This is a genomic window from Pseudomonas petrae (assembly GCF_021728295.1).
Taxonomy (GTDB): Bacteria; Pseudomonadota; Gammaproteobacteria; order Pseudomonadales; family Pseudomonadaceae; genus Aquipseudomonas; species Aquipseudomonas petrae.
In genome coordinates this window covers 227453-285123 of record NZ_JAKJXE010000007.1, presented here as the reverse complement: position 1 = coordinate 285123, position 57671 = coordinate 227453, and the positions used below count along the sequence as shown (strand labels likewise).

General features: G+C 61.5%; 49 protein-coding genes (2 of these 49 running past the window's edge). 17 read left to right on the top strand and 32 right to left on the bottom strand.

Annotated features, from left to right (window positions below; all coding sequences use genetic code 11):
* The 11 genes from urtB to cbiE form a co-directional block, all read right to left on the bottom strand.
* Positions 1–1099, bottom strand: the 5' portion of a protein-coding gene (gene urtB, locus L4G42_RS14660; RefSeq protein ID WP_237251920.1) for an urea ABC transporter permease subunit UrtB. It extends 491 nt beyond the left edge of the window; only the first 1099 of its 1590 coding nucleotides appear in the window; its start codon is at positions 1097–1099; its stop codon lies off the left edge, out of view.
* Positions 1100–1283: 184 nt separating this feature from the next.
* On the bottom strand, positions 1284–2549 hold the full coding sequence (urtA, locus tag L4G42_RS14655) for an urea ABC transporter substrate-binding protein (protein WP_237251921.1): 1266 nt from the start codon (positions 2547–2549) through the stop codon (positions 1284–1286).
* A gap of 337 nt (positions 2550–2886) precedes the next feature.
* Positions 2887–4260, bottom strand: coding sequence for a PepSY-associated TM helix domain-containing protein (locus tag L4G42_RS14650; RefSeq protein WP_237251922.1), 1374 nt, complete (start codon positions 4258–4260; stop codon positions 2887–2889).
* An 86-nt stretch (positions 4261–4346) separates the two neighbouring features.
* Positions 4347–4835, bottom strand: a complete 489-nt coding sequence (locus L4G42_RS14645) for a DUF2946 domain-containing protein (protein WP_237251923.1) — start codon at positions 4833–4835, stop codon at positions 4347–4349.
* A 25-nt stretch (positions 4836–4860) separates the two neighbouring features.
* Positions 4861–5337: a copper chaperone PCu(A)C gene (locus L4G42_RS14640; RefSeq protein WP_237251924.1), complete on the bottom strand. Its 477-nt coding sequence runs from the start codon at positions 5335–5337 to the stop codon at positions 4861–4863.
* A gap of 49 nt (positions 5338–5386) precedes the next feature.
* Positions 5387–5803, bottom strand: a complete 417-nt coding sequence (locus L4G42_RS14635) for a DUF2946 domain-containing protein (RefSeq protein WP_237251925.1) — start codon at positions 5801–5803, stop codon at positions 5387–5389.
* Positions 5804–5889: 86 nt separating this feature from the next.
* The gene (locus tag L4G42_RS14630) at positions 5890–6180 is read right to left on the bottom strand and encodes an addiction module antidote protein (protein ID WP_122533764.1); all 291 of its coding nucleotides are present in this window, start codon (positions 6178–6180) and stop codon (positions 5890–5892) included.
* Positions 6180–6485 carry a type II toxin-antitoxin system RelE/ParE family toxin gene (locus L4G42_RS14625; protein WP_237251926.1) on the bottom strand — a complete coding sequence of 102 codons (306 nt, stop codon included), beginning with the start codon at positions 6483–6485 and terminating at the stop codon, positions 6180–6182. The genes L4G42_RS14630 and L4G42_RS14625 overlap by 1 nt, the downstream gene beginning before the upstream one ends.
* 108 nt (positions 6486–6593) lie before the next feature.
* Positions 6594–7316: a cobalt-precorrin-6A reductase gene (locus L4G42_RS14620; protein ID WP_237251997.1), complete on the bottom strand. Its 723-nt coding sequence runs from the start codon at positions 7314–7316 to the stop codon at positions 6594–6596.
* Between the two features lie 11 nt (positions 7317–7327).
* A complete protein-coding gene (locus L4G42_RS14615) occupies positions 7328–8425 on the bottom strand; it encodes a cobalt-precorrin-5B (C(1))-methyltransferase (protein WP_237251927.1) in 1098 nt (365 codons plus the stop codon).
* The gene (gene cbiE / locus L4G42_RS14610) at positions 8425–9627 is read right to left on the bottom strand and encodes a precorrin-6y C5,15-methyltransferase (decarboxylating) subunit CbiE (protein ID WP_237251928.1); all 1203 of its coding nucleotides are present in this window, start codon (positions 9625–9627) and stop codon (positions 8425–8427) included. The genes L4G42_RS14615 and cbiE overlap by 1 nt, the downstream gene beginning before the upstream one ends.
* A gap of 256 nt (positions 9628–9883) precedes the next feature.
* Between cbiE and L4G42_RS14605 the strand changes: the two genes are divergently transcribed.
* The 8 genes from L4G42_RS14605 to L4G42_RS14570 all read left to right on the top strand — a co-directional run bounded on the left by L4G42_RS14605 (position 9884) and on the right by L4G42_RS14570 (position 18924).
* Positions 9884–10858 carry a hypothetical protein gene (locus L4G42_RS14605; protein WP_237259273.1) on the top strand — a complete coding sequence of 325 codons (975 nt, stop codon included), beginning with the start codon at positions 9884–9886 and terminating at the stop codon, positions 10856–10858.
* A 1116-nt stretch (positions 10859–11974) separates the two neighbouring features.
* Positions 11975–13327 (top strand): precorrin-3B synthase, encoded by a 1353-nt coding sequence (gene cobG, locus L4G42_RS14600; protein ID WP_336886184.1) that lies wholly within the window; start codon positions 11975–11977, stop codon positions 13325–13327.
* Positions 13320–13946: a precorrin-8X methylmutase gene (locus L4G42_RS14595; protein WP_108119017.1), complete on the top strand. Its 627-nt coding sequence runs from the start codon at positions 13320–13322 to the stop codon at positions 13944–13946. Before cobG ends, L4G42_RS14595 begins: the two co-directional genes overlap by 8 nt.
* Positions 13943–14677: a precorrin-2 C(20)-methyltransferase gene (locus L4G42_RS14590; RefSeq protein ID WP_237251931.1), complete on the top strand. Its 735-nt coding sequence runs from the start codon at positions 13943–13945 to the stop codon at positions 14675–14677. Before L4G42_RS14595 ends, L4G42_RS14590 begins: the two co-directional genes overlap by 4 nt.
* A complete protein-coding gene (cobJ, locus tag L4G42_RS14585; protein ID WP_237259274.1) occupies positions 14677–16404 on the top strand; it encodes a precorrin-3B C(17)-methyltransferase in 1728 nt (575 codons plus the stop codon). Before L4G42_RS14590 ends, cobJ begins: the two co-directional genes overlap by 1 nt.
* A 263-nt stretch (positions 16405–16667) precedes the next feature.
* Complete coding sequence (locus L4G42_RS14580) at positions 16668–17447, top strand: hypothetical protein (RefSeq protein ID WP_237251933.1); 780 nt, start codon at positions 16668–16670, stop codon at positions 17445–17447.
* A 129-nt stretch (positions 17448–17576) separates the two neighbouring features.
* Positions 17577–18263, top strand: coding sequence for a hypothetical protein (locus L4G42_RS14575; RefSeq protein WP_237259275.1), 687 nt, complete (start codon positions 17577–17579; stop codon positions 18261–18263).
* Entirely contained in the window at positions 18256–18924 is a 669-nt protein-coding gene (locus L4G42_RS14570; protein WP_237259276.1) for a hypothetical protein, read from the top strand. Before L4G42_RS14575 ends, L4G42_RS14570 begins: the two co-directional genes overlap by 8 nt.
* Positions 18925–18957: 33 nt before the next feature.
* On the opposite strand, the gene L4G42_RS14565 is transcribed toward L4G42_RS14570, so the two are convergent.
* From L4G42_RS14565 to L4G42_RS14505, 13 genes are all read right to left on the bottom strand, one after another.
* Positions 18958–19554, bottom strand: a complete 597-nt coding sequence (locus tag L4G42_RS14565) for a MarC family protein (RefSeq protein ID WP_237251936.1) — start codon at positions 19552–19554, stop codon at positions 18958–18960.
* Between the two features lie 67 nt (positions 19555–19621).
* A complete protein-coding gene (locus L4G42_RS14560) occupies positions 19622–22417 on the bottom strand; it encodes a hybrid sensor histidine kinase/response regulator (protein ID WP_237251937.1) in 2796 nt (931 codons plus the stop codon).
* A 93-nt stretch (positions 22418–22510) separates the two neighbouring features.
* Positions 22511–23806, bottom strand: coding sequence for a phosphoribosylamine--glycine ligase (purD, locus tag L4G42_RS14555; protein ID WP_237251938.1), 1296 nt, complete (start codon positions 23804–23806; stop codon positions 22511–22513).
* 192 nt (positions 23807–23998) lie between these two features.
* The gene (gene purH, locus L4G42_RS14550; protein ID WP_237251939.1) at positions 23999–25606 is read right to left on the bottom strand and encodes a bifunctional phosphoribosylaminoimidazolecarboxamide formyltransferase/IMP cyclohydrolase; all 1608 of its coding nucleotides are present in this window, start codon (positions 25604–25606) and stop codon (positions 23999–24001) included.
* 78 nt (positions 25607–25684) lie between these two features.
* On the bottom strand, positions 25685–26005 hold the full coding sequence (fis, locus tag L4G42_RS14545; RefSeq protein ID WP_007907419.1) for a DNA-binding transcriptional regulator Fis: 321 nt from the start codon (positions 26003–26005) through the stop codon (positions 25685–25687).
* Positions 26002–27015: a tRNA dihydrouridine synthase DusB gene (dusB, locus tag L4G42_RS14540; protein ID WP_237251940.1), complete on the bottom strand. Its 1014-nt coding sequence runs from the start codon at positions 27013–27015 to the stop codon at positions 26002–26004. The genes fis and dusB overlap by 4 nt, the downstream gene beginning before the upstream one ends.
* 276 nt (positions 27016–27291) lie before the next feature.
* Positions 27292–28671 (bottom strand): DUF3426 domain-containing protein, encoded by a 1380-nt coding sequence (locus tag L4G42_RS14535; RefSeq protein WP_237251941.1) that lies wholly within the window; start codon positions 28669–28671, stop codon positions 27292–27294.
* Positions 28672–28726: 55 nt separating this feature from the next.
* Positions 28727–29605 (bottom strand): 50S ribosomal protein L11 methyltransferase, encoded by an 879-nt coding sequence (gene prmA, locus L4G42_RS14530; RefSeq protein WP_237251942.1) that lies wholly within the window; start codon positions 29603–29605, stop codon positions 28727–28729.
* A gap of 327 nt (positions 29606–29932) precedes the next feature.
* Positions 29933–31282 carry an acetyl-CoA carboxylase biotin carboxylase subunit gene (accC, locus tag L4G42_RS14525; protein WP_237251943.1) on the bottom strand — a complete coding sequence of 450 codons (1350 nt, stop codon included), beginning with the start codon at positions 31280–31282 and terminating at the stop codon, positions 29933–29935.
* A 17-nt stretch (positions 31283–31299) separates the two neighbouring features.
* Complete coding sequence (gene accB, locus L4G42_RS14520) at positions 31300–31755, bottom strand: acetyl-CoA carboxylase biotin carboxyl carrier protein (RefSeq protein WP_237251944.1); 456 nt, start codon at positions 31753–31755, stop codon at positions 31300–31302.
* 80 nt (positions 31756–31835) lie between these two features.
* Positions 31836–32288, bottom strand: a complete 453-nt coding sequence (aroQ, locus tag L4G42_RS14515; protein ID WP_237251945.1) for a type II 3-dehydroquinate dehydratase — start codon at positions 32286–32288, stop codon at positions 31836–31838.
* Positions 32289–32440: 152 nt separating this feature from the next.
* Positions 32441–34225, bottom strand: a complete 1785-nt coding sequence (locus L4G42_RS14510) for a protein-disulfide reductase DsbD (protein WP_237259280.1) — start codon at positions 34223–34225, stop codon at positions 32441–32443.
* Positions 34226–34341: 116 nt separating this feature from the next.
* Complete coding sequence (locus tag L4G42_RS14505) at positions 34342–36006, bottom strand: GGDEF domain-containing response regulator (protein WP_237251947.1); 1665 nt, start codon at positions 36004–36006, stop codon at positions 34342–34344.
* Positions 36007–36515: 509 nt separating this feature from the next.
* Here L4G42_RS14505 and L4G42_RS14500 point away from each other — a divergent pair.
* The 5 genes from L4G42_RS14500 to L4G42_RS14480 all read left to right on the top strand — a co-directional run bounded on the left by L4G42_RS14500 (position 36516) and on the right by L4G42_RS14480 (position 41805).
* Positions 36516–37607: a DUF2333 family protein gene (locus L4G42_RS14500; RefSeq protein WP_065987724.1), complete on the top strand. Its 1092-nt coding sequence runs from the start codon at positions 36516–36518 to the stop codon at positions 37605–37607.
* A gap of 3 nt (positions 37608–37610) precedes the next feature.
* Entirely contained in the window at positions 37611–38156 is a 546-nt protein-coding gene (locus tag L4G42_RS14495; RefSeq protein WP_237251948.1) for an NUDIX hydrolase, read from the top strand.
* 163 nt (positions 38157–38319) lie between these two features.
* Positions 38320–38691: a translation initiation factor Sui1 gene (locus L4G42_RS14490; RefSeq protein ID WP_237251949.1), complete on the top strand. Its 372-nt coding sequence runs from the start codon at positions 38320–38322 to the stop codon at positions 38689–38691.
* A 183-nt stretch (positions 38692–38874) separates the two neighbouring features.
* On the top strand, positions 38875–40788 hold the full coding sequence (gene speA / locus L4G42_RS14485; protein WP_237251950.1) for an arginine decarboxylase: 1914 nt from the start codon (positions 38875–38877) through the stop codon (positions 40786–40788).
* Positions 40789–40911: 123 nt separating this feature from the next.
* A complete protein-coding gene (locus L4G42_RS14480; RefSeq protein WP_237251951.1) occupies positions 40912–41805 on the top strand; it encodes an alpha/beta hydrolase in 894 nt (297 codons plus the stop codon).
* Here L4G42_RS14480 and L4G42_RS14475 read toward each other — a convergent pair.
* On the bottom strand, positions 41795–43135 hold the full coding sequence (locus tag L4G42_RS14475) for an MATE family efflux transporter (RefSeq protein WP_237251952.1): 1341 nt from the start codon (positions 43133–43135) through the stop codon (positions 41795–41797). The genes L4G42_RS14480 and L4G42_RS14475 overlap by 11 nt on opposite strands.
* Before the next feature lie 139 nt (positions 43136–43274).
* Here L4G42_RS14475 and L4G42_RS14470 point away from each other — a divergent pair, with 139 nt between their 5' ends.
* Complete coding sequence (locus L4G42_RS14470; RefSeq protein WP_237251953.1) at positions 43275–48200, top strand: alpha-2-macroglobulin family protein; 4926 nt, start codon at positions 43275–43277, stop codon at positions 48198–48200.
* A 152-nt stretch (positions 48201–48352) separates the two neighbouring features.
* Here the strand turns inward: L4G42_RS14470 and L4G42_RS14465 are convergent, their stop codons facing one another.
* A complete protein-coding gene (locus L4G42_RS14465) occupies positions 48353–48646 on the bottom strand; it encodes a hypothetical protein (RefSeq protein WP_065987718.1) in 294 nt (97 codons plus the stop codon).
* A gap of 161 nt (positions 48647–48807) precedes the next feature.
* On the opposite strand from L4G42_RS14465, the gene pbpC reads away from it, so the two are divergent.
* Positions 48808–51144 (top strand): peptidoglycan glycosyltransferase PbpC, encoded by a 2337-nt coding sequence (gene pbpC, locus L4G42_RS14460; protein ID WP_237251999.1) that lies wholly within the window; start codon positions 48808–48810, stop codon positions 51142–51144.
* A gap of 68 nt (positions 51145–51212) precedes the next feature.
* Here the strand turns inward: pbpC and L4G42_RS14455 are convergent, their stop codons facing one another.
* The 6 genes from L4G42_RS14455 to L4G42_RS14430 form a co-directional block, all read right to left on the bottom strand.
* The gene (locus L4G42_RS14455) at positions 51213–51782 is read right to left on the bottom strand and encodes a DUF4136 domain-containing protein (RefSeq protein ID WP_237251954.1); all 570 of its coding nucleotides are present in this window, start codon (positions 51780–51782) and stop codon (positions 51213–51215) included.
* Positions 51783–51824: 42 nt separating this feature from the next.
* Positions 51825–52454 (bottom strand): DUF4136 domain-containing protein, encoded by a 630-nt coding sequence (locus tag L4G42_RS14450; RefSeq protein ID WP_237251955.1) that lies wholly within the window; start codon positions 52452–52454, stop codon positions 51825–51827.
* 48 nt (positions 52455–52502) lie between these two features.
* Positions 52503–53252: a methyltransferase domain-containing protein gene (locus tag L4G42_RS14445; protein WP_237251956.1), complete on the bottom strand. Its 750-nt coding sequence runs from the start codon at positions 53250–53252 to the stop codon at positions 52503–52505.
* Positions 53249–53554, bottom strand: a complete 306-nt coding sequence (locus L4G42_RS14440) for a MazG-like family protein (RefSeq protein ID WP_237251957.1) — start codon at positions 53552–53554, stop codon at positions 53249–53251. Before L4G42_RS14440 ends, L4G42_RS14445 begins: the two co-directional genes overlap by 4 nt.
* A gap of 246 nt (positions 53555–53800) precedes the next feature.
* Complete coding sequence (locus tag L4G42_RS14435) at positions 53801–54658, bottom strand: MaoC family dehydratase (protein WP_237251958.1); 858 nt, start codon at positions 54656–54658, stop codon at positions 53801–53803.
* Between the two features lie 87 nt (positions 54659–54745).
* Positions 54746–56113 (bottom strand): 3-oxoacyl-ACP reductase, encoded by a 1368-nt coding sequence (locus L4G42_RS14430; protein WP_237251959.1) that lies wholly within the window; start codon positions 56111–56113, stop codon positions 54746–54748.
* Between the two features lie 117 nt (positions 56114–56230).
* Here L4G42_RS14430 and L4G42_RS14425 point away from each other — a divergent pair, with 117 nt between their 5' ends.
* Positions 56231–57508 (top strand): acetyl-CoA C-acetyltransferase, encoded by a 1278-nt coding sequence (locus L4G42_RS14425; protein ID WP_237251960.1) that lies wholly within the window; start codon positions 56231–56233, stop codon positions 57506–57508.
* 116 nt (positions 57509–57624) lie between these two features.
* Positions 57625–57671, top strand: partial view of an AraC family transcriptional regulator gene (locus L4G42_RS14420; protein ID WP_237251961.1) — the beginning only. The gene runs 760 nt beyond the window's last position; 47 of the gene's 807 nt are visible here — the first part of the coding sequence; it begins with the start codon at positions 57625–57627; its stop codon lies off the right edge, out of view.

The following is a 57671-nucleotide window of genomic DNA, read 5'->3' as shown; positions in this document are numbered from 1 at the left end:
TGCCGCCCGACAGCCATTCCGGGTTGGCCACTTCGACGTTCTGCGCGCCGAACACCACGCGAATCAGCTGGATCAGCATCAGGCTGATGCCCCATGTCGCCAGCAGTGTTTCCAGCGGGCGACCGTACAAGTGTCGGATGACCGTGCGTTCCAGCGCCATGCCGATGCACGCGGTGACGAAAAACGCGATCGGCAGCGCCACCAGCGGATAAAACTCAAGGGCGCCGGGGGCGTAACGCTGAAACATCATCTGCACGACGTAGGTGGCGTAAGCGCCGAGCATCAGCATCTCGCCGTGGGCCATATTGATCACACCCAGCAGGCCGAAGGTGATCGCCAGTCCCAGCGCCGCCAGCAGCAGAATCGACCCGAGCGACAGGCCCGCGAAGGCTTGCCCGAGGATCTCGCCGATCATCAACTTGCGTTTGACCTGAGCCAGGCTGGTTTCAGCCGCCAGGCGCACGGTGGGGTCGGTTTCAACGTTGGGTTCGAGCAGGGTTTCCAGCCGGGTGCGGGCCAGCGGATCACCGGTCTCACCGAGCAGACGCACTGCGGCGAGCCGAACGGTGGGGCTGACGTCGACCAATTGCAGGTTGGCCAGCGCCAGGTTCAGGGCCGAATGGACGCTGTCGTCCTGTTCGCTGGCCACTTGTTGCACCAGCAAGGGCAACTGCGCCGGACGGGCGCTTTTTTGCAGGATTTGCGCGGCGGCCAGGCGAACCCTGGGGTCGCCTGCCAGCAGTTGATGGCTGGCCAGCGCGGTATTGATCAGGCCGCGAAGGCGGTTGTTCAGGCTGATGGCTTGCGGCGTGTCGGGGTTTGGCGCATCAGCCAGCGCGGGGGCGTCTGGATCGACGGCGCCGAAGCTGTCGCCGTTCTGGATAAACGCCCGGTTGCTGCTGTCGGCAGCGACGCGGCCATCCTGCAGGGCAACCAGCAATTCGACGCGCGCCGGGTCAGGCTTGGCGGCCCAGGCTTCCAGCAGTTGGGCGCGCTCGGAGGATTGGGCCGCGACAAAGTCGCCGGCATCGCTGGCGTGGGCGGCGAAGGGCAGCCACAGGCACAGCGCGAGAAGAAGGTGGTGGAAGTATCTGGGCATATCGAGTCCTGGGAGCACCCGCATGAGGTAACGTCAGACGGGGAACCTGTAGGAGCGCGCTTGCCCGCGATATCGGTGTGTCAGACGCCATCTATGTCACAGACAGACCGCAATCGCGGGCAAGCGCGCTCCTACAAGGGAATTGTGTCGGGCCGGGATCAGTGCCAGCCCGACAACGCGTCGCTTAGTTGCTCTTCACCGCATAGTCAGGCTTCTTGTCGTTGCCCGGAATGAACGGACTCCACGGCTGGGCACGAATCGGCTCTTTGGTCTGCCAGACCACGTCGAACTGACCGTCGGCCTTGATCTCGCCGATCATCACCGGCTTGTGCAAGTGGTGGTTGGTTTTGTCCATGGTCAGGGTGAAGCCGGAAGGCGCGGCGAAGGTCTGGCCGGCCATGGCTTCGCGGACTTTATCCACATCGGTGGATTTGGCTTTCTCGACCGCTTGCGCCCACATGTGGATACCCACGTACGTGGCCTCCATCGGGTCGTTGGTCACGGCCTTGTCGGCGTTCGGCAGGTTGTGCGCCTTGGCGTAGGCCTTCCAGTCGGCAACGAACTGGGTGTTGACCGGGTTCTTCACCGATTCGAAGTAGTTCCACGCCGCCAGGTTGCCCACCAGAGGTTTGGTGTCGACGCCGCGCAGTTCTTCTTCGCCGACCGAGAACGCCACCACCGGTACGTCGGTGGCTTTCAGTCCCTGATTGCCCAGCTCTTTATAGAACGGCACGTTGGAGTCACCGTTGACCGTGGAGATCACCGCCGTCTTGCCACCTGCGGAGAACTTCTTGATGTTCGACACGATGGTCTGGTAATCGCTGTGACCAAATGGGGTGTAGACCTCTTCGATGTCCTTGTCTGCAACTCCTTTGGAGTGCAGGAACGAGCGCAGGATCTTGTTGGTGGTGCGCGGGTAAACGTAGTCGGTACCCAGCAGGAAGAATCGCTTGGCCCCGCCGCCGTCTTCGCTCATCAGGTATTCAACCGCTGGAATCGCCTGCTGGTTAGGCGCGGCGCCGGTGTAGAACACGTTCGGCGACATCTCTTCGCCTTCGTACTGCACCGGGTAGAACAGCAAGCCGTTCAGCTCTTCGAAGACCGGCAACACCGACTTGCGCGACACTGAGGTCCAGCAGCCGAACACCACAGCGACCTTGTCCTGGGTCAGCAACTGACGGCCCTTCTCCGCAAACAACGGCCAGTTCGACGCCGGGTCGACCACCACCGGCTCAAGCATCTTGCCGTTGACGCCGCCCTTGGCGTTGATTTCATCAATGGTCATCAGCGCCATGTCCTTGAGCGAGGTCTCGGAGATGGCCATGGTGCCGGACAAAGAATGCAGAATGCCGACCTTGATGGTCTCGGCCGCCTGAGCGGTCCAGGTCAAACCCATCGCTGCGATCGATGCAGACAAAGTGAACGCTTTCAGCAAACTACGACGCTTCATTGGCTAGCTCCATTCTTTGATTTTTTTAGATGACGGCTGTTGGCGGTGCAGAGTTGAGTCTGCTTAGGCTTTAGCAAACGCTGGGCCAAGGCTGTTCACGTCGCAAAATGGAATGAAAACGTCGCCTGCTCAGGGCGCTGCGCACCAATGTGGATCGGTGCAGGTCGGGTGGTGCGTCAGGCGCGCTCAACTGGGGCGGGGTGCCGAGAAGGGAATCGAGTGGCGAAGAGGGGGAAGGCGGCAGGCGAAAAAACAGGTGCGGAGCCTGAAACCAGAAATGAGGAGGAATTCATCACTAAACCACCCAAAATAGGTTCCAGGCCCCGCGAGACGCAATCTAAGCTGTTGCTGCCGTTTTGGCAAAGCGCGAACGCACTATTCGATCGAGCAGCCACACCCCCAGCATCGAAACTCCCACAAGCGGGAACGCCACACCCAGCACGATCATTACCGCCGTTGCGGTTTTCCAGCGCGGGAGGTCGTGACGCAGGGGCGGAACACCGAAGCCGTTCTGCGGGCGACGCTTCCACCAGATCACGATCCCGCTCACCGAACTCAGCAGCACCATCAGGCAGATGAACAGAATCAGCAGCTGGTTTACCCAGCCGTACATCTTGCCTTCGTGCAACATCACGCCCAGTTCAGTCGCCTTGGACACCGTGCTGTAATCGCTATAGCGCACATCCGCCAGCACCTTGCCGGTGTACTGATCGACATGCAGCGTGGCGTCTTCGCGGGGGTCGTCGGCGAACACGGAAACGGTGAACACGCCGTCAGCACTTTTCGGTTGCGTGATGCTGTAGCCCGGCTCGATGTTGCGCGCCTTGGCGATGTCGACCACTTGCTGCAGAGGGATGCCCGGCGCTGCGGGAGCGCTGGACAGGTGCGCGTGATTCATGTGCTCGGCATGATCCCCGGACGACACCGGCATCGGCGTGTTTTCCATGGCCCACGGCACCGTCTGCACGCTGGCGCTGTTCAAGGCGCCGGCCTGTTTGTCCGACTTGGGCACGTCATTCCACATCGCCGCCGGAAAGGTGTTCCAGACATCGGCGTAGACCTTTCCCCACATGCCGGTCCAGGTCATGCCGCTCAGCAACATGAACAGCAGCGCCACCGAACCCCAGAATCCGGTCACCGCGTGCAGGTCGCGCCAGAGAATGCGACCTTGCGCGCTGATGCGCGGCCATAACACGCCAGCCGGTGATCTCCCTCGCGGCCACCACAGATACACGCCTGAAACCACCAGCACGATGCCCCAGCCAGCAGCCAGTTCCACCAGCCGATCACCGACGGTGCCAATCATCAGTTCGCCGTGCAGCTCGCGAGCGATGGCTTGCAGGTTTTGCTTCGCGTCCTGGGTGCCGAGCACCGTGCCGCTGTACGGATCGATGAACACGTTCACTTCGCGGCCGTCGTTTTTGACCACGAACTGCGCGCTGCCCTCGGCATTCAGCGGTGGCAGGTACTTGGTCACCTGGGCCTGTGGAAAGGAAGTCAGCACGCGCTTTTGCAGGTCATCGGCACTGAGTGAGTGGTGAGCGGGTTTGACCGTCAGCAGGTCGCTGTACATCAGCGCGTCGAGCTGCGGCTTGAACAGGTAGATGATCCCGGTGACCGCCAGCAGGATCATGAATGGCGCGACGAACAGGCCGGCATAGAAATGCCATCGCCACGCCAGGTTGTAGAAAGACACATTCGGTTTGGACATGGTGCAACGCTCCCGTCAGGGAAAACACGGCGCAGCGCGCTGACGGCTGGAAAAGCCGTCAGCGGGTACGAGTTAATTGGTGGTTTTCAGGCGACTGACGAGAGGGGCGGCGCGCGACTGCGGGCGTTGGGGAAGACGTTGCGCTGGGCGTGGCCGTGTTGCGTGGCCTCGTTATAGAAGTCGGCGGGTCGGGGCGGGACCGGCGCCAGGACGGCCACGGTTTTGGTCAGCGCCGGGCAACTGAACAGCAGCGTGCAATAGCCGCACTTGGCCCAGATGACGTGATCGACGTCGGCGCTCTGCTCGGCCTTGACGTGACCACTGTGCTCGTCGGCGCCCATGTCTTTGCCCATGCCCATCGACGCCGACATGTCCATTTCGCCGTGCATCGACATCGACATCGACATCGATACCGGCGCAGGCATTGCCATGCCGCTGTGATGCTCCATCGGCATGGATTGCGAGATCAGCGGGCCGATGAAAATCATCAGCATGGCGAACAGGCTCAGCCACGCGCCCTGCGGGTTACGCGGGGTAGAGGCGGATCGGGCGCGGATCGCGGGCGGGCGGTTCAAGAGGGCGGCGTCGGAGTTCAGCGGGTCAGTGGGCGTGGACCGGAGCGGCAGCATCGGGTGGCTGTTTCAGTACCACGACGTTGACGGTCAGGTCGCCCGCTTTTTGAAAATGTAGGGTCAGCGGGAAGGTCTGGCCGTCGATGAGTCGGGTGCGGTCTTTCAGGTCCAGCAACATCACGTGATAGGCCATGGGCGCGAAGGTCACGTTGCCGCCGGCAGGGACATCCACAGTGTCGACGTGCTGCATTTTCATCAGGCCGTCCTGGCTCACGTGCTCATGCAACTGGGCCGCACCTGCGATGGGGCTGTCGACCGCTTCGAGCCTATCGGCGTCAGGGCCATTGTTGGTGATCACAAAATAGGCAGCGACGGTGGGCGCGTTGGGCGGCAGCGCCATGGACCATGGCTGCGCGACGCTCAGTTGCCCCTTGGCGTAATCCTGGGCGTCAACGAAACCGGCTGGCAGCGCGAGGGCGATCAGCAGGAGGATTTTGTTCAGCATCAACACAGGTCTCCGGTTCATTCAGGTACGCGACGGCACAATCGGCAAATCAGACCCGGGGTGAGGCGTGCGGATTGCGTTCAGGCCAGTGCTGACGGGGCGGCGCGCGGAGCACCAATACCGCGACAGGGAAACGCACCGGTTCGACAAGGGCGAACAAGCCAAAACCGATGCTGGTCGGCACCGCAACCAATGGCATTGCGTTTGTGCAACAGGCGCAGTGCTGCACGAATGCGATGTCGGGGTGCTGGGGCGTTTGCCTGTCGATGACTTCAACGGGCGTCATCGCCAGTCGTGACGTTTCACCTGTGCAGCCGTTTCCCCACACCAGCCGCTCACCCTCGGGGCGGGGCATGGTCGGTGTCATCGGCATCGCCAGCACGCCAAACAGCAACGCGAAACAGGCCACCCAGGCAAACGCCCGGCGCCGCTTCTGCGTGGTGATTTGATCTTCTTGTTTTTTCATGTCGGCCATTTAGCCTGATCGGCCGCCAGATGTAAAAAGCCCGCCCGCGACCTTATGTCGCGCTGCGGGTTTGGTTCAGGAAGGGTTCAGGCGGTTGAAGCGTGGAGCTTCAGGCCCAGGGCTTTGATGACTTTCATGATGGTGGCGAATTCGGGATTGCCGCCTCTGCCTAATGCCTTGTATAGACTTTCGCGGCCCAAACCCGTGTCGCGTGCAATCTGTGTCATCCCATAAGCGCGCGCAATGTCTTTCAGGGCCAGTCGGACTAGCATGCCGTCACCGGTGTCCTCATCGAGACAGGCATCGAGATACCCTGCCATGTCTTCAACTGTCTCCAAGTATTCCGCTGCGTCGAATGGTTTGAATTCTTCTTTCATCATTGTTCCCTCGCCGTGAGGCGTTCCGCCATTTCCCTGGCACGTCTGATATCCGTTTTCTGAGTCGATTTGTCCCCACCAACTAGAAGCAGATAGATCGCGTTCCCATGGCGGGTCAGATAAATTCGATAACCCGGCCCGTAGTGAACACGCATTTCAAAAACGCTGCCACCTACTGATTCACAATCTCCAAAGTTGCCTCGCTGTGCTGATCGAATCCGCGCAATGATGCGCTGCTGCCCGGTCTTGTCCTTCAAAGACGTCAACCACTTGTTGAATGAGGTGGATCGTTCGAAAAAAATCATACGGGAAAGGTATCCCGGAGGATACATTTCCGATGTCAGGCGAGTCAGACGGTGGAAGTCGGACCGATCCGCAAACCCAGACGATTTTTAGGGCATTTTCGGCCTGCGTCAGCCAATGTCCCGCAACGCATCCAGCACCTCACCCACACTCCAGAACGACCGATCCACCTCCGGCAGCACCGGCCGTTTCAAGACCAGCACCGGCACCCCGCGCTCCCGCGCCACTTCCAGCTTCGGCTCGGTGGCCGTGCTGCCGCTGTTCTTGCTGATGAGGACATCAATGTTGCGGCGCTCGAACAGCTCACGCTCGTCCTCCAGGCGGAAGGGGCCGCGCGCCCCGATCACTTCACAGCGTTCATTGCCGGGGTAGACGTCCAGGGCCCGCAGCGTCCAGAACTGATGGGGTGGAATCTCCTGCAGATGCTGCAAAGGCTCGCGGCCCAAGGTAAATAGCGGTCGCACAAAGGGGGCGAGGGCGGCGATGAGTGTTGTCCAGTCCTCAACCTCGCGCCAGTCATCCTCCGGCCCCGCCTGCCATGCCGGCCGCCGCAACGCCCAGCATGGAGCGCCGGTCAGCTTCGACGCCGTGACAGCGTTCTGGCTGATCTGCGCCGCGTAAGGGTGCGTCGCATCCAAGATCAGGTCCATGCCTGTTTGCTGGACGAAATTTGCCAACCCTTCAGCGCCACCAAACCCGCCAACCCGGACTTCACAGCGCAAGTCAGTCGGCACACGCCCCACACCCGCCAGGCTGTAAACGTGCTGAGGCCCAAGCGTGCGCGCAATCGCCAGTGCTTCGGTGACGCCGCCGAGCAACAGCACGCGCTTCATGGTGGCGGGTTTCAAACAAAGCCTCCCGCGTGCCCGACGATCCCACCCTGTCGGTCGATGGCAAAGACCTCGACCTGGACCTGCGTCGGCACCACGCTGCGGGCGAAATTCAGTGCGTGCTGACACACCGCATCGCCCAGCTCGATGCCGACGGCCGAGGCCATGGCCAACGCTTGCTGACTGGTATTGGCCTCGCGAATGCTCCGTTGCAGCTCGGTATCGGCGCCCACATCGGCGGCCCATCGCGCGAGTTGATCCAGATCGATGCTGGAGTGGCGGCTGTGCAGGTCCATGTGACCCGCCGCCAGCTTGCTGATCTTGCCGAAGCCGCCGCAGACACTGAGCCGTTCCACTGGGGTTTTGCGCAGATGCTTGAGCACAGCGCCGACAAAGTCACCCATCTCGATCAGCGCGATGTCCGGGATCTGATACACCCGACGCATCGTGTCTTCACTGGCGTTGCCGGTGCAGGCGGCGATGTGCTGGTAACCGTTGGTGCGGGCGACGTCGATGCCTTGATGGATCGACGCGATGTACGCCGCGCACGAGAAGGGCCTGACGATGCCGCTGGTGCCCAGAATCGACAGCCCGCCGAGAATTCCCAGTCGCGGGTTCATGGTTTTCAGGGCCAGTTCGTTGCCGTTTTCGACGCAGACCGTCACTTCAAACCCGCCGCCGTAGCCGACCTCCTGGGCCAGATGCGTGAGGTGCTCGGCCATCATCCTGCGCGGCACCGGATTAATCGCCGGCTCGCCGACACCCAGCACCAGACCCGGGCGGGTGACGGTGCCAACGCCTTCGCCCGCAACAAAACGCACGCCGGGCTCAGAGATCAGCCTGACCTGGGCAGACACCAGCGCGCCATGGGTCACGTCCGGATCATCCCCGGCATCCTTGAGCGTGCCGGCCTCGGCGCCGTCCGCAATCAGGCGGCAGAATTCCAGGCGCATTTGCACGCACTTGCCTTTGGGCAGCGTGATTTCGATCGCATCGTTGGTTTCGCCGGCCAGCAACAGACGCGCGGCGGCAAGGGATGTCGCCGTGGCGCAGCTGCCGGTGGTCAAGCCGCTGCGCAACGGCGCGGGCTGTTCGGCGGTTTCGTCGCGCATCAGGGTTTGATCGCTTCGAGCAGGGTGATCGGCAGCGTCTGGCGCCAGGTGTCGAAATCGCCCAGCGGCTTGGTATGGGCCAGATGAATGCGGGTCAGCTCGCCGCCATGCTCCTCCCGCCAGTTCACCAGCATCGCCTCGCTTTGCAACGTGACGGCATTGGCGATCAGTCGGCCGCCCGAGCGCAGGTTTTGCCAGCATGCGTGCAACACACCTTCGCGCGTCACGCCGCCGCCGATGAAGATGGCGTCCGGTTGCTCAAGGCCCTCAAGCGCATCGGGCGCGCGTCCGCGAATCAGTTGAAGGCCGGGCACACCCAGCGCATCCCGATTGAATTCGATCAAGTGTTGCCGGCCCTCATCGGACTCGACGGCGATGGCGCGGCAGGTCGGGTGCGCGCGCATCCACTCAATGCCGATGGAGCCGCAGCCTGCGCCCACGTCCCACAGCAATTCACCAGGAACGGGCGCGAGACGGGCCAGGGTAATCGCGCGCACGTCGCGCTTGGTGAGCTGACCGTCATGCCGAAACGCCTCGTCCGGCAGACCGCCCAGCGGCGACAGACGCAGCGCATCTGGCTGTGCACGGCATTCGATGGCGACCAGGTTCAGCGCAGCGATTTCAGGATCGGACCATTCATTGGCCGTCGCATCCACTCGTCGCTCCGAGGCGCCGCCCAGATGTTCTAGCACCGTCATCTGGCTCGGGCCAAAACCGCGCTCACGCAGTAGCGCTGCAATCGCCGCCGGGCTCGAACCGTCGTTGCTCAGCACCAGCAGGCGCAGGCCGTTTTGCAGGTGGGCATTCAGTGCGGCCAAGGGGCGAGCGACGACCGAGAGCGTCACGACATCTTGCAACCCCCAGCCCAGACGCGCGGCGGCGAGAGAGTAAGAAGATGGGGCGGGGATCACGCGCATCTCGTCGATGGGGACTTGACGCGACAAACTCACGCCCACGCCGAACAGCATCGGATCGCCACTGGCGATCACGCAGACAGGCTCACCACGTTGCTCCAGCACACCATGCAACGAAAACGGGCTCGGCCACTGACGACGCTCGGCGCCAATGCACAGCGGCAAGAGGTCGAGCTGGCGCGAGCTGCCAAACACCTGCCGCGCCTGCAACAGCGCATGCCGGGCATTCTTGCCCAGGCCCTTGTAGCCGTCCTCACCGATTCCCACGACTGTCAGCCAGGGCGACATGAATTGTCCTCAACCAAATACGTGCGACAGGCCTGTCATAACGGCCTGTCGATACCAGGGCTGCATGATACCTCGCTGAGGTAGCCTCGTCGTGCTGGGGACAATCAGCCTTATTTTGTAGGCGGCTGGGAGCTTGCTTGTGGGGCCTTTCTGAAATTGCCGTAATCACGGCGATTTACACGCAACGTTTAATGACAACGTCCAAAGCGCAAACCTATCGTGCGCCGCTCATCAAGCCGAACAGGGTGCTGAGCGGATGTCCGGGGCCTATGCGTTCATCAATGACGAAAATCAGAATCTCTCCTCGTTTCGAGACAACTTGCCCAATGGCAATGATGCCCGGACCAAGTTTGATCGGCTCAATCCTGACATCAGCCCCTTTTCTATTGTCTTGCCGGGCCAGCTGATTGTCGTGGGCGACGACTCCACCAGCATGTGTACGCCCGAGGACAATCTACTTGCGTCCTACGCTCGTGACGTGCGCCAATCCCTGATCGCCACCGACCACGCCAGCGCAAGGGTTCTGACACAGAACTACGACGTTCTGCAAAGCATCATGTCCTACGGCTCTATCGGCATTGGCAGCGTTACCTCGGCCTGGAGCACGCACCTGAGTCAGGTCGAGAGCACCCTGAAAGATATCAACGATGCCTACCAGCGCTGGCGTGCCGGAACCCTGACCAAGGACCAGTTCATGGCTAGGCGTCAGAAGTTATTCAGCGTCCTTGATGGGCAGTTGCGGGGTATTGGGCGCTGGGGTACGGGGCTGAAAAACAACTCGACGATCAAGAAGATGCTGGGCATCTCCAGCAAGCGCTTCCTGCGCTCGGGGGAAGTCGCCAATTACGCCAGGAACGTGAAGCGCATCAACAATGTGGCCCGTACGTTGAGCAGCGGGACGGCGATAGGCGTCGCGCTGGACGTCAGCGCGGGTTTGATGGAGATCGGCGAAGCGTGTTCTGCCGGGCGTGAGCAGCAGTGCACGAAGGCCAAGTTTGTGGAAGTGGGGAAGATGATGGTGGGGATTCCAACGTCCGTTACGATTGGAGGGATTGGCGCGAAGGCAGCAGTATCGATGTGCTTCAGGATGGCCGGGCCCAGTCGCGGTGCCAGCCTGGTTGTTTGTGGTATCGCAGGTGGAGCTACTGGCGGATGGTTTGGGGGAGCAGGAGGTAGCAACGTGGGGGAACACATTGGTAACTGGCTGTATGAGTTGGCTGACGATGAATGACGGCCTTTTAGGGGGAGTCGTCATCGTCTCCGGCGTTATAAGCGTTGTTAGCTTTTGCGTAGACGTGTACGTGAAATACTTCATCCTTCCTGAAATAGAGGAACGGCTAAAACTGTCGTATCGTGATTGATGCGAAGCGCTGTTGGGATAACTCGGGGTTTGTCGGTCGACGCTATCGGCTTGTAGCTGTGAGCCTGGCGCTGACGTCAACCGAGCTTCTGCGACAACAAGATATGGTGGATATAAATGAGGTAAAGAGCATCTCTGCCCATCAGCGACGATGGATTTGCATTCCCGAAAGAGTTGCTTTGACAGCATTCTTTGCTGGCATCACCGCTTTGGCGCTTCTTGGAAAACTCTGGTAGCAAACGTGCCAACGCCAATCACCACCCCTTGGCTGTCAGGCTTGCCAGTGGTTTCTACGGCTCTATCGGCATTGGCAGCGTTACCTCGGCCAGGGGCACGCACCTGAGTCAGGTTGAGAGCACCTTGAAAGATATCAACGATGCCTACAGTGATTTACGAGGGCCTTGGACTTTGCAATGAATGACGTCTTCTTGCTATGGGTAGCCGTAGTATCGGCTGGCTTTTTGCTTATCGGACATCTCCTTGCGCTCTACGCCGCGTATGTAGTCCTTCCGGAGATTGAAGCGCAGTTGTCCCACTGCAAGCTCGTCACGGATGCCAAGGCTTTTTGGGGGGAATACAGCCATGCCGGGAAGATGTATCGGTATTCGATGACTAGCTTGGTGCTGACGTGTCCTCGCCTTCTGGACAAACATGGCTTGGCCGATCTTGATCAAGTCAACAACATTTCTGTAAGGCTCCGACGATGGATATATATGCCGTCGCGGCTCGGGGGCGTCGGCCTAGTCACAATGCTCATAGCAATGGCGCTCTTGGGAAAGCTCTGGTAGCAAACTCGCCAATGCCAATCACCACCCCGGCGGTCAGCGATTTCAAACCCGCCACTCGCGGCAAGCCGGGGGGCTGCAGATCTGCGGGATGAGCGATCCGACAGACCGTCTTTTCATGCCCGCCGCCAAAGCAGGCATAATACGCCGCCTGTAACCATTCGTTTCCCACTTGCCCAGTCCGATTACGCCAGGTGATCCATTGACCGAGCCGTTGTCCGCTCGCCCATCCGCTGCGCCCATTCGCCCCTCGGCTTGCCCGGGGTTGCTGCGTATCGTCCCGGCGCTGGACGGCGGCATCTGCCGGATCAAGCTGCCGGGCGGGGTGCTTTCAGCGGATCAGGCGCTGGCCGTGGCGGACGCCGCGGAGCGGTTTGCCGATGGGGTGATCGAGGCAACCAATCGCGGCAATCTGCAGATTCGCGGCATAGGCGCCGACCATGACGGGCTGATTGCGAGCCTGCTCAATGCCGGTCTGGGGCCGAGCAACCCGGCCAGCGACGACGTGCGCAACCTGATGCTCAGCCCGACCGCAGGCCTTGATCCACTGCAACTGCTGGACGTGCGTCCGCTGGCCGGGCAGATCCTGCATTCCCTTGAACACCACCCGCGTTTCCATGAACTGTCGCCCAAATTCGCGCTGTCTCTGGACGGCGGCGAGGGCCTGGCGATGATCGAGCATCCCCATGATCTCTGGCTGTCTGCACTGCAGATCGATGGCCGGACGCTGCTGGGTGTCGGGCTGGCGGGCTGTCCGGCCACCGATTCGCCGGTGGCTGTGGTGGCGCCGGAAGCAGCGCACGCCTTGGTCGTCGCGGTGCTGGAAACCTTTCTGGATCTCGCTCGCCTCGATCAGGCACGCATGCGCGATCTGCTGAAAGAAATGCACGTCGCCCGATTCCTCGAACACGTCGCCGCGCGTTTGCCGCAGCCACTTGTGGTTGATCAAAAAGTAACCGACTGGCGGCGCGCGCCGATTCGGTCGTTTGCGCACATCGGCACGTACTCCCAGGCACAAGCCGGCGTCGTGGCCGTGGGCGCAGGGGTGCCGTTGGGGCGTTTGCGGCCGTCCATGTTGCGTGAAGCCGCCCGATTGGCGACTGCGTCTGGCGACGGCCAGTTGTGCATGACACCGTGGCAAAGCCTGATGCTGCGAAATGTCCCGGCAGACAAGTCAGCGGCCGTGATGGATGGCTTGAGCCAGGCGGGCTTGCTCGTCGATGTCTCTCAGTCGCTGACAAAAATTGTCGCCTGCACCGGCTCCGCTGCCTGCGCTAAAGGGCTGGCTGACACCAAGGCCGACGGTCTCCGTTTGGCCGCATTGCTGCAGGAAAACGCCATCAGCCATCCGGTGCATCTGTCCGGCTGCGCGCGTTCATGCGCCGCTGCGCACGTGATGCCGGTGACCCTGCTGGCAGCTTCGCCCGGTCGTTACGACCTTTATTTTCGTCATGCAGACATGTCCGGATTCGGCGATCTGCATGCACGTGACCTCACTATTGAAGCAGTCGGCGCGTTGTTGACCGCCGACTCACGGAGCAACACCGATGATTGATTACATCCGCGACGGCCAGGAGATCTACCGTAACTCCTTCGCGATCATTCGTGCCGAAGCCCGGCTCGATTCCATCCCGGCCGACCTGGAAAAACTCGCCGTGCGGGTGATTCATGCCTGTGGCATGGTCGATGCGGTCGAAGGCCTGCGCTTTTCGCCCGGCGCGGGCACTGCAGGTCGCCGCGCGCTGGCAGCCGGTGCGCCGATCCTGTGTGACGCGCACATGGTTGCCGAAGGGGTCACGCGCACGCGCCTGCCGGCCAACAATCAGGTGATCTGCACCCTGAAAAACGAACGCGTGCCCGAGATGGCGCGGGAGCTGGGCAACACACGCTCGGCGGCAGCGCTGGAGCTGTGGCGCCCGCACCTGGAAGGGGCGGTTGTGGTGATCGGCAACGCACCGACCGCGCTGTTTTATCTGCTGGAAATGCTCGATGCCGGCGCGCCGAAACCTGCGCTGATCCTGGGTTTCCCGGTGGGCTTCGTCGGCGCCGCTGAATCCAAGGACATGCTCGCTGCCGACAGTCGCGGCGTGCCTTACGTGATCATGCAGGGCCGTCGCGGCGGCAGCGCCATGGCGGCGGCGGCGGTCAACTCACTCGCCACGGAGATCGAATGATGGCACCACGCGGTCGTCTGATTGGCCTGGGCGTGGGGCCGGGTGATCCGGAACTCATTACCGTCAAGGCGCTGCGCCTGCTGCGCGAGTCGCCGGTGGTCGCGTACTTCGTCGCCAAGGGCAAGAAGGGCAATGCGTTCGGCATCATCGAAGGCCATTTGCAGCAGGCTCAGACGCTGATGCCGCTGGTGTACCCGGTGACCACGGAGGCGCTGCCCTCTCACATGTCTTATGAGCAAGTGATCAGCGAGTTCTACGACAGATGCAGCGCCGATCTGGCTGCGCATCTGGACGCCGGGCGCGATGTGGCAGTGATCTGTGAGGGCGACCCGATGTTTTATGGGTCTTACATGTACTTGCACGATCGCTTGGCCGATCGCTATGAAGCCGAAGTCATCCCCGGTGTCTGCTCGATGCTCGGCGGCGCTTCGGTATTGGGTGCGCCGCTGGTGTACCGCAATCAAAGTCTCTCGGTGCTGTCCGGCGTGTTGTCTGCCGACGAACTCAAACGCAAGCTTCAGGATGCCGACGCTGCGGTGATCATGAAGCTGGGGCGCAACCTGCCGAAAGTGCGTCAGGTGCTGGTGGAAACCGGGCTGGCAGAGCGCGCCCTGTACGTTGAACGCGCGACCATGGCCAATCAGAAGATCGTGCCGCTGGCCGAGGTCGACCCCATGTCGTCGCCGTATTTCTCGCTGATCATTGTCCCCGGCGAACGGTGGCAGGGCTGATGAGCACAACCACTCTCAACGCCCCGGCCATTGTCATTCTGGGCAAAGGCGCGCTGGCGACGGCGCGACATATTCAGCAGCTGTACCCCCAAGCGCTGATTTACGGGCTGGCCGGGCGCGTCGAAGACGCCGACCGCAGCTATTCGGAATTTGGTGCGACGCTGCGCCAGCTTTATCAGCAAGACACGCCGATCATTGCGCTGTGCGCAGCGGGCATCGTCATCCGCACCCTGGCGCCGGTGTTGTTGGAGAAGGGCGTCGAGCCGCCGGTGCTGGCCGTCGCCGAAGATGGCAGCGCGGTGGTGCCGCTGCTCGGCGGATTGGGCGGCGTCAATGTCATGGCCCGGGAAATTGCCGCGGCATTGAACACCGCAGCGGCCATCACCACCAGCGGCGAGCTGCGCTTCGGTACCTGCCTGCTTAATCCTCCCGCCGGCTATGCGTTGGGCGATCTGGAGCTGGGCAAGCGCTTCGTCAGTGATTTGCTGTCGGGCGAAAGCGTGCGCGTCGAGGGCGATGCGCCCTGGTTGGCGCAGGCGCAACTGCCTGAGAATGATCAGGCGCAGCTGGCGATCCACGTCGGCTATGGCGAGCGAGAACCCAGCGACCACGAGCTGTTGATCTACCCTCGTAACGTACTGGTGGCGCTGAGCGGTGATCTGGCTGATCCCGCCGAGGTTGTGGCCGATACCGTGAAAGCCGCGCTACATGATTCGCGCATTGCTGTTCAGGCGCTGGGCTGCTTGCTGGCCAGCAAAGCCGAGATGGCCAATCCTGCGCTGCATGCGGCTGCCGAATCCCTGGGCGTTGCGCTGCGTTTCACTGACGCCGACACGCCCGCCGAAATGACCCAGCAGGTGTTGCCGCAATTGTTGCCGCCGCTTACGTCAGCGGCGGGCATTACCATTGCTGTCGCGGCGCAGCCGTTGGAGGTTGAACAGATTGGCTGCGCACGAGGGCGGCTGGCTGTCATCGGGCTCGGCCCGGGCGCCACCGAATTCATGATCCCCGCAGTCAAGGCCGAACTCGCGCGCGCCAACGATGTACTGGGCTACGAAACCTACGTGCGCATGGCTGGGCCTTTCCGCGCCGACCAAGTGCTGCACTGCACTGACAACCGCGAAGAAATGCTGCGCGCCCGGCATGCCTTCGAGCTGGCCGCTGAAGGGCGTTCGGTGGTGGTGGTGTCATCGGGTGATCCGGGCGTGTTCGCCATGGCCGCAGCGGTGCTGGAAGCGCTGCACGAGTCGGACAATCCCGACTGGCATCGGGTGGACTTGCACATCCTGCCGGGGGTCTCGGCCTCGCTGGCGACGGCGGCGCTGGCGGGTGCGCCGTTGGGTCATGACTTCTGCGTCATGTCCCTCTCGGACAACCTCAAGCCTTGGGAGATCATCGAGAAGCGTCTCGATCTCGCCTGTCAGGCCGATCTGGCACTGGCGTTCTACAACCCCATCTCGCGCTCCCGGCCCTGGCAGTTGGGACGGGCGCTGGAAATCGTGCGCCAGCATCGAAGCCCTGAAACACCGGTGACGTTGGGGCGTGATGTGGGTCGGCCGGGGCAGACGTTGCGGGTCGTCACACTGGGTGAGCTGATGCCTGAACATGTCGACATGCGCACGATGGTGTTGATTGGCTCGTCGCTCACCTGCGTATTCCCTCGCGCCAATGGCCAGCCGTGGGTCTACACGCCGCGCTGGTACGGTGCCAAGCCGGACATCGCCTGATCATCACACCTGCCGACTTATAGCTGCCGCTGGAACAGTTGCGGGCTCATAAGGCGGCAGGGCTCTTCTTTGATTCACATCTGAAGCAACGTTCCTCAATGAAGAGCCAACTCTGGCGCCTGTTTGCACGCCGGATTTATTGTTTAGTCAGTGTTCGACGTAAGTCGTAACGTGTTCCTCGTTGCAGTTAAGGAAGTTCGGAACTAAGTTTCGTGTGCGGTCAGCGAGACCGCAATTAATAACTCACTGCAAGGATTGCAATTATGACAACTGATATTAATACCGTTGCTCCCACCGAAGCCGAAACCATTGCTTATTTGAGCAGCCTGCCTACCCGCGTTCGCCTGGCTGCATTCTCATCCCTCAGTGCAGATCAAGATAAAAGCGACAGTGTCGCAGAGGTCAGCAAGGACGCACCGGCGATTGTAGCGTTCGCTGATGGTGTCAGCGCTGAAAACCGCTCTGCTGTTTTGTTGGGTGTAGAGTTTGCAGAAACCGTTGCAACTTCCAAGGTCAGCGTGGATTCCGATCCCGTGCAGTGGCTCAAGGAGTATGCGTTGGCGCTGCGTCATGCGGGCTGGTTGACCGTGGGCGGAAGCGAATATGGCGAATACAAAACAAGCAATACGTCGCTCACCATGGATTCGGTTGTAATGGAGCTTGTCAGCGCCATCGCAGGCCCTAATGCGGCCACCGTGCTGTCGCTGATGAACATCGTTCTCGACAAGCTTCAGAACTCCGATCCGGTGATGAAGCTGTTTGAAAGAAATGCAAAGTCGGGCAATAAATCCAGCTTCCGCATCGTTCCCTGCGTCGAATCGTCTACCGGTATTCCGGTTACTTATTTGATTTCTGTACATGCCACCTATCATACGGAAACGGGCGGTGCGCTGTTCTGGAAGTGGTCTGTCTCGAGGATGAGCGTGAAACGTCTGGCGAAAGGCGTGCAGTTCTCGAAGGAATCTTTTGAACGTAATAAAGAACGAATTAATGGCTATCTGGGTGGCGAGGCAGATGATTTTTTCAACAGTTTGAAAAAATAAATATTCAGGGGGGCTGCTGGGCGGCCCCTTTCTCTATTGACTCAATGGGCTAGAACAATGGAATGTTCAATAACAAACGCAGTCGTTTTAGGTCACCTGGTTTGCAGTTCGAAAGCTATTAAGGCAACAGTGCGACAAGACATCCTCGACTCGCTACTGTTTTCGCAGATATATGCCGATGGTAAATGCGCAAGGCTGGATTCGCCTGCTCGCTGGTCTGAGGAGCATGATAATGCTCTGCGCAACCTTAAATGGATGCTGTCAGATTTGCGTACCCACACAATCGCGCTAGGTGTTAACGAGCGCATCAATATTGGCCATGTGCTGGATCAGGAACTGTGCCGTCGCTTGCCGGAATTGGCTGCCGATGACGTCAGGCAAATGCTCAAGCGTATGGCATCCATTGAACCTGACGCCGCTCCGCAGATTTTGTTTAAAACACGCGCATTGCAAACGTGTACTGACGAGCATACGAATGAGCCGCCGGCCATCGATTCCGGGCGGCTACCAATGCCTCAAACGACTGTCGTGAACCTGATGCTGAGCTATGCGGCGGCAGGGGAAGTCCTCTCCAGTTGCGTTATAGCGTTCAAGACTACAGCTGAAATAAATAATGATCTGTTCGAACAATCGTTCACCCGCAGCGAGGTTATCGGCTCCATCGACATTCGCTTCGTAAAACGGCACCTGGACCTCGTCGCATTCAAACAGGTACGGGACAAAGTAGAGGCATTTCTGGAAACGAGGCGTGATGGCCTGATCCTGCCCATTTGCCATGCCGAGCCTGACGCGCCGAAGGTTGAGTCAAATGGCTGAGGCCCGCGTGGATACACTCTTGACCGGCCAGAACCTGGTGACCTTTTCGTCGGGTGTGTCAGATCAGGAAAAGAACGACATTCTCGATTGCCTGAATTACACAGAGATGCGTGCTGACCGGAAATTTGATCGCCAGCATGCGTGGAAGAGATGGATAGAGCGCTACCAGGCCGGGCTGTTCAACAGTGGTTTCAAGTTGGGCGGTGTGCTTGAGAGCAATGTCATCCGCATTCAGCACCGGCGAGAGTTGCCCGAGGTCGTAAGAAGCAGCATCCAGTCGACGGGGAGTCCTCACTTGGGGGTGCAGGGTCGCTCGGCACTGGAAGCCATGCTGCGGAGTAGCCAGGTCCAATCCTTCTTCGAAGACTGGTTCAGTACGGGCAGGGCTGAAGCTTTTCAGGTGGTGCCGTGCAGAAAAGCGTCGAACGGCCAAATCGAGGTCATGGTCTGTGGTCTGAACATGCTCGTCGAGACTGCCACCAAAGCCTGGTTGACTGCACCTCGGCTCACGATGGAAATCCATGTTAATGGCGGCTCTTATCTCTACGATAAAAAAGCGTTCGAGCCTTATCGCGAGAAGGTCCAGAGCACGCTGGAACGGTACTCACGTCTCTATTTCGATTCGTTGATGTCAGTCAAGCCTGCAATGCCATCGACCTGATGGTGACCCACTGCGGGCCCGATCGTACCAGCGTCAGGGGATCAAATAACCTTTGATGCCGGTGAAAATGATCTGGGCGGCGAGGGCACAAACGAACAGCCCCATCAGGCGGCTGACAATCTGTAGCCCCTGATCCCCTAAAATTCGCTCGATGCTGTTGGACAGGTAGAGGATTACGCCCACCGTCAGGCTGGCCAGCGCGATGCTCACGATGGCCGTGAGTTTGTCATCCCAATGGGGCTGGCTGATGCCCATCACCAGCAGTGCACCAATGGTGCCGGGGCCGACTGTGATGGGAATGGTCAGCGGCACGATGGCGATGTCCTGTTGCACATTGTCGGTCTGCACGCCGGACTTGCCCTGGGCCATGGCCAGGGCGGAGATGAACAGCACACTGCCGGCGCCGATTCTGAAGGCGTCGGCGGTGATGCCGAAGACCCCGAAAATCACCCGCCCGAACAGGTACAGCAAGACGCTGGAAACCAGGGTCGCCAAGGCTATCTTCCAGGCCAGGTGCCGACGTTCCTTGCGCGAATAACCGCGGCTCAGGGAAATGAAACAGGACAGGACGAAGAACGGGCTATAGAGCACCAGCATCTTCAGGTAAACGCTGAACAGCACGTGAAGCATGGTTTGAGCTCATGGCAGCAGACTGGGACAGCGCCAAGTCTATCAGCCCGTCACGCCCACCTGGCGGTCAGTTTTGCTCATAACGGTCTTCGCCGCGGGTGGCGCGGGTCGCGTCATCCCGGGCACGTTGCTCCACCCAGTATTCGACCAGCTCGCGTAACTGCGATAGCTCCACCGGCTTGGACATGTGGCCGTCCATGCCGGACTGGCGCGCGCGATCCTTGTGCTCCGCCAGAATGTGCGCGGTCAACGCCACCACAGGGGTGCGAATGCGCTGGTTGCCGGTTTCCCAGGCGCGGAACTGCTGTGTGGCCGAGAACCCGTCGAGGATCGGCATTTCGCAGTCCATCAGCACCAGGTCATAGCGCTGGGTCTTCATCGCCAGCAGCGCCTCTTCGCCATTGCTGGCGGTGTCCGGCTGCAGGTTGAGCTTGCCGAGCATGCCGCGAATGACCTTGGTGGAAATGCTGTTGTCTTCGGCGACCAGAATGCGGAAGTCGCTGGGCACGTCGAGGTCGCTGATCAGCCCGGGCACCGCAGAGAAGGGCGCATTGCCTTTGTTGCGCTGATTGAGCTCGTCCGCCAGCGTTGTCTTCAGCGTGTAACCGGCGACCGGTTTGGCGAGGATGCGTTTGACCCCGGCATTGCGCGCGATGACCTTGCTCGGCGCGTTGCTGATGCCCGTGAGCATGATCAACAGAATGTCATGGTTCAGGCTCGGGTCTTCCTTTATCTTGGCGGCCAGTTGCATGCCGGTCATGCCGGGCATGTTCTGGTCGAGCAAGACGATATCGAAGTAGTCGCGCAGGTGAGCTTTTGTACGCAGCAGCGCCAGCGCCTCTTTGCCCGAGGGCACGGCGCTGACATTCAGCCCCCACGCGCTGCACTGCTGGACCAGCACCTTGCGGCAGGTGTCGTTGTCGTCGACCACCAGAACCCGCGCGCCTTTGAGCGGGCTGTCCAGATCGGCGGGGGGCTGCTCCAGTCGTTCTGCATCAAGTGGCAGACTCAGCCACAGCGTGCTGCCCTGATTGGTGCCGCTCTGGATACCGAACTCGCCGTTCATCAACAGGATCAACTGCCGGGCGATGACCAGCCCCAGGTGGCCACCGACCTTGCTGGCAGCCAGGAAATTCTTGCTGTGCAGTTCGGCGTGCAGCAGCGCGTCGCGTTCCTTGGGCGTCAGCGGCGTGCCACTGTCCTGCACGGCGATGCGCAGTCGTGGCTTGCCACCGCGGGAGTCGAGGGCGACGACCAACAGGATCTCGCCCTCGTCGGTCTTCTTTAAGGCGTTCTCCAGCAGGCTGAGCAGCGTCTGCCGCAGGCGCGTCGGGTCACCGCTGATGACTCGCGGCACCTGGGGCTGAATGAAACTGATCAGCTCGACACTTTGCTGCTCGGCCTTGGCGCGGAAGATGCTCAGGCAGTCCTCGATCATCGCGTTGAGATCGAACTGCACGTCGTCCAGCTCGATCTGCCCGGACTCCAGCTTGGTGATGTCGAGGATTTCGTTGATCAGAGTGAGCAGTTCGTTGCCGGCGCTGTGAATGGTCTGCACGTAATCGCGCTGTTTGACCGACAACGGCGTGCCCAGCAGCAGCTCGGTCATCCCCAGAACGCCGTTCATGGGCGTGCGGATCTCGTGACTGATCTTCGCCAGAAACTCGGCCTTGGCGTTGATCTCTGCCGTGCTCGCCGCCAGTTCACGGCTGATGCTGAAGTTGTCTTCGGTGATGCTGCGATGACGCTCGCTGAGGGCGATGCTCATCAGCAGGCCGCACAGGCAAAACACCGCCAGCACCCCGATGATCAGCGTCTGCGCGGGAATGCTCGTTAGCCAGAGCATGGCCGGCAGCACCACGAGATTGCCGAGATTGAACGCGATCATGGCGATCACGAACGGCCGGGCAGGGGAGTAACCCTTCTGCAAGTGGTAGATCGACACCAGCGTGATACTGACCGTGGTCAGTGCCACCAGCAGGAACGTCATGATGTTCAGCGGCAGCGTTTCAACGAACAGCACCAGCAGCGCGCCAAAGCCGACCACCAGCAGCACGCCCATCAGCAGCCGATTGAGCATCTCGACCCCGCGCTGAATGAAGAAACAGTACGTGTACATCAGCCCCGTCGCGGCGGCGAGGAGCAGAGCGAGGTGAGCGCTCGGCGTCTGCGCCAGATGCCAGCGCGGCAGCCACGGCGCCTGAAGGTTGAGCAGCAACAGGGCGCTCAGCCCCAGAAACCCCTCGCAGGCTGCCAGCCACAAGCTGCTGACCGAGCGGGACTGGGCGAAGCGCGTTATGTTTTGCACGATCAGCATGGCCAGCGAGCCGAAGAACAGGCCGAGCAGCAGCGGTCGGCGCTCGTCGGCGGCGCTGGTGACTGCGGACTCCAGCGTGATGTTCGGGCGCAGTTCCTGCTCGGACTTGAGGCGCAAATACAAGTCGAGCGGCTTGTCGCTGTGGGGCACCGGCAGCAGGAAGTCCAGTGACGGCAGGGGTTGCGCTTCGCGCGGCACCCGGTTACCGGAGCGCGAATGATCGATCAGGCTGTCGCCGTCGAGCACGTACATGTCGACCGTTGCCAGGTCGGGCGCGAAGATCCGCACGAGTTGTTCATGGGTGGTCGGGGGCAGGCGGTAGTGCAGCCACAGTGCAGCGTCGCGGCTGGTCGCGCGCACCTTGTCGAGCTCCACCGGGCTGAATTGGGATTCGTAGTGGGGGGAGCGAATGTCGCTGAGGTTCAGGCTCGCCTGATCGTCGACAAGGGTTGACCAGCCTGCACTGACCTCGGCGGCGGCCGAGGATATACAGAGCAGGGTCAGCATTGTGACGGTCAAACGAGTGGCAATCCTGAGCCAGCGCACGGCGAAATCCCTTCGTGAATGAAGCCTGTTTAACTCTGGGGCACCGGATGACCGATCAGCGACTCAACGAAGAATCGCTGATCGGGCCGAGGCTCACGCCAGATCTTCGCCGCGTTCCCGGGCAATGGCGCGATAGCCAATGTCCTTGCGGTAGAAACAACCGTTCCAGTCAATCTTTGCAGCCAGTTCGTACGCTTGTTTTTGCGCAGCGCCTACGGTGTCGCCCAGGGCCGTCGCGCACAGCACGCGACCACCGGATGTCACGATGCGGCCATCCTGCAACGCGGTGCCAGCGTGGAACACTTTGCCCGGCAACGCGGCCGCAGCGTCCAGCCCGTGAATCTCGTCGCCCTTGGCGTAGTCGGCCGGATAACCGCCGGCGGCCAGCACGATCCCCAAACTCGGACGCGGGTCCCACTGAGCATCCACTGTATCCAGCGTTTGCGCCAGAGCGGCCTCGACCAGCGACACCAGGCTCGACTGAAGACGCAGCATGATCGGCTGGGTTTCCGGATCGCCAAAGCGGCAGTTGAACTCGATGACTTTCGGGTTGCCGGCCTTGTCGATCATCAGACCAGCATAGAGGAAACCGGTGTAAATGTTGCCCTCGGCGGCCATGCCCCTGACGGTCGGCCATATGACCTGATCCATCACGCGCTGGTGAACCTCGGCGGTGACCACCGGGGCGGGGGAATATGCGCCCATGCCGCCTGTGTTCGGGCCGCTGTCGCCGTCGCCGACGCGTTTGTGGTCCTGGCTGGTGGCCATGGGCAGCACGTTCTCGCCGTCGACCATGACGATGAAGCTGGCTTCTTCGCCATCGAGGAATTCCTCGATCACCACGCGCGAACCTGCGTCGCCGAAGGCATTGCCGGCCAGCATGTCACGTACGGCGTCTTCTGCTTCCGCGAGGGTCATCGCGACGATCACGCCTTTGCCCGCTGCCAGGCCGTCGGCCTTGATGACGATCGGTGCGCCTTTCTCTTGCAGGTACGCCAGCGCCGGTTCGATTTCGGTGAAGTTCTGGTAGTCGGCAGAGGGAATATTGTGGCGCGCCAGGAAATCCTTGGTGAATGCCTTGGAGCCTTCCAGCTGCGCGGCGGCCTTGATCGGGCCGAAGCACTTCAGGCCACGGGCGCGGAACAGATCGACGACACCGGCCACCAGCGGTACTTCCGGACCGACGATGGTCAGCGCGACGTTCTTCTCGGCGAAGTCCGCCAATTGCTCCAGCGCCAGCACGTCGATCGCGACGTTTTCACACTTGGCTTCAATGGCAGTGCCGGCATTGCCGGGGGCGACGAAGACTTTCTCGACACGAGCGTCCTGCGCGACCTTCCAGGCCAGAGCGTGTTCACGGCCACCGCTGCCAATGATCAAAATATTCATTTCCAAAACCTCTATATCGACAACGCGTAAAAATCCGGATGCAAACAGTGTGGGGCGTCGAACGCAGACTGTGGGACCGGCTTCAGCCGGGAAGAGGGCAATACATCCGACACATCTGTCGGGTCAGTCATGCAGCCTTCCCGGCTAAAGCCGGTCCCACAAAAGCCAATCGCGCGAACCGGTCCTGATGTATCAGTGACGGAAATGGCGCATGCCGGTGAATACCATCGCGATACCCGCTTCGTCCGCTGCCGCAATCACTTCGGCATCACGCATTGAGCCGCCTGGCTGGATCACCGCCGTGATGCCGACCTTGGCGGCGTTGTCGATGCCGTCGCGGAACGGGAAAAACGCATCGGAAGCCATGACAGCGCCCTGCACCTGCAAACCGGCGTGTTCGGCCTTGATCGCAGCAATGCGCGCGGAGTTCACGCGGCTCATCTGGCCTGCGCCGACGCCGATGGTCTGGCGATTCTTGGCGTAGACGATGGCGTTGGACTTCACGTACTTGGCGACTTTCCAGGCGAAGATCAGGTCGTGGATCTCCTGCTCGGTCGGCGCGCGCTGGGTGACCACCTTCAGGTCGTCTGCGCCGATCATGCCGATGTCGCGGCTCTGCACCAGCAAGCCACCATTGACCCGCTTGTAATCCCAGGCCGGCGCGCGTTCTGCGTCCCACTGGCCGCTGGTCAACAGACGCACGTTGGCTTTACTGGCAATGATGGCCTGAGCTTCGGCGCTGACGCTCGGGGCGATGATCACTTCGACGAACTGACGCTCGACGATGGCCTTGGCCGTCTCGGCATCCAGCTCACGGTTGAAGGCGATGATGCCGCCGAACGCCGATTCGCTGTCCGTGGCATAGGCCAGCTCGTAGGCCTGACGAATGCCGCCTTCGGCATCCGGGCTCACCGCAACGCCACACGGGTTGGCGTGTTTGACGATCACGCAGGCAGGCTTTACGAAGCTCTTCACGCACTCAAGCGCCGCGTCGGTATCGGCGACGTTGTTGTAGGAAAGCTCTTTGCCTTGCAGTTGAGTCGCGGTGGCGATGCCGACTTCGGCAGGCCTGGCTTCCACATAGAACGCCGCGCTCTGGTGCGGGTTCTCTCCGTAGCGCATTTCCTGCGCCTTGATGAACTGGCTGTTGAAGGTGCGCGGGAATTCGCTGCGGCCTTCGGTGCTCAGGGTTTCAGCGGACTGGTCAACGCTGCCCAGGTAGTTGGCGATCATGCCGTCGTAGGCGGCGGTGTGCTCGAACGCCTTGAGCATCAGGTCGAAGCGCTGCGCGTAGGTCAGGCCGCCGGCCTTGAGGCTTTCCAGCACGTTCGTGTAATCGCTGGCGTTGACGACGATGGCGACGTCTTTGTGGTTTTTAGCGGCGGAGCGAACCATGGTCGGGCCGCCGATATCGATGTTTTCGATGGCCGTCGGCAGGTCGCAGCCCGGCTTGGAAACCGTCGCTTCGAACGGATAGAGATTCACGGCGACCAAGTCGATCGGCTTGATACCGTGTTCGCTCATGATGGCGTCGTCGATGCCGCGACGGCCCAGGATGCCGCCGTGGATTTTGGGGTGCAGTGTCTTGACCCGGCCATCCATCATTTCAGCGAAGCCGGTGTAGTCAGCGACTTCTACCGCTGCAACGCCGTTGTCCTTGAGCAGCTTGAACGTACCGCCAGTGGAGAGGATCTCGACACCGAGGGCTTGGAGTTCACGCGCGAATTCAAGGATACCGGTCTTGTCGGATACGCTGATCAAGGCGCGGCGGATCGGCAGGCGGGTCGTCTGGTCGGTCATCTCAACTTCCATCAAAAGCAAAAGAATTTTGCAAAAAAAACGACCGCATTGAAGTGAGGTCGCTTGTTTTTCGGATGCTTACAGCAGGTCGTACTGCTTGAGTTTCTTGCGCAGGGTGCCGCGATTCAGCCCCAGCAGTTCGGAGGCCTTGGTCTGATTGCCCTTGACGTAATTCATCACGCACTCGAGCAACGGCGCCTCGACTTCCGAGAGCACCAGGTTGTAGACATCAGTGACGGCCGCACCTTCCAGATGAGCGAAGTAGTTGTGCAACGCCTTCTCGACGCTTCCGCGCAGGGTCTGACCCTCTTCGCTCGGCGTATTGAGGTGTTGTTTCAAATTGACGTTGTCGCTCACGGGTGTTGTTCCACTCACTAAAGTCTCAGTCATCATCGTCATGCGGCCACCTCTTCTTCGTTCCCTGCTGGGCGGGATTTATCGCGCTGGGAGAAGAACTCCCGAACGTTGGCGCACTGTGCTTCTGTATCGTCCAAACGGTTGAAAAGGGCGCGAAACTCCCTGGCGCCCGGCAACGTTGCGAGGTACCAGCCGACGTGTTTGCGGGCGATTCGCACGCCCATCACGTCACCATAGAACGTGTGAAGCGCAGCCAGATGCTCTAGCAGAATGCGTTCCACTTCACCGACGGGCAGGCCCGGAAGTTTTTCCCCGGTCTGCAGGTAGTGTTCTATCTCGCGAAAAATCCATGGGCGCCCCTGGGCCGCCCGGCCAATCAATAGCCCGTCGGCGCCGGTAGCGTCCAGGACGTAGCGGGCCTTTTCCGGTGAATCGATGTCGCCGTTGGCAAACACCGGGATGGACACCGCCTGCTTGATGGCGGCGATGGTGTCGTACTCGGCTTCACCGGTGTAGAGATCGGCACGGGTTCGCCCGTGCACCGCCAACGCCTGAATGCCGGCTTGCTCGGCGATTTTGGCGATGGTCAGACCGTTCTTGTTCGCCCGGTCCCAACCGGTGCGAATCTTCAGCGTGACCGGTACCTCGACTGCCGCGACTACCGCGTGCAGGATTTCGGTCACTAACTGTTCATCTTTCAACAGCGCGGAGCCGGCGGCCTTGTTGCAGACCTTTTTCGCCGGGCAGCCCATGTTGATGTCGATGATCTGCGCGCCGAGTTCGACGTTGGCGCGTGCTGCGTCCGCAAGCATCTGCGGGTCCCCGCCAGCGATCTGTACCGAGCGTGGCTCGGGATCGCCTTCGTGAATCATGCGCAACCGCGACTTGCGGCTGTTCCAGAGGCTCATGTCGCTGGTGACCATTTCCGAGACCACCAGACCTGCGCCGAGCTGGCGACAGAGTTGTCGGAAGGGCTGGTCGGTGACACCCGCCATCGGGGCGAGAATCAAGCCGTTTTGCAATGTGTAAGGGCCGATGCGTACCGCCGACATAGGGTGACCTGTTGTGGGGCCGAATCACGAGGTCTGGTCCGAAAAGTGCTTCAGCGCCAATTCAGACGGGACCCAGAGTATGAAAAAGGGTGGGCATGATACCCGCTCTCGATGACTGGATAAAGGCTGAATTGGATAAAATCTGAACAGCTCCGTTCTTATCGCAAACGGTTAGGTTTAGGCCAGGATTGTCATAAAAGTGTCGTCGGATTTCGGGCATCCCGTCCCGTGCAAGGTGCTGCATTTCGGTGCGGAAAAACCGCTGCGCGCGACGTTTTACTCCGGCGAACGAAAGCTCAGGCTGTAGTTCGCCGCCTTTGGGCCCGGGTCGAGAATGTCCAGTGCGATATGGATCGGCGTCTGTGGCGGCATTTCGTCCTTGCCCGCCAGCTCGCCGCTCAGGTACTCGCCCGGTTTGAATCGACGGCTGGCGATCAGTTGACCCGTCGCATCGGCAAAGCGTAGTTCGAGCAGCGGGAACGGCTGGGAAAAGGACGCACGGTTATAGATGATCGCGTCGACCACCAGTGCGCCTTGAAATTCGGGGTGGCTGCGCACGACAAGGTTGCTGCTCTTGAGCAGTTTGATATCGACCTTGGACGGGACTTTGCAGCCGAGTGTCGGGCACAGCTCCATAAAAACGGGGCGGTACTGATCCTGTCGCGCCAGCTCCTCGAAGTGGTAGGCAATGTACTGGCCGGCCAGTGCGCCCAGCGCAATCAGGATCAACAGCATCCACAGCAGACGCCGCCCCCAGCGCGGTTTGGGCTTCTGCCAGGATAACTGCAGCGGGTCATCCGTCAGGTCGACCAGCGCCCTGTCCCGCAGGCCCGGTTCGTTGCGGCCGCCACGCTTGCCGTCGGCAGACGCGCGCGGAGGCTCATCGTCGTCCTCATCCTGACGTGCGCTGAGGCGATCCTGATCGTTGTGGGTATCCAGGGCAGAGAAACGTTCCGACGACGGCTGATCGTCAGCTTCGGCTTGAGGCTTGAGCGAGTGGGGGCGAGCGGGTTCGTCGTCCAGATCGTCCGGGGTCAGCGAGAATGAAGGCTCGGTACGATGGCGGTCGCGCTGGTTGATCGGTTCTTCCAGCGGGCCTTCGTCTATCGAGTGGTCGGTGTGCTCTTCGCGTTCCTCGACGACTTCGGCACGCAGTTCGGGCAACCGGTCGACATCGTCGTGACTCATGCCGTGGGCCCACGACTCCTGCGCGACGTCAGGCTCGTCGCGTCGGGCGCTGAAGGACTCGACTTCGTCGTGATCGCGCGCTTTGCTGACCCGCCCGAAGGACTCGGGCAGCTGAATCTCGCGCTGTTCGAGACGGGCCAATTCCACGTCGAGGTCGTCCAGGTCCAGGCTGTCCAGGTCGACATCACGCTCTTCACGCTTGACCGGCAGTGGCGCTGGCTGGGTGACGACGAGGGACTGCGGCGCGAGGATTTCCGGCTTTTTCTCAACGTTTTCGGCGTTTGGCGCGGAGGGCGACGGCGTTTCCGGCGTTGTCCCGCCGCGTTGTTCCAACAGCTGTTTCGCGGCGTTGAACACCTGCAGGCATGAGCCACAGCGCACCATGCCTCGGGCCACGCTCAACTGAGCGTGACTGACGCGGAAACTGGTCTGGCAATGCGGGCACTGTGTGACGAAGCTGTCGGTCATGCGGGTATCCGGGGTTAAAGAGCGCCTGGTGGTTGGATCTTAGGGCAACTGGCTGTCAGCGGCGACGACCGGTGATCCGTACCCAGCCCTCGCGGTTGGCGATCGGGTCCAGCTCGAAGGTATCAGCGTAAGCGGCAGCGACTTCATCGCCTTGCTCGGCAAGGATGCCGGACAGCGCCAGACGGCCACCTTGTTTGACCAGGCTCGCCAACTGCGTCGCCAGAGAAACCAGCGGGCCCGCGAGGATGTTGGCCACGAGCACGTCGGCCGGCACCTGGGGCAGGTCTTCAGGCAAGTACAACGGGAATTTCTCGGCCGGGACGTTGTTGCGGCCGGCGTTGTCGCGCGAGGCTTCAAGGGCCTGGACGTCGATATCGGTGCCGACGGCTTGTTCAGCGCCCAGCAGCAGTGCGGCGATGGCGAGAATGCCGGAGCCGCAGCCGAAATCCAGCACGTTGCAGCCGGCGAGGTCCTGGCCGTCGAGCCACTCGAGGCACAACGCAGTGGTCGGATGGGTACCCGTGCCGAATGCGAGGCCAGGGTCGAGCAACAGATTGACCGCTTCCGGCTCCGGCGCGGCGTGCCAGCTCGGCACGATCCACAGCCGCTGGCCGAAGCGCATCGGGTTGAAGTTGTCCATCCAGCTGCGTTCCCAGTCCTGATCTTCGATCACTTCGTGGGTGTGTTCCGGCAGCTCGGCGTCGGTGAGCAATCTCAGGTGAGCGAGTACGTGATCGGCATCGGTGTCGGCTTCGAACAGCGCCAGCAGGTGCGTGTGCGACCACAGCGGCGTGGTGTTCAGCTCTGGCTCGAAGATCGGCTGGTCTTCAGCGTCCATGAACGTCACCGATACGGCGCCGACTTCAAGCAGGGCGTCTTCGTAGGTTTCGGCTTGTTCTGGGCTAATGGCGAGACGGACTTGCAGCCAAGGCATGGCGGGTGACCTTCGAGTTGGAAAATTGAACGGCGGCCGACGGCCACGAAAGACCGGCAAGTTTACGGGGTTCGCGGGGAAACAACAAAGTGGGTGTGGCGATCTGTGGCGTGCGTGTGATTCTGGCGGGGGAAGGTGAATAGGTAGGACCGGCTTTAGCCGGGAAGGCGTCAGTGTTCACACCGCAAAGGTGATGGCGATCGCAGCGGCCTCTTCCCGGCTGAAGCCGGTCCTACAAATGAGACGGCTCAAACCCAGGTGGCAGGGTCCAGAAACAACAAAGCCGCTCGAAAGCGGCTTTGTTGGTCTGTAGCACTTACTGGCAGATCAATGCTTGTCAGCCGCCAGCTTGTGTTCCAGGTAGTGGATGTTGACGCCGCCTTCGCAGAAGCCTTCATCGCGGGTCAGATCACGGTGCAGCGGGATGTTGGTCTTGATCCCGTCGACCACGATTTCGTCCAGGGCGTTACGCATGCGCGCCATGGCTTCGTCGCGGGTTGCGCCCCAGGTGATCAGCTTGCCGATCAACGAGTCGTAGTTGGACGGAACCTTGTAGCCGCTGTAGAGGTGCGAATCCACACGCACGCCATTACCGCCTGGCGCATGGAAATGCTTGACCAGGCCCGGGCTCGGGACAAAGGTCTTCGGATCTTCAGCGTTGATCCGGCATTCCAGCGCATGCCCGGTGATGACCACGTCATCCTGGGTATACGACAGTTTGTTGCCGGCGGCGATGCTGAGCATCTCCTTGACGATGTCGATACCGGTGACCATCTCCGAAACCGGGTGCTCCACCTGAACACGGGTGTTCATTTCGATGAAGTAGAAGCGGCCGTTCTCGTACAGGAACTCGAACGTGCCGGCGCCACGGTAGCCGATGTCGATGCACGCTTTGACACAGGCCGCGAACACATCTTTGCGGGCCTGTTCGTCGATGAACGGCGCCGGCGCTTCTTCCAGGACCTTCTGGTGACGGCGCTGCAAGGAGCAATCGCGATCGCCCAGATGAATCGCCTGGCCCTGACCGTCGGAAATCACCTGCACTTCCACGTGACGCGGATTGGTCAGGTATTTTTCCAGGTAGACCATCGGGTTGCTGAACCACGCAGCCGCTTCAGCACGGGTCTGCTTGGCCGCTTCGATCAGGTCTTCTTCTTTGTGCACCACGCGCATGCCGCGACCGCCGCCGCCGCCAGCGGCCTTGATGATCACCGGATAGCCGACTTCACGGCCAATGCGCAACGCAGTTTCTTCGTCTTCTGGCAACGGGCCGTCGGAACCGGGAACGGTCGGCACGTTGGCAAGCTTCATGGCGTCCTTGGCGGAAACCTTGTCGCCCATCAGGCGAATGGTTTCGGCTTTCGGGCCGATGAAGGCGAAGCCGGATTTCTCTACCTGCTCGGCAAAGTCTGCGTTTTCCGCGAGGAAACCGTAGCCCGGGTGAATCGCCGTGGCGCCAGTCAGCTCTGCAGCCGAAATAATGGCCGGAATGTTCAGGTACGACAGGTTGGCTGGCGCCGGGCCAATACAGACGGTTTCGTCTGCCAGGCCAAGGTGCATCAGCTCACGGTCTGCCGTGGAATGGACCGCGACGGTCTTGATGCCCAGTTCTTTACAGGCACGCAAGATGCGCAAGGCGATTTCGCCGCGGTTGGCGATCAGGACTTTTTCCAACATCGCAGGCTCTCCCCGGTTCAAACGATGGTGAACAGCGGCTGGTCATACTCAACCGGCTGACCGTTTTCTACCAGGATGGATTCGATCGTGCCGCTGACTTCAGCTTCGATGTGGTTCATCATTTTCATCGCTTCAACGATGCAGATGGTGTCGCCTTTCTTGACGGTCTTGCCGACTTCAACGAACGCTGGCGAGCCAGGCGCCGGAGTACGGTAGAACGTACCGACCATTGGCGATTTGATGACGCTGCCGTTGTACTTCGGAGCAGAAGGCGCTTCAGCGGCGGCGGCCACTGGCGCTGCAACCGGGGCAGGTGCCGGAGCGGCAACCGGGGCAGGCGCGTAGTACTGCTGTGCTGGAGTCTTGCTGTGACGGCTGATCCGTACGGATTCTTCGCCTTCACGGATTTCCAGTTCGTCGATGCCGGACTCTTCCAGCAATTCGATCAGTTTCTTGACTTTACGGATATCCATTAATCATCAACTCCCAAGGGACGGTCAGGGGGATTTGGTAGCCGGTTCCGGCGGTCTGGCTCAGTACGGGACTGTGCCGTTCACGCCTTCGAACTATTGGCCAATTGTTCCAGGGCGGCCTCCAGGGCCAGTCGGTAACCGCTGGCGCCAAGGCCGCAGATCACGCCTACAGCAACATCTGAAAAGTAGGAGTGATGGCGGAAAGGTTCGCGCTTGTGCACGTTTGAAAGGTGCACTTCGATGAATGGGATGCTCACTCCCAGCAACGCGTCACGTATCGCAACGCTTGTGTGCGTAAAAGCAGCCGGATTGATCAGGATGAAGTCCACGCCTTCATCGCGTGCAGCGTGGATGCGGTCGATCAATTCGTATTCAGCGTTGCTCTGCAGGTACATCAGATGGTGACCGGCTTCGCGCGCACGCTGTTCCAGGTCCTGGTTGATATCGGCCAACGTGATCGAGCCATAGATCCCCGGTTCACGGGTCCCCAGCAGGTTCAGGTTAGGTCCGTGAAGAACCAGAAAAGTCGCCATCGAGTGTTCCTTGTTGTTCGCGTTTTCGACGCTCACGCACAGAGTGAGCCGCTGATGGGCAGCGACTATGCCGGAAAGTACGATGGACTGTCCAGTTACCCACAATATTCAGCACGATGCCCGATGTTCGCGCGAAGTTTGTGACCATGGCGCTAAATTTGGTCATTTGCTCTAGAAAGCCGCTCTGCGAACGCCTGGACGTCGATTTCGCCGACGACGCGCACATTTTCCAGCTCGTTGCCGTTTTTTCCAAAAAACAGCAGCGCGGGAGGGCCAAACAGTTTGTAGCGATCCAGCAACGCGCGTTGCTCGGCGTTGCTGTCAGTCATGTCGAAACGGATCAGCCTGAAAGCGCCCAACTGGCTGACGATTTTCGGATCCGGCAGAACCTCATGCTCGATGACCTTGCAGCTGATGCACCAGTCGGCGTACCAGTCGACCAGCACCGCTTGGCCCGCGCTTTTCGACTCCTCAAGGATTCGGTCCAGTTCGCTGGCCTGGGTCACGGTCTGCCAGCGGCTTTCCGAGGTCGGTTGAGCACGGCCCGAAATGATCTGGGATTGACCCAGAGGACGCAGCGGGTCGGTCTGACCGCTTAACGCGCCGTACCAGCAGGCAAGGGCATAAACCAGCAAGAACAGGCCAAGCAATTGAGCGAGGCGGCCCCGCGTGGTCTTTTGCCCAAACTCAAGCACCCCCAGGAAAAGCGCAACGCCGGCCCATAGCAGCCCGATCAACAGCAACGTGGCCTGCCCCGGAATCACCCGGCTGAGCAAACCGATGGCGAGGGCCAGCAACAGCACGCCGATGGCGTTCTTTACAGCGACCAGCCACGGCCCGCTTTTAGGCAGCCACGCCGCGCCGCCCGTTGCCACCAGCACCAGCGGGGTGCCCATGCCCAGGCCCAGAACGAACAGTTTCAAGGCCCCGCCCAGCGCATCGCCGCTCGCGCTTATATAAAGCAGTGCGCCGGCCAATGGTGCAGAGACACAAGGCGAGACCAGCAGGCTTGATACCACGCCCAGAACTGCCGCTCCCCACAGAGACCCGCCCTGCGTATTGCCGGCGATGCGGTCCAGTCGGTCATTGAGCGCGCGGGGCAGGCGAAGCTCGAACGCGCCGAACATGGCGACGGCAAACAGCGCAAAGAACCCGGCGAACGGCACGAGCACCCACGCCGATTGCAGACGCGCCTGCAGATTCAGGCTGGCGCCAAACATGCCCATCACTGCGCCAAGGATGGCAAAGCAGATTGCCATCGGCAGCACGTAGGCCAAGGACAAAGAGAAGCCGCGCAGCCCGCCGATCTGCCCGCGCAGGACCACGCCAGAGAGGATCGGCAGCATCGGCAACACGCACGGCGTAAAGGTCAGCCCGACGCCAGCGAGGAAAAACAGCGCCAGTTGTTTCCAGCTGAACTCGACGTTGGCGACCTCGCCAGCGAGTGGGGTATCGGACGCTGCAGGGCTCGCGCCGCCAATGCTCAGACGCTCGGTTTCCGGCGGATAGCAGAGCCCTTTGTCCGCGCAGCCCTGATAGGTGACGACAAGTGTAAAAGGGCGGGTGTCGCCGGCTTTGCGCGGCAGGTTGACATCGAGAATGCCGTGATACACCTCGACGTCGCCGAAGTACTCATCGGGTTTCTTTTCGCCGTCCGGGAGTTGCGCAGCGCCGAGGCCGATGTCGGCGGGCTCGGTGCGGAACTGAAAGCGATGGCGATACAGATAGTAGCCTTCGGTGGCGACAAACTGCAGCTTGATGGACTCAGGGGTGGTGTCGCTCAGGTTCAGCTGGAACGCCTGACGAACCGGCAGGAAGTCTTTGCTGTTGTCGACTGCTGCGCCGCCCAGTGTGGGGCTCGATCTGTTCTCCAGAAAGCTCGCGCCGACGGCGGGCAGGGCACAGATCAGCAGTAACAGACAAAGCAGGCGGCGCATGGCGGTCTCGCATCACAGAAGTCCGCGCATGATAGCGGAGTGGCTGCGGGCGTGCAGGGAGGGCTGTAGTTCTTCGGTCAGAGCTTCGGTCTGAAAATGATGTAGGACGCAGCCAGTCAAACGATGTCCGGCTGAGTGTGTTTGCTCAGAGACGACACGGCTACCTGTACCTCTAGCCCATGCACCTGATTGCGGCCTGCTTTTTTTGCGCGGTACAGCGCTTCGTCTGCTTGCGAGGCCATCATCAGCACGTCGTCGTTCTCGGAAATTTCCACCACCCCTGCGCTGAAAGTGCAGAACAGGTCCACTGGCTGCGCGGGGTAGTGGATTTCGGCGAAGCGCTGGCGGATTTCGTCGAGCACGCGGTGGGCGGCTGACAGATCAGTGTCCGGCATGACCACGGCGAATTCCTCACCGCCATAGCGACCGATGTAGTCGGTCTTGCGCAGGCGTTGTTTGAGGAACAGCGCCAGGCTCTTGATCACCCGGTCGCCCATGGGATGGCCGTGGCTGTCGTTGACCTTCTTGAAGTGGTCGATGTCCAGCATGGCGAAGCTCAGCGGCTTGTTCTCACGCCGCGAGCGGAAGCTGCAATCTTCGAGCAATTGCAGGATGTGCGTGTGGTTGTACAAGCCGGTCAGGCTATCGCGGACCATGCGCGCCTTGAGGTTGCGAGCCCGTGCCGCGCGATTGCGCACGGTGGTGATCAGATGGCGAGGCTTGATGGGTTTGGTGAGGAAATCGTCGCCGCCTTCGCTCATCGCATCCAGCTGCTTATCCAGATCGTCTTCAGCCGAGAGGTAGATGATCGGTACGCTGACGTAGCGGTCATTGTGGCGGATCACCTTGGCCAACTCGGTGCCGGTGCAGCCGGGCATATACATGTCGAGGATGATCAGGTCAGGCTGAAAGTCGGCCAGTTCAGGCATGGTCTTGATTGGGTCGAGCAGGGTCCTGGTGACGATTCCGGCACCGTTTAGCAAGCGCTCGGTGTGCGTCGCCTGGGCGCGCGAATCGTCGATGATCAGGACCTTGTAAGGTTCGTACTGCGCGACCCGGGTCAGGATTTCAATTTTCTCCAGCAGACTTGAGGCTTCAAGCGTGCCGGTCAGAAATTCTTCGCCTCCGGCGCGCACGGCGGCGAGGCGCGTGAGCGTGTCTGTCTCGTGATGGCTAAAAAACAGCAGCGGCAGTTTTTGCTCGAGTCCTTCCTGCATCTGAGTGGCGAGCTTCAGGCCCTGGCCCGCTCCACCGAAGTCGACGTCCATGACAACGGCGGCGGGCAAGCGCTCGGCCATGGTCATGTGGAACGTGTCGACGCTGCCCAGCGACCGCGCGCTCAGGCCGAAGAATTCCAGTTGCTTGGCCAGACGCTCGCCGCGTTCATGATCCTCCAGCACGATGTAAATCGGCTTGCGCAGGGGCGGCAGGGCGGTTTGCTCAAGACGGTCGCCATGCCTGAGGCCGGTTCGGGACAGGCGTTGCATCAGGCGATTGAGGTCGGTGATCAGGGCGCTGCTCAAGCGGCCGCGGTTGGCTTCGACGTCAAGCAACGCCAGGCTGATCGCGTTGGCCAGTTGCGCGTGCTCGGCCTGCTCGAAACGTTCAGCGAATCGCAGTAGCCGCTTGTTGGCCTCGGTGAGTTCAGCCATGTCCGTTGCCGACCATTCACTTTGCTGCAGGCGTTGCCACACCTCAAGAATCTGACGAGCCTGATGGATAACGCGCTGGGCAAAGTGGTGTTTGAGCCGGTCGCGGCTCGGATCTTCTACTTCGGTCATGTTCTGACTTCTTTATAGGGGAAACCCCGATATAAATGCTGGCGCTATGCTAGCACTACTTTTCCCTAGTCAGGATGCCGCAAGTCATTTTCTCGTTATTTTTGACGGTTTTATCCGTCAAATTTCCATCTTTTGACTCATTTTGAGTGTTCGAACCAGTTGGTTCGATTCAGACGGGAAGCCTGGCCGGGTCGTGGGGAGTAAGAGAATGGATGAGGTGCCTTGAGGCGAAACCCTGGCGGCGCGCGAACTTGCCCCTTCCCGGGTAGAGCCGGTCCTACTGAATCACAAGGCCTATCCTTTCCCGGCTAAAGCGGTCCTACTGCCACCGCGCATCCCTGGCAGGACCAGTTTTAGCCGGGAAGGGGCCGGAAGGGGCAACGCAGCTAGCAGAATCCGCACGACTCAGTTGCTAAAGAATTGCACCTGCCACCACATTCCTGCCAAACGCACCTTGCTGTAAGGTTGCGGTCAGAAGCACTGAATTCCGTGATTGAAAGGACAAGGCCATGCTGGATTGGAAGAAGCGCTCGGGCAGCGCGGGAACTGAACGCGTTGACGAAAAGCCGATGGGCAAGGCGCCTCGCGGTTATTGGGGCGGCCTGTTGTTCAGTCGCGCCGTCGGCGCCGTGGTGGGCATTTATCTGGTGGTCACCGTCGTGCTCGGCATCTGGTGGAGCAGCGAACCGCCACTGTTTCCGGTCCAGCAGCAAGCCCAGGCTGCCGCGCAAAGCGAAGGCAAGCAGATGGTGCTGGGCTACACCACCGTCGAAACCCTCAAGACCGTCGCCTCCACTCTGCTGGATAAACCGGGCGGTTACATTTCCAACGACCGCTCGCCGCCCGGTCTGTGGATGGACAACATGCCGAGTTGGGAATACGGCGTGCTGGTCCAGGTGCGCGACCTGAGCCGTGCGCTGCGTAAAGACTTCGCCCGCTCGCAGTCGCAGTCCGCCGAAGATGGCGACCTGGCACGCGCCGAGCCGCTGTTCAATTTCGACAACAAGAGCTGGGTGCTGCCTTCGAGCGAGTCTCAATACCGCGACGGCATCGCTGCTTTGAGCCGCTATCAGGCGCGCCTGTCTGACCCCAATCAAAAGGGCGCGCTGTTCTACACTCGCGCTGACAACCTGAATAACTGGCTGGGCGACGTGGGCACGCGACTGGGTTCTCTGTCCCAGCGGCTTTCCGCCAGCGTGGGTCGGGTCAAGCTGAACAGCACCCTGAAAACCGAGGCGCAATCCACGGTCACGGTCAAGCCGGGCGAAGTCCCTCAGGTTGACGAAGAAATCGTTGAAACCCCATGGATGCAGATTGATAACGTCTTCTATGAAGCCCGCGGTCAGGCCTGGGCGCTCTCGCACCTGCTGCGCGCGATCGAAGTCGATTTCGCCGATGTTCTGGCGAAGAAGAACGCAACCGTCAGCGTGCGTCAGATCATTCGTGAACTGGAAGCCTCGCAAGAGCCGATCTGGAGCCCGATGATCCTCAACGGCAGCCCGTTCGGCATTTTCGCCAACCACTCGCTGGTCATGGCCAACTACCTGTCGCGTGCCAACGCGGCGGTGATTGACCTGCGTCAGCTGCTGTCGCAAGGCTGATCGATGAGTGTTTCCGATCAAGAGGCCGCCCACCGTGCGGCCTCCGACGCCGAGCTGATTGCCTGGGTCGATCGTCACGATCAATTGCTCGGCGCGCTGCCTCGGGCAGAGCTGCGTGAGCGCGGTCTCATCGGACGTGGCACCTATATCCTCTTGTTCAACTCAGCGGGCGAGTTGTGTGTGCATCGACGCACGCTGAGCAAAGCAATTTATCCCGGCCATTGGGATGTGGCGGCGGGCGGTATGGTGCAGGCCGATGAAAGCTATGAGCTCTCGGCGGCGCGTGAACTGGCGGAAGAGCTGGGCGTCTCCGGCGTACAGCTTGCGGCTCACGAGCGGTTCTTCTTCGATCAGCCGGACAACCGGCTGTGGTGCGCGGTGTTCTCGGCGGTCTGGGACGGGCCACTGGAACTGCAGCCGGAAGAAGTGCTGGAAGCGCGCTTTCTCGGCATCGACCAAGTGCTGCGCGAAACCACTGAAAAGTCTTATTGCCCGGACTCGTTGGCCGCCTTGAAGCGCTATTTGGAAGGCGTCGCAAATGTCCCGTAAATTGGCGCATATTTGCACTTAGCATCGGCGCCTTTTGCCGTTACACTGCGCGACTTTTCAAGCCGGACCGCCCTTGCGATCCGGTAGCGCCGCCCCTGCCTGAGTGGGGCTTCGCGGTCGGTTCCTGCCGGCCAGACTTCGCTCCTCAACAAGAGGATTGCCGGTGGCCAAAAAAGCCGCATCCTTCGCCGCCCTGGGTGGCCTGGTATTTTCAACCGATGCCGGTCGGCATTGTCCCGACTGCCGTCAGCCTGTCGACGCCTGCACCTGCAAAAGCACGCTCATCCCGGAAGGTGATGGCATCGCCCGCGTGCGCCGTGAAAGCAAAGGCCGCGGCGGGAAGACCGTCACGACCGTCACCGGCGTTCCGCTGGCCGAGGACGCGCTCAAGGACCTGACAAAGACGCTCAAGCAACGTTGCGGAACCGGCGGCGCGCTGAAAGATGGCGTGATCGAGATCCAGGGCGATCACGTCGAAACGCTACTGGCCGAGCTGGTCAAGCAGGGTTTCAAGGCGAAGAAGTCGGGCGGTTGAGCCGTCCGTTTCAAGCCCTTTGATTTTTGTCGTCGGTCTGGCCGCAGTCACCCATGCAAACTCTGCTGCGCAATGCGGGTCTATTGCCCCGTAGCGAGCAGGCGCCAAACCGTCATTTCCACGCTCTACACTGCGCCCAGCCGGTCAGGCCGGGGCTTTATGACTTCTCTATAGGGGACTTTGATGTCCGTACGACGCACACGCAAAGACGATGGCAGCCAATGGACCGTGGCAGACAGCCGCAGTGTCTACGGGATCCGTCATTGGGGGGCCGGTTATTTCGCAATCAATGAAGCCGGCCGCGTTGAAGTTCGCCCCAACGGGCCGACCAGCTCGCCCATCGATCTTTACGAGCAGGTGGACCAGCTGCGCAAGAGCGGCTTGTCCCTGCCATTGCTGGTGCGCTTCCCTGACATTCTGCAGGACCGCGTGCGTCAGTTGACCGGTGCGTTCGACGAGAACATCGCCCGCCTGGAATACCAGAGCAAATACACCGCGCTGTACCCGATCAAGGTCAACCAGCAGGAAGCGGTGGTGGAAAACATCATCGCTACGCAAAACGTGTCCATCGGTCTCGAAGCGGGTTCCAAGCCTGAACTGATGGCCGTGCTGGCGCTGGCGCCGAAGGGCGGCACCATCGTCTGCAACGGCTACAAGGATCGCGAGTTCATTCGTCTGGCCTTGATGGGTCAGAAGCTGGGCCACAACGTATTTATCGTCATCGAGAAAGAGTCCGAAGTCGAACTGGTCATCGAAGAAGCCGCCGAGCTGAAGGTCGCGCCGCAAGTGGGTCTGCGTGTGCGCCTGTCGTCCCTGGCTTCCAGCAAGTGGGCCGACACGGGTGGCGAGAAGTCCAAGTTTGGGCTGTCCGCCGCGCAATTGCTGTCGGTCGTCGAACGCTTCACCAAGGCAGGGCTCGATCAGGGCATTCGTCTGCTGCACTTCCATATGGGTTCGCAGATCGCCAACCTGGCTGACTACCAGCATGGTTTCAAGGAAGCAATTCGTTACTACGGCGAGCTGCGCAACCTCGGCCTGCCGGTGGACCACATCGACGTGGGCGGTGGCCTGGGTGTCGACTACGACGGTACGCATTCGCGCAACGCCAGTTCGATCAACTACGACATGGACGATTACGCCGGTGTCGTGGTCGGGATGCTCAAGGAGTTCTGCGATGCGCAGGGCCTGCCGCATCCGCACATTTTTTCGGAAAGCGGCCGTTCGCTGACCGCGCACCACGCCATGCTGGTGATCCAGGTCACGGACGTCGAGCGTCACAACGACGAAGTGCCGGAAATCACCGACAAGGAAAGCCTGCCGGAAACCCTGCAGTGGCTGATCGACCTGCTCGGCCCGACCGACATCGAAATGGTCACCGAGACCTACTGGCGCGCCACGCACTACATGAGCGACATCGCTTCCCAGTATTCCGACGGCAAGATCACCCTGGCGCAGAAAGCCTTGGGCGAGCAGTGCTACTTCGCGGTGTGCCGTCGTTTGCACAACTCGCTGAAAGCCCGCCAGCGCTCCCATCGTCAGGTGCTCGACGAACTCAACGACAAGCTGGCCGACAAGTACATCTGCAACTTCTCGGTGTTCCAGAGCCTGCCGGATACCTGGGCGATCGATCAGGTGCTGCCGATCATTCCGCTGCACCGTCTGGACGAAGAGCCGCTGCGTCGTGCCGTGCTGCAAGACCTGACCTGCGACTCCGACGGCAAGATCAATCAGTACGTCGACGAGCAGAGCATCGAGACCAGCCTGCCGGTTCACTCGTTGAACGAGGGTGAGGATTACTTGCTGGGCGTGTTCCTGGTCGGTGCGTATCAGGAAATTCTGGGCGACATGCACAACCTGTTCGGTGACACCGATTCGGTGAACATCTATCAGAATCAGGATGGCAGCGCGTATTCGGCCGGGATCGAAACCCACGACACCATCGAAGACATGCTGCGTTACGTGCATTTGTCGCCGGAAGAACTGATGACCCATTACCGGGACAAAGTTGCCAGCGCCAAGATCACCACGCGTGAACGCACGCAGTTTCTGGATGCGTTGCGTCTGGGCCTGACGCGGTCTTCCTACCTGTCGTCGTGATGATGCAGGCGATCTGAAAAAACGGGCCCCGGTGGCCCGTTTTCTTCGTTTGCAATGCTAATCGGCGCGTACCGGCGTCATCCTGCACGCACGGCCTCCTCCAGTATTTTATGAGAATGAACGATGATCAAGCTGGCGCTCAAAGCAGTGTTTACCGCTTGGCTGATGACAGTGTTGATGGCCTGCTCGCCGTTGAAGGTGCTCAACGCGTTCACCCCAGGCAACACGTTCAGCAGAGCGTCCGACCTGGCGTACGGCCCGGACCCGCGCAATAAACTCGATGTCTACACGCCCAAAGATGCAGCGCCGGACGCGCCGGTCGTCGTGTTCTTCTATGGCGGCAGCTGGACCAGCGGATCGCGGGGTGACTACGCCTTCGTCGGTGAGGCGCTCGCGTCCCGGGGCATCGTTGCGGTACTTGCCGATTACCGGCTGTACCCACAAGTGCATTACCAGGAGCTGCTGCAGGACAGCGCCCAGGCAGTGGGCTGGACCCGCGAGCACATTCGTCAGTTCGGCGGGGATCCGGCGAAGTTGTATGTGATGGGCCACAGTGCCGGGGCCTACAACGCGGCAATGCTGGCCCTCGATCCGCAATGGCTGGCGGCTGCGGGCACGACGCCTTCCATCATCAAGGGCTGGATCGGTCTGGCCGGACCCTATGATTTCCTGCCCATCGAAGACCCGGAGGTGAAGCCGGTGTTTTACTTCCCGAATTCGCCACCCGACTCCCAGCCGATCAACCATGTCAGTGCAGCGTCACCGCCGGCGCTGCTGCTCGCTTCCGCCGATGACACGGAGGTAAACCCGCAACGCAACACGGGGGGCATGGCCAGTCGTTTGCGCGCTCAGGGCGTGTCAGTGCGCGAGCTGTATTTCGCTCGCACCAACCACCGCACGCTGGTGGGTGCATTTGCCAGGCCGTTACGCAGCCTCGCGCCGGTGCTGGAGGAAGTTGTAGCGTTCATCCACGCCCAGGATCAGGCGCAGGTGTCGAGCGTTTCGGTCAGCCATTGAACCAACCGCCGCTGCGATTCAAGCGCCTGGCCAGATACCCCAGCGTCAGCGCTCTCAATGCCATGAACAGCAAGAACACCAGCCACAGACCGTGGTTGCCGAACCCGCTTGCCAGCCAGGCGAACGGTGCGGTGATCACTGCCGTGACGACCATCGCGTTGCGCATCTCGCGGGCACGGGTTGCGCCGATGAACAGGCCGTCGAGCAAATAACTCCAGACCGCTACAAAGGGCAGCACGGCGAGATAAGGCAGATAGATGAAAGCGATGTCGCGCACTGCCGCGATGTCGGTTTGCATCTCGATGAACAGGTGCCCGCCCAGCAGAAACAGCCCCACAAACGCGACGCTGCACATCAGCGACCAGCCTCCGGAGACATTCAACGAGCGCCGTAGCGCCTCGCGGTCCCGTGCGCCGATGGCGTGTCCGCACAGCGCTTCCACGGCATGGGCCAGTCCGTCCAAGGCGTGCGCCACGAGCAACAGCCCGTTGAGCAGCAGCGCATTGGCGGCCACGGTCGCATCGCCCAGTCGCGCGCCTTGCACGGTGATCAAAAAAAACACCGATTGCAGAATCAGGCTGCGAATGAAGATGTCGCGGTTAACCGTGAGCAGCGGCCGCCAGCTCTGCCAGCGCTTGAGCGCGGACACTGCCACCTGTCCCGGATACGCGCGCAGCCCTCTGTGGGTGAGGGCAAGGCCAAGCAGCGCGCCGGTCCATTCGGCGATGACCGACGCCCGTGCGCTGCCGACCACGCCCCAGTCCAGGCCCATGACGAACCACAGGTTCAGCGCGATGTTGACCAAGTTGGTTGTCAGCAGAATGGCCAGCGGCGCTCGGGCGTTCTGCAGCCCCAGGAACCAGCCCACCAGCGCGTAACTCGCCAGCGCTGCCGGCAGTCCAAACAGCCGGGTGTGGAAAAAGTCGCGGGTCAGGTCGGTGAGATCATCGGAGGGCTGCATCATTTCCAGCGCCAGGTGCTGGAAGGGCAAGCCGATCAGCCCCAGCAGCACAGAAAACCCCATCGCCAGCAGCAAACCCTGCAACAGCACCTGCCGTAGCGCCGCGCCATCATTGCGCCCGGCGGCCTGGGCGGCGAAACCGGTCGTGCCCATGCGCAGAAAACCCATCGCCCACGCGAGAAAGCTGTACAGCGTGCCGCCGACCGCCACAGCCCCGAGTTGGTGGGGGTGGGGCAGATGGCCGATGACCGTACTGTCGACCAGCGAAACCAGCGGCACGGAGATATTAGACAGGATCATCGGTGCGGCCAGCGCCCACACCTGCCGATGCGTCGCACGCTGACGCCAGTCGTTGAAGAAGTTGGACATGAAGGCTCCCGGGCAAGCGCGCGAGTGTAGCGAGAACAAACGCACAAACCCACGGTCTATCTGCGCGCCGCGCTTTACGAACGCCAAAGCGATGCTATAACTTCTGCTCCCTCATCGCTGCCGTCCAAATGAGTGCCTCATGCTAAACAAAGGATTGTTCCTGGCCTGCGCGCTGGTACTGCTCAGTGCCTGCGATTCCTCTTCGTCCGACAAGCCCGCGCCTGTCCCCGCTCCACCTGCCGCTGCAGCTGCGCAATCTGGCCCCGCCGATGCCAAGCCCAAACCTGCGGTGGACATTCCCGCGCTGAGCAAGCGGTACGCCGGGCGCGAGTTGACGGTGGTGGACGTCTCCGAAGTTCAGCTCGATGGCGCCAGCACGCTCTCGTTGAGCTTCTCGGTGCCATTGAACCCCGATCAGAAATTTGCTGAAAAAGTGCACTTGGTCGACAGCAAGGACGGCAAGGTCGATGGCGCCTGGGAGCTGTCGGACAACCTCATGGAGCTACGCCTTCGTCACCTCGAGCCCAAGCGCAAACTGGTGCTGACCATCGACCCGGGTCTGGTGGCGGTGAACAACAACACCCTGGCGGCCGAGTATTCCGCGCGGCTGGAAACCTCTGACCTCCAGGCGACCGTGGGCTTCGCCAGTCGCGGCAGTCTGCTGCCAACCCGGCTCGCTGAAGGCCTGCCGGTGATCGCCCTCAATGTCGATAAAGTCGATGTCGAATTCTTCCGCATCAAGCCTGAGTCACTGCCTGCGTTTCTTGGCTCGTGGGAAGGCTCGTCGAGTCTTGAGAGTTACCAATCCAAAGAATTGTTGCCCCTGGCCGATCTGGTCTACAGCGGCCGTTTCGACCTGAACCCTGCGCGCAACACCCGAGAGACCGTTCTGCTGCCGATCTCCGGCCTCAAACCGCTGCAGCAGCCGGGCGTTTATCTGGCTGTGATGCGCGCCTCCGGGACCTACAACTACACGCAACCTGCCACGCTGTTCACCCTCAGTGACATCGGCCTGTCGGCGCACCGTTACGCCAATCGCCTGGACGTCTTCACTCAGGCGCTGGAAGGCGGCAAAGCCCTGAGCGGCGTTGACGTCGAGCTGTATGACGAGAAGGGCCGCGTGATCGGCCAGGGCAAGACCGACAACGCGGGCCACGCCGAGCTGCCATTGCCGGCCAAGGCTGAAGTGCTGCTGGCGCATCAGGGTGAGCAGACCAGCATGCTGCGCCTGAACAGCGCTGCGCTGGATCTGGCGGAATTCGACATCACCGGCCCCAAGGCCCACCCGCTGCAATTTTTCATCTTCGGGCCGCGCGATCTCTATCGGCCGGGCGAAGTGGTGCTGCTCAACGGCTTGCTGCGTGACAGCGACGGCAAGAGCGTGAAACCTCAGCCGATCACTGTGGAAGTGCGTCGCCCGGATGAGCAGGTCAGTCGCAAGTTCGTCTGGGACGCTGACGCCACCGGGCTGTATCAGTATCAATTGCAGCTGTCGGACGAAGCACCGACAGGTCGCTGGCAATTGGTCTTCGACCTCGGTGACGGCAAGCCGCAGCTGTATGAATTCCAGGTCGAGGACTTCCTGCCGGAGCGCATGGCGCTGGAACTCAAGGGCAGCGACACCCCGCTGGCGCCCGATGCGCCGTTCGATGTGGCGATTACCGGTCGATACCTCTACGGCGCACCCGCGTCGGGCAATCGCCTGAACGGTCAGCTGTATGTGCGTCCTCTGCGGGAAGCCGTGCCCGGTCTGCCGGGTTATCAGTTTGGTTCGGTGACCGAGGAAGACCTCAAGCAAGACCTGGAAATCGAAGACAGCACGCTGGATGCCAACGGCAAGCTCGACCTGAGTATCGACAGCCAATGGGCCAAGGCCCGTTCGCCGCTGGAGCTGGTGCTGCAGGCCAGTTTGCAGGAGTCGGGTGGGCGTCCGATCACGCGGCGACTGACCCAGCCGGTCTGGCCCGCCGATGCAATGCCGGGCCTGCGTGGCTTGTACGACGGCGAAGCCACTGATGGCGACGGCCCGGTTGAGTTCGAAGTGCTGATGGCCGACGCCCAAGGCCACAAACTGGCCGCCGACAACCTCAAGGTGCGGCTGGTCCGCGAGCGCCGCGATTACTACTGGAACTACTCCGACAGCGATGGCTGGAGTTACCACTTTAACGAGAAGTTTCTCAACCTGTCCGAAGAAACCCTCAGCGTGAAGAAGGACTCGACGGCGAAAATCAGCTTCCCGGTGGAGTGGGGCCCTTATCGCGTCGAAGTCGAGGATCCATCCACCGGCCTGATCAGCAGCGTGCGTTTCTGGGCTGGTTATCGCTGGCAGGACAATGCCGAAGGCGGCGCTGTGCGTCCCGATCAGGTCAAGCTGGCGCTGGACAAACCGGCCTATGCCGACGGCGACACCGCCAAAGTGACGGTCACGCCGCCGTCTGCGGGCAAGGGCTATCTGTTGGTGGAATCGAGCGAAGGGCCGCTGTGGTGGCAAGAGATCGATGTGCCTGCAGAAGGCAAAACCTACGACATCCCGGTGGACAAGAAATGGGCGCGGCATGACCTCTATGTCAGCGCGCTGGTGATTCGTCCGGGTGAGCGCAAAGCCAACGTCACGCCGAAACGCGCCGTGGGCGTGTTGCACCTGCCGCTGGACCGCTCGCAGCGCAAGCTGGCGCTGACCGTCACGGCACCCGAAAAGATGCGACCCAAGCAGCCGCTCAAGCTGAAGGTCAACGCGAAGAACGCCGACGGTACGGTCCCGAAGAGCGTGCATGTGCTGGTCGCTGCGGTGGACGTCGGCATTCTCAACATCACTGAATACGCCACGCCGGATCCGTTCGCGGCGATGTTCGGGCGCAAGGAATATGGCGCCGATCAACTGGACATCTACGGGCAGTTGATCGAGGCCGGGCGTAATCGTCTCGCCAGCCTGGCCTTCGGCGGTGACGCGGCGCTGGCCAAAGGCGGCAAGCGGCCGGAAACCAGCGTCACCATCGTCGCCCTGCAAAGCGCGCCGGTGACCCTGAACGAGCAGGGCGACGCGGAAGTCAGCGTCGACATCCCGGATTTCAACGGTGAGCTGCGGATCATGGCCCAGGCCTGGACCGACGAGCGCTACGGCATGGCCGAGGCGAAAACTGTTGTCGCGGCGCCGCTGATTGCCGAGCTGTCGGCGCCCCGATTCCTGGCGGGCGGCGACCAGACCAAGGTAGCGCTCGACCTGTCGAACCTGTCCGGCAAGGCGCAGAAGCTCAACGTGCAAGTGGTTGCTGAAGGGCAGTTGAGTCTGGCTGAAGGCGACGGCGCCAAAGCCGTCAGCCTGAATCAGGGGCAGCGAACCACCCTGCAGATTCCGGTCAAGGCGCTGGGCGGTTTCGGTCAGGGCGTCATTCGGGTCACGGTCAACGGTCTGGACCTGCCGGGTGAGAACCTGTCGGCCTTCAGCCGCGAGTGGACCATCGGCGTACGCCCTGCGTACCCGGCGATGCTCAAGCAATACCGCGCTGTGCTCAAAGATCAGGCATGGAGCCTGCCGGACGGCGCGCTTGAGGCGTTCGAGCCAGCGGGGCGCGAGGCGCTGCTGTCGGTTTCGAGCCGTCCGCCGCTGAACCTTGGCGAACAGATACGCGCGCTGAAAGCCTACCCCTACGGTTGCCTGGAGCAGACCACCAGCGGCTTGTACCCGTCGCTTTACGCCGACGCCGCAACGCTCAAGCGTCTGGGCCTGCAAGGCGAATCCGACGCCGAGCGCAAGCGCAAGATCGAACTGGGCATCGAGCGACTGATCGGTATGCAGCGCTACAACGGCAGCTTCGGCCTGTGGGCGGCGGACGGCGAGGAGGAATACTGGCTGACCGCGTACGTCACCGACTTCCTGCTGCGCGCCCGCGACCAAGGCTTTGCCGTGCCGCCGGATGCGCTGAAGAAGGCCAACGAGCGGCTGCTGCGTTACTTGCAGGAGCGCAATCAGATCGAGGTGAATTACAGCGAGAACGCCGATCACACCCGTTTCGCCGTGCAGGCCTACGCCGGTCTGGTGCTGTCGCGCAGTCAGCAGGCGCCGTTGGGTGCGCTGCGCAGCCTGTTCGATCGCCGCAGCGACGCGCGATCAGGCCTGCCGCTGGTGCAGCTGTCCATTGCGCTGGAGAAAATGGGTGACAAACCCCGCGCTGATCAAGCCCTGCTCGCAGGGTTGGCGGCTGGTCGCAAGGCCAACGACTGGCTCGCCGATTACGGCAGCCCGCTGCGTGATCAGGCGTTGATTCTGTCGCTGCTGGAAGAAAACAAACTGGCGCCGGACAAGGTCGAGGAGCGGCTGTTTGCGCTGTCCGATCAGGTCGCGGCGAACCGGTACCTGTCGACGCAGGAGCGCAATTCGCTGTTCCTCGCCGGTCGCGATCTGCTCGGCAAGCCCGAAGCCAAATGGGCGGCGACGTTGACCAGCGGCAGCAATAATCGCGAACTGAGCAACGATCAGCCGGGCGTCAAGCTCGACAGTTCAGTGCTGGCCGCGCCGTTGACGGTGCAGAATACCGGCGGCGACACGCTGTATCAGCAGATGACGATTTCCGGTTATCCGTCGCAGCCGCCTGCGGCCGGGGGCGAGAACCTGTCGATCAGCCGTGATTACCTGGGCATGGACGGGGAGGCGCTGAACCTCAATGGACTGAAGAGCGGAGAACTGGTGTTGGTGCATCTTGAGATCAAGGCCAAGGAGCGCGTGCCGGATGCGTTGGTGGTGGACCTGCTGCCCGCGGGCCTGGAGATCGAGAATCAGAATCTGGCGCAGAGCTCGGCCAGCCTGGAGGACGCCAGCGAGTCCGTGAAGCAGTGGCGCGAATCGATGGAAAACGCTGGCGTGAAGCATCAGGAATTCCGCGGCGATCGTTATGTGGCTGCGGTGGACCTGGAAGGGTTCAACACGGTGCACCTGCTGTATCTGGCGCGGGCTGTGACGCCGGGCGTGTACCGCGTGCCGCCGCCGCAAGTGGAGTCGATGTACCGGCCGAACTGGCAGGCATTGGGCGAAGCGCCGGCGCAGTTGGTGGTGAAGGGCAAGAAGTAGAAGTGACCAAGGTGATCGCTCCCACGCTCTGCGTGGTAGCGACTCGGTCGGCGCTCCGCGTTAGGTGACGCGGAGCGTCTGAGGCTGCATTCCCACGCGGAGCGTGGGAACGATCAGCGCAACGAGGGGACGATCACGCGGCTACTTGCCGATCAATGAATAATCCAGCTCAACAGCCACAACCCCAGAAACAGCCAGATGATCCCCATGATGATCGAGGCGCGCATGAAGGCGCGGATCGCTGAATACAGCAGCATCAGCCCGATGACCAGGGCCACGATGCTGACGATTGAAGTGTCCATGCCCAGCGTGCGCGACAGGCCGTCAACGAAATTGCCGCCCGCGTGAGTGAACATGTTGAACAACCAGCTTAAGCCGTCGACGACGAAGCGGATCACGGCGCCAATCACTTGGCCGAGCCATTCGAAAACGCTTTCTACCTGCATATTTGCTTCCTGATGAGGGACGTGGACCAAAAACGGCGTTGCTCGCTTTGGCTGTCGATTGTCTGGGCGAGTTCCCTGTCGGGTAAAGGCTTTCTGTGAAGATCACACGATTATTGCTGCGACAGATCCGCTCGGGATTGTGGGAGCGAGCGTGCTCGCGAATAAATCAACGCTGTGCCCGCGCTTTCGCCTGGCTCATCGGCAGCCTGCTTATCGTGTGTCTGCTGCTCTGGCTCGCCGACCGGATATGGCCGCTGCCCTTGCCCAAGGATGATCTGGCCCGCGTGGTGCTCGCCGAAGACGGCACGCCGCTGTGGCGATTCGCCGATGCCAATGGTGTCTGGCGCTACCCGGTGACGGTCGATCAGGTGTCGCCCTATTACCTTGAAGCGCTGCTGACCTACGAGGATCGCTGGTTCTATCAGCATCCCGGCGTGAACCCCATGGCGCTGGCGCGCGCCGCCTGGCAAAACCTCAGCGGCGGCCACGTGGTGTCCGGGGGCAGCACGCTGTCGATGCAGGTGGCGCGTTTGCTCGACCCGCATTCACGCACGCTGGCGGGCAAACTTCGGCAGCTCTGGCGGACTGCGCAATTGGAATGGCACCTGTCCAAACAGGACATCCTTGTGCTGTACCTAAACCGCGCGCCGTTTGGTGGCACGTTGCAGGGCGTCGCCGCCGCCAGTTGGGCCTACCTGGGTAAGTCCCCGCAACAACTGACCCGTGCCGACGCGGCGCTGTTGGCGGTGCTGCCCCAGGCGCCGAGTCGCTTGCGTCCTGATCGCCACGCGCAACGCGCTCAGGTCGCGCGGGACAAAGTGCTGCGGCGTCTGGCGGAGTTCGGCACATGGCCGCAGGGTGCTGTTGACGAAGCGCTGGAAGAACCGCTGCTGCTCGCGCCTCGTCAGGAACCGAGCCTGGCGCCATTGCTGGCCCGACGCCTGAATCGCCCGAACAGCCCGCCGCTGATCCGCACTACGCTGGACGCCGGGCTGCAGCGTCGTCTCGAGGACCTGCTGTTGGGCTGGCGCGCCCGTTTGCCCGAGCGCACGTCCGCCGCGATTCTGGTGGTGGAGGCGCAGAACATGGCCGTGCGCGCGTACGTCGGCTCGGTGGACATTGGCGACGCCAAACGTTTTGGCCATGTGGACATGGTCAGCGCGCTGCGTTCGCCCGGCTCGACGCTCAAACCCTTTCTCTACGGCAAGGCCATCGACGCCGGGCTCATCCATTCCGAATCGTTGCTGCAGGACGTGCCACGACGCTATGGCGACTATCGTCCCGGCAATTTCTCGTCGGGTTTCAACGGCGCGGTGGCGGCGAGTTCGGCGCTGTCGATGTCCCTCAACCTGCCGGCGGTGCAGTTGCTGGAAGCCTACGGACCCAAGCGCTTCGCCGCCGAATTGCGCAACGGCGGTGTGCCGCTGACCCTGCCGCCCCTGGCCGAGCCCAATCTGGCGCTGATTCTCGGCGGCGCGGGCAGCCGACTGGAGGATCTGGTCGGCGGCTACAGCGCTTTCGCGCGTGGCGGGCGCAGTGCGGACATTCGCTTGCAGCCCGATGATCGATTGCGTGACCGGCCAATGATGTCGCCGGGGGCGGCGTGGATCATTCGGCGCATCCTCAGCGGCCAGTCGCGGCCTGACCTCGACCCCCATGCGGAACTCGTGCAGCGGCCGCAACTGGCCTGGAAAACCGGCACCAGCTATGGCTTTCGTGATGCGTGGTCGATTGGCGTCGGGCCGAGGTTTCTGATTGGCGTGTGGATCGGCAGGCCCGACGGCACACCGGTGCCCGGGCAGTTCGGGCTGGCGTCGGCAGCGCCGCTGATGCTGCAGGTTCACGACCTGTTGGTGAACCGCGATGCCCAGCGCAACATCCTGCCGCCTGTGTTGCCGGTGCCGCTCAACGTTGGCGTCGCGGCGATCTGCTGGCCGCTGGGTCAGCCGATGAGCAAGAGCGACCCGAACTGCCGTCGCCAACGTTTCGCCTGGACCCTCGACGGCACGACGCCGCCGACCTTGCAGGCGACCGATCAGCCACTGGGGTTGGGGCTCTCGGAGAAAGTCTGGCTGAACGACAAGGGCCTGCGCGTCGCGGCAAGTTGTCCACAGGCTCAACCAAAAGAGATCGCCCTCTGGCCTGCGCCGCTTGAGCCTTGGCTGCCGAAGAGCGAGCGACGCGAGGCGCGTCTCCCGGACGTTGACTTATCATGCCCGCCCCAGGGATTGAGCCTGGCGCCGCCGTTATCCGTGGTGGGAGTACGTGAGGGCGACCAGTTGCGTTTGCCGGCCGGCAGTCAGCAGTTGTTGCGGCTCACGCTGTCGGCGCTGGGCGGGAGTGGCCGGCGCTGGTGGTTCATCGACGGCATGCCGGTCGGCGACACGGCCAGTCAGGATAGCTACACCCACACTTTCACACGCCTGGGGCGCTACCAACTGAGCGTGCTGGATGAAAGCGGGCAGACCGCACGGGTGGAGTTCAGTGTGGTGGATTGAGGCAGGGTTTGCCTCAATCCCGCTTAGAAGGTGTGTTGCCACCTCACTGGCTGACAACCGACTCAACCTCAGTGGGGCGGGTATTGCTGCAGGATTTTCTGCACCGTCTGGCGCAGTGCCTGCTCACGGGCGGCCGGGTTGGCGTTGCCGTCGCTGACCATCTGCTCGGTGCTGCCACGCCAGACCAGCTTGCCGTCCTTGCCGTCGAGCATGTCGATCTGCAGCGTTGAGACTTTGTAATCGATGTTGCGTGTCTCAGTGCCTATCGGGCCGCCCCAGTAGCCGCCCCATGGATTGCCCCAATAACCGCCACCGCCGCCGTAGTTGGTGGTGACTGTCTGCTGGCGGTTTTCAACGATGAGCCATGCCTGCAGTTGAACGTCTGCTTTCACGCCGGGCGCCGCCATGCTCAGGCCGCGCTGCTCCAGTTGCTCCCCGACCGCCTGGCGAATGCGCTGCTCGGTCAGATCACTTTTGATGCGCGGATCGTTCGGTTGATATTGCAAGCCGGGCTCTTTCCACGCCCAGGACCGGTAGGCGCCGAAATCGCGTTGGGCGTCGAAGTCACGGTTGACCCGATCGGTCTGGCAGGCGCCGAGCAGCAGGGCGACACAGAGGACAGCAATGCGGCGGTACATGAGTTTCTCCAGCGTGAAAACAAAACGCCATAGGACGTGAAATCAGGACGGTGGGTAAGCCGTCAGTGCTTGTTGTACGGCCTGGCGCAGGGCTTTGGCGCGTGTTGACTGATCGCCGCCACTGGCGGTTTCGGCGCTGGCGCTCCACACCGGCTGGCCGCTGCGGGCATCGAACAGGCTGATGCGCACCACAACGACCTGCTCTTGGTAGGTGCGCACGATCGGGACGCTGGCATAGCCGCCGTAACCGTTGCGGTAGCCGTTGCCACCGTAATAGCCCACACCTGAACCGCCGTAGTACGGATCGTAATAGTCATCGCGCACCTGACGGATCCGGGTCTCCGCGTGGGCATCGGCGGCCACGCGCAGGTCCGCCGCCTGCGGGTTTTGCGACGGACGCAGGCCGCGTTGATCCAGCCCGTTGCTGACGGCTTCGGCCAGTTGAGCCGAGTCTGCCCAGAGCGTACCCGGCGGCAACTGGCCGTTGAGCCAGGCCCAGTTGCGATAGCGGCCATAATCGCGAGGCGCCGCGGGGTAAGCGCTCATGTCGATGGCATTGGCGGCCTGAGGTGGCGCCGGTGGAATGGCCGCAGACACGGCGCGATAAGGGTTGGGACTCTGGCAGGCGGCGAGGCCCAGGCAGAGGGACAGCAAAGCGAGACGGCGTTTCATGAGGGTCTCCGCAGCGAGTGTTATGCAGCGTGTAGCAACCAGCCTGGGTCAAACAGCCCGGCATATCCAGTGCAGGTAGCGTCCCAGTCCGGCGAAGGCCGGGTGGCGACGATGCGCGAGCTCCATTTCCAGGAGATCCGCAAGGTCGACTTTGGCTTGGAACTCGATCGGCATGTAGTCGTGAAAAACCCGAATGCCACTTTGGGTTTCGACTCGCCACAGGGAGCCAAGTTGCGCCGCCAATTCGCGGGGATCAAGCGGCTCCTGCGGGGTCAGGCTCTGTTTTTCGCCGGCCAGGGTGTTCTTGCGCATTTTGCGGAAGTGGCCCTTGAGCAGATTGCGATAAATCAGTGCGTCGCGGTTGTAAAAAGCCAGTGACAGCCAGCCGTCGGGCTCGGTCAACTGATGCAGTACCGGCAGAATCGTGAACGGCTCGTCCAGCCATTCCAGCACTGCATGGCAGATCACCAGGTCGTACCGCTCGGTCAGAATATCGGGCAGTGCTTGCCACGGCGCCTGAATGAAGTTCGCCGTCTGCCCCGCGTCGGTAAATCGCTGACGAGCGCCTTCGAGCATGGGGGCGGCGGGTTCGGCCAGCGTTACGTTATGCCCGCGCTCGGCCAGCCACAGCGACATGTGCCCAAGCCCGGCGCCGATGTCCAGTACGCGCAGCGGGCGGTTCGGCAGGCTTTCGATAAGGTCAGCCTGCAGCACCGCCAAGCGGATCGCACCCTTGGCGCCGCCGTAAATCTTTTCAGCGAAGCGCGTCGCCAGTTGATCGAAATGACGGTCACTCATTTGCTGAACCGCCGTTCGCCGTCCGCCAGTTTGGCGCGCACCACTTCATCCATGTCCAGCCCCAACTCGCTGCACAACAACAGCAGGTACAACACTATGTCCCCGACTTCCTGCCCGGCGTGGGCCAGCTCATCTGCGGGCAGCTGACGCGACTGCTCTTCGGTCTTCCACTGGAAGATCTCCACCAGCTCGGCCATTTCCACACTGGCGGCCATGGCCAGGTTTTTCGGGCTGTGAAATTGCCGCCAGTCGTTATTATCGCGAATGCGATGCAGGCGTTGAGTAAGTTCGTCGAGGTTCATGGGGGGCTCCTGAAGGTGCGTAGCTTCAGGGGGATAGGCGATTGATGCAAGGGGTGCTGATCCGCCGGGACGCAGCTGATTGACATGCGACGGTGGTGGAGCTATTCCCGGCTAAAGCCGGTCCCACTTAACAGCCTGCGCCCCAACTTTACTGACACGACCCACGCTTTTTAGTGGGACCGGCTTTAGCCGGGAAGGCGACAGATGTCACACCGCAAAACAACTGGCGCACGATAGGCGCAGCCATCACTCCGTCGCAGGCTGCCAACTCCCCACCATATGCACGATCCCTTCCGCGCCTTCCAGCTTGAACTGCCCATGTGACCCCGCCGCGCTGGCCGACAGCGTCACGCCGCTCGGCAGCCGCACCGGTTTGTGAAATTCCACCGATATCTCCACATTCGACGCCGGCAGGTGATCTTCAAGCGCAGCCAACGCGCGGCTTTTTATCCACAGTCCGTGGGCGATGGCCTTGGGAAAGCCGAACAGCCTGGCGCTGCTGTCACTCAGGTGAATCGGGTTGTAATCACCACTGACCTTGGCGTACTGACGGCCAATGTCCGACGGCGCCGACCACGTCGCCAGTTCCGTCATCGGCAGTGGCGCAGGTTCGTAATCGCCCTCGACCTCGCCCTCCACCTGGACTCCCCGGCACAGCATCGTGCTCTCTTCCTCCCACAGCAGGCCGAGCGCATCCTCGATCTGGGTGATCAGGCTGAACGTCGAGCCTTTGGCGTGAGGCTTGAGGTGGCCGGCACGCACGCTGACCTGCACTTTGATCACGCTGCCAAGGGGCCGACGAATGCTGATCCGGTTATGCAGGTGGACCAACCCGAGGAGCGGGAAGGGGAAGTCCTTGTCGGTGAGCAGCTTCATTTGCAGCGGGAAGGCCAGCACATGGGGATACGTCGGCGGCAGCAGACTGCCGGGCACGAAGCCGCAGACGTGGGCAAAGGCTTTCACTTTGTCCGGATCCACCGACATCCAGCACCGCAGGCCCTGATCCGGCAGTTGCGTGCCGCTGACCTTGCGCCGCAGCGCCGCTTGCATGAACAGGCCGGGCAGGGCCGGTGGCGTATCCAGATACCGCCAGTGCGCACTCATCGAGTTTCTCCAGTGGTCATGCTGCAGATCCGGCACGCCTCGGATCGACGGGGCGGCTATTCATACATTCGTCTTCTTAGTGCGGACTCAGGCGCCGAGGACGCTTTGGCCGCACACCCGCAGCACCTGGCCGCTCATGGCGCCGGAACCCGGTTGACCCAGCCACGCCACCGCTTCTGCCACGTCTTGCGGCTGACCGCCCTGGCCCAGCGAACTCATGCGTCTGCCTGCTTCGCGCAGGGCAAAGGGCATGTGCGCCGTCATGCTGGTTTCAATAAAACCCGGCGCCACGGCGTTGATGCTGATGCCTCGCGCTTTGAGGGTCGGCGCCATAGCCTTGGCATAGCCGATCAGGCCGGCCTTGCTGGTGGTGTAATTGGTTTGCCCACGATTGCCCGCCAGACCGCTGATCGACGCCAGCAGAATCACGCTGCCATTCTCGTGCAATGCGCCGCTGTCGATCAGCGCCTGGGTCAGCACCTGCGGCGCATTGAGATTGACGTTGAGCACCGAGTCCCAGAAGTCCGCCGGCATGTTGGCCAGCGTCTTGTCCCGGGTGATGCCGGCGTTGTGCACGACGATATCGAGCCCGCCGGGGAGGTGATCAATCAACTGAGCGGCAGCGTCCGGTGCGCAGATGTCCAGGACCAGCGCCTGCCCACCAAGACGCGCAGCCAGCGCATCGAGATCGGATTTAGCCTGGGGGACGTCCAGCAAAACGACCTCTGCACCGTCGCGAGCCAAGGTTTCCGCGATGGCCGCGCCGATGCCTCGGGCTGCGCCGGTTACCAAAGCTTTGCGTCCGGCCAGCGGACGGGTCCAGTCCTGAACCTGCTCGCCGCATGGGCTGAGGCGAATGACCTGACCGGAAATGAACGCGCTCTTTGGCGACAGGAAAAAGCGCAGCGCGCCTTCCAGTTGCTCTTCGGCGCCGTCCTCTACTTGCAGCAGCTGAACCGTGCCGCCGTTGCGCATCTCCTTGGCGAGCGAGCGGCTAAACCCCTCTATGGCCTGTTGAACGCTCGCTGCCAGCGGATCAGATTGAGCATCCGGCGCGCGCGCGAGAATGACAATGTGCGCGCTGTTTTCCAGATGACGCAGCACTGGCTGGAAGAATTCGCGTAACTGACTCAACTGAGCGGTGTGCAGCAGCGTGCTGGCGTCAAAGACCACGGCCTTGATCTTCGCGCTCTGCTCGGCATTCCAGGGGTGAGCACCGGTATTTTCGCCAGTCACTGCACCGCCAGCACTGAACAGCACATCGGTCAGGCGCGGCGCGAAGGTGTTGACTCGCTCGGCCAGTGGCCCCGTGCTCAGTAGCAGCGCGCCCTCCACCGGACGCAGACGCCCCGCCTGCCAGCGCTCCAGACGTGCGGGCGCTGGCAAACCGACGGCGCCGACCAGCTTGCGACCCAGGTCGGAGTTGACGAAGTCAATGTAGCGATCGGATGCCATGGAACACTCTCCTTGAGTCGGGGTTCAAACCAATGGACCGCGTGGGTGGGTAATAGGTCCTACGCTCTTAGGCAGCGCTTCTTAAACGATAGACGCATTCAGGGCAGGGAGATTTCGATGATTCAGACACGACGCGTGGCCATTGTCGGCGGCAATCGCATTCCGTTCGCACGCTCCAACGGCGCGTATGCCACCGCCAGCAATCAGGAAATGCTGACCGCTGCGCTGGAGGGTCTGATCGAGCGTTTCAATCTGCACGGCCTGCGCATGGGTGAAGTCGCCGCCGGCGCGGTCCTCAAGCACTCCCGGGATTTCAACCTCACCCGTGAATGCGTGCTCGGCTCAAGGCTGTCGCCGCAAACGCCGGCCTATGACATTCAACAAGCCTGCGGCACCGGGCTCGAAGCGGCGCTGCTGGTGGCGAACAAAATCGCCCTCGGCCAGATCGAGTGCGGCATTGCCGGCGGTGTCGACACCACCTCCGATGCGCCCATCGGCGTCAACGAAGACCTGCGGCAGATCCTGTTGCAGGTCAATCGCAGCAAGACTACGGCCGACAAACTCAAGGCGCTGACGCAATTGCGCCTGCATAACCTCAAGCCGGAGCTGCCGCGCAATGGCGAACCCCGTACCGGTTTGTCGATGGGCCAGCACTGCGAACTGATGGCGCAAACCTGGGGCATCCCGCGCGAGGCGCAGGACCAACTGACGCTGGAAAGTCACCAGAAAATGGCCGCCGCCTATGCGCAAGGCTGGCAGGACGATCTGCTTACGCCATTTCTCGGGCTGACACGCGACAATAACCTGCGGGCCGACGCCAGCCTTGAAAAACTCGCCTCGCTCAAGCCCGCCTATGAGCGCAGCGCCAAAGGCACGCTGACGGCGGGCAACTCGACGCCGCTGACCGACGGCGCCTCACTAGTGTTGCTCGCCAGCGAAGACTGGGCGCGTGAGCGCGGCTTGCCGGTTCTGGCTTACTGGCGGGATGGCGAGGCCGCCGCTGTGGATTTCGTGCGCGGCAACGAAGGCTTGCTGATGGCCCCGGTCTACGCCGTCCCCCGCCTGCTGGCGCGCAACGGCATGACGCTGCAAGACTTCGACTATTACGAAATCCACGAAGCGTTTGCCGCGCAGGTGCTGTGTACGTTGAAGGCGTGGGAAGACCCGGAATACTGCAAGACCCGCCTCGGTTTGGACGCCCCGCTGGGCTCGATCGACCGCAGCAAACTCAACGTCAAAGGCAGCTCGCTGGCGGCCGGGCATCCGTTTGCAGCAACGGGTGGGCGAATTGTGGCGAACCTGGCGAAGTTGCTGAGCAAGAGAGGGGCAGGGCGCGGCTTGATATCGATTTGTGCGGCGGGTGGCCAAGGCGTGACAGCGATTATTGAGCGATAAGATTTTTTAGGGGGAACTGATCCAAGGGGTTCTTGATAACGGCGCAGAGTCCCCATCACCGCTGGCCCCCTCTTTCCGGCCCGCCTAAACTGCTGCCTCTCACCACAGGCCAGTCCATGCCCACCACCGGACACACCTCCCTGCGAAAGCCCGGGACCGAGCG

Bases quoted from the DNA above. Each gene is read 5' to 3' on its own strand.
- L4G42_RS14650 (WP_237251922.1), bottom strand. From the start codon at position 4,260: ATGTCCAAACCGAATGTGTCTTTCTACAACCTGGCGTGGCGATGGCAT.
- L4G42_RS14430 (WP_237251959.1), bottom strand. From the start codon at position 56,113: ATGGCATCCGATCGCTACATTGACTTCGTCAACTCCGACCTGGGTCGC.
- aroQ (WP_237251945.1), bottom strand. From the start codon at position 32,288: ATGGCGACTTTTCTGGTTCTTCACGGACCTAACCTGAACCTGCTGGGG.
- L4G42_RS14510 (WP_237259280.1), bottom strand. From the start codon at position 34,225: ATGCGCCGCCTGCTTTGTCTGTTACTGCTGATCTGTGCCCTGCCCGCC.
- L4G42_RS14495 (WP_237251948.1), top strand. From the start codon at position 37,611: ATGAGTGTTTCCGATCAAGAGGCCGCCCACCGTGCGGCCTCCGACGCC.
- L4G42_RS14435 (WP_237251958.1), bottom strand. From the start codon at position 54,658: ATGAGTGCGCACTGGCGGTATCTGGATACGCCACCGGCCCTGCCCGGC.
- speA (WP_237251950.1), top strand. From the start codon at position 38,875: ATGTCCGTACGACGCACACGCAAAGACGATGGCAGCCAATGGACCGTG.
- cobJ (WP_237259274.1), top strand. From the start codon at position 14,677: ATGAGCACAACCACTCTCAACGCCCCGGCCATTGTCATTCTGGGCAAA.
- L4G42_RS14620 (WP_237251997.1), bottom strand. From the start codon at position 7,316: ATGAAGCGCGTGCTGTTGCTCGGCGGCGTCACCGAAGCACTGGCGATT.
- L4G42_RS14625 (WP_237251926.1), bottom strand. From the start codon at position 6,485: ATGATTTTTTTCGAACGATCCACCTCATTCAACAAGTGGTTGACGTCT.
- purH (WP_237251939.1), bottom strand. From the start codon at position 25,606: ATGACCGACCAGACGACCCGCCTGCCGATCCGCCGCGCCTTGATCAGC.
- prmA (WP_237251942.1), bottom strand. From the start codon at position 29,605: ATGCCTTGGCTGCAAGTCCGTCTCGCCATTAGCCCAGAACAAGCCGAA.
- cbiE (WP_237251928.1), bottom strand. From the start codon at position 9,627: ATGTCGCCCTGGCTGACAGTCGTGGGAATCGGTGAGGACGGCTACAAG.
- L4G42_RS14570 (WP_237259276.1), top strand. From the start codon at position 18,256: ATGGCTGAGGCCCGCGTGGATACACTCTTGACCGGCCAGAACCTGGTG.
- L4G42_RS14565 (WP_237251936.1), bottom strand. From the start codon at position 19,554: ATGCTTCACGTGCTGTTCAGCGTTTACCTGAAGATGCTGGTGCTCTAT.
- L4G42_RS14635 (WP_237251925.1), bottom strand. From the start codon at position 5,803: ATGAAAAAACAAGAAGATCAAATCACCACGCAGAAGCGGCGCCGGGCG.
- L4G42_RS14590 (WP_237251931.1), top strand. From the start codon at position 13,943: ATGATGGCACCACGCGGTCGTCTGATTGGCCTGGGCGTGGGGCCGGGT.
- fis (WP_007907419.1), bottom strand. From the start codon at position 26,005: ATGACGATGATGACTGAGACTTTAGTGAGTGGAACAACACCCGTGAGC.
- purD (WP_237251938.1), bottom strand. From the start codon at position 23,806: ATGAATATTTTGATCATTGGCAGCGGTGGCCGTGAACACGCTCTGGCC.
- L4G42_RS14465 (WP_065987718.1), bottom strand. From the start codon at position 48,646: ATGCAGGTAGAAAGCGTTTTCGAATGGCTCGGCCAAGTGATTGGCGCC.
- dusB (WP_237251940.1), bottom strand. From the start codon at position 27,015: ATGTCGGCGGTACGCATCGGCCCTTACACATTGCAAAACGGCTTGATT.
- L4G42_RS14605 (WP_237259273.1), top strand. From the start codon at position 9,884: ATGTCCGGGGCCTATGCGTTCATCAATGACGAAAATCAGAATCTCTCC.
- L4G42_RS14475 (WP_237251952.1), bottom strand. From the start codon at position 43,135: ATGTCCAACTTCTTCAACGACTGGCGTCAGCGTGCGACGCATCGGCAG.
- L4G42_RS14505 (WP_237251947.1), bottom strand. From the start codon at position 36,006: ATGACCGAAGTAGAAGATCCGAGCCGCGACCGGCTCAAACACCACTTT.
- L4G42_RS14580 (WP_237251933.1), top strand. From the start codon at position 16,668: ATGACAACTGATATTAATACCGTTGCTCCCACCGAAGCCGAAACCATT.
- L4G42_RS14480 (WP_237251951.1), top strand. From the start codon at position 40,912: ATGATCAAGCTGGCGCTCAAAGCAGTGTTTACCGCTTGGCTGATGACA.
- urtA (WP_237251921.1), bottom strand. From the start codon at position 2,549: ATGAAGCGTCGTAGTTTGCTGAAAGCGTTCACTTTGTCTGCATCGATC.
- accB (WP_237251944.1), bottom strand. From the start codon at position 31,755: ATGGATATCCGTAAAGTCAAGAAACTGATCGAATTGCTGGAAGAGTCC.
- L4G42_RS14425 (WP_237251960.1), top strand. From the start codon at position 56,231: ATGATTCAGACACGACGCGTGGCCATTGTCGGCGGCAATCGCATTCCG.
- L4G42_RS14450 (WP_237251955.1), bottom strand. From the start codon at position 52,454: ATGAAACGCCGTCTCGCTTTGCTGTCCCTCTGCCTGGGCCTCGCCGCC.
- L4G42_RS14470 (WP_237251953.1), top strand. From the start codon at position 43,275: ATGCTAAACAAAGGATTGTTCCTGGCCTGCGCGCTGGTACTGCTCAGT.
- L4G42_RS14615 (WP_237251927.1), bottom strand. From the start codon at position 8,425: ATGCGCGACGAAACCGCCGAACAGCCCGCGCCGTTGCGCAGCGGCTTG.
- L4G42_RS14445 (WP_237251956.1), bottom strand. From the start codon at position 53,252: ATGAGTGACCGTCATTTCGATCAACTGGCGACGCGCTTCGCTGAAAAG.
- L4G42_RS14640 (WP_237251924.1), bottom strand. From the start codon at position 5,337: ATGCTGAACAAAATCCTCCTGCTGATCGCCCTCGCGCTGCCAGCCGGT.
- L4G42_RS14630 (WP_122533764.1), bottom strand. From the start codon at position 6,180: ATGAAAGAAGAATTCAAACCATTCGACGCAGCGGAATACTTGGAGACA.
- L4G42_RS14535 (WP_237251941.1), bottom strand. From the start codon at position 28,671: ATGACCGACAGCTTCGTCACACAGTGCCCGCATTGCCAGACCAGTTTC.
- L4G42_RS14500 (WP_065987724.1), top strand. From the start codon at position 36,516: ATGCTGGATTGGAAGAAGCGCTCGGGCAGCGCGGGAACTGAACGCGTT.
- L4G42_RS14595 (WP_108119017.1), top strand. From the start codon at position 13,320: ATGATTGATTACATCCGCGACGGCCAGGAGATCTACCGTAACTCCTTC.
- accC (WP_237251943.1), bottom strand. From the start codon at position 31,282: ATGTTGGAAAAAGTCCTGATCGCCAACCGCGGCGAAATCGCCTTGCGC.
- L4G42_RS14440 (WP_237251957.1), bottom strand. From the start codon at position 53,554: ATGAACCTCGACGAACTTACTCAACGCCTGCATCGCATTCGCGATAAT.
- L4G42_RS14455 (WP_237251954.1), bottom strand. From the start codon at position 51,782: ATGTACCGCCGCATTGCTGTCCTCTGTGTCGCCCTGCTGCTCGGCGCC.